We start from the raw sequence: 56403 nt of genomic DNA on the forward strand, positions 1-56403 counted from the left end.
CGGCGTGCGTTCGCTCGATGTTACCCACCTCCTTCAGCACATAGGCGCTGTAGCGTGAGGGCATCAGCGCGTCGGCGGTGGGTGCGGGGGCGCCGCCGACGATCGGCGGGCAGCACGCTTCCAAGGCTGAACCCGACCCGCATGGGCATTTTTCCATGATCCAGTCTTCCCTCTTCGATTTCGGCCAACATTGCCGATTTCGACGGGAATGTCCGGTGCGAAGTTCGAGTTGCTGCAGCGGGATCGTCCCGGTCAGGCCGGCCGCGCTGCCTTGCCCGGCAAGCGCCGCAGAACGGGGTCGATCCAGGCCGGCGGCAGCGCCTGCAGCAACCAAACGGCGGCGGCCAGGGGCCAGGGGAACGCGATGCGGGCCTTGTCGCCTGCCAGTCCGCGTCGAATCACCCGGGCGGCCTTGTCGGCATCCATCAGGAACGGCATCGGGAAGTCGTTGACGTCCGTCATGGGGGTCCGGACATACCCGGGGCATACGACCGATACCCGGACACCGCTGGCGTGGATGCTGCCGCGCAGCGCTTCGCCGAACACCTTAACGGCGGCCTTGGACGCGCAGTAGCTTGGCGCGCTCGGCATGCCGCGATAACCGGCCAACGAGGCAACCAGGGCCAGCTGGCCGCTCCCACGGGACGTCATGCGGGGCAGGATCGGCTGGATGGTGTTGAGCACGCCGTCGACGTTGGTGGCGAACACCGCGCGTACCTGCTCGGTGGGCTCGGCGCCCGCCAATCCGGCGGTCCCGGCAGAGATCCCGGCGTTCGCGATGACCAGGTCCAGGGGAGTCGATTCGTCCGCCGCCACGACCCAGCGGCGAACCGCCTCGGCGTCGGTGACGTCAACTGCCATCGGCCGCACCGTGGCGCCTGCCGCGCGCGCGGCGATCGCTATGGCTTCCAGCCGCTCGCTGTTGCGGGCACCCAGATGCAACGTGATGCCGGGCGCAGCGTACTCGAGCGCCAACGCGGCGCCGATGCCGCTGGATGCACCGGTGATCAGGATGGTGGTCGGCTTTGGCATGAGGTCAGGCTCCGGCAGCGGCTTCTGCAGGGCGGCGGCTTGGCGCCCCGGAGTCCCCACGATATAAGGGCGACGGCTGAATGCGCGAGTTTTCCGAGCGGGGTTCCATCTTGTCCGTAATGAGCATGACCGGCTTCGCCCGTGTCGACGGCAGTGCCGAGGCCGCGCCGGCGGCAGACGCGACCCCGATACCCTGGACCTGGAGTTGGGAGATCCGCAGCGTCAATTCCAAGGGCCTGGACCTGCGATGCCGGTTGCCGGCGCTGGTAGAGGGCTGGGAAAGCAAGATCCGCGATCGGGCACAGCGCCGGCTGGCGCGCGGATCGGTCAACCTGACCTGGACCTTGGAACAGGCGGACCGGGCCAAGACTCCGCAGATCGTCGTCAACGAGGCCTTCCTTACGGAGATCCTGGGGCTGCAGGAACGTCTGGAGGCGAAGGGGCTGGTCTATCCGACCGCGCCCAGCCTGGATCGCGTGCTGGCGATCAAGGGCGTGATCGAGGTAGTCGAGCGCACCGCCGACGCAGCGGTGATCGAAGCCTTGGAAAAACCGGCTCTCGGGGATCTGGAACGGGCGTTGGATGAGCTGGTCGAGGCGCGCGGCCGGGAAGGCACGAAGCTGAAGGCGATGGTCGAGACGCACCTGGACGAGATCGCCGACCTGACCACACAGGCATCGGCCGTCGCGGAGTCGCAACCGGCGGCCCTGCGGGCTCGCCTGCAGGAACAACTGGCGGTGCTGCTTGAAGCGGCTCCCCCGGTGCCGGAGGAGCGGTTGGTGCAGGAACTGGCGCTGCTCGCCACCAAGGCGGATGTGCGCGAGGAAACCGACCGTCTGGCAGCCCATGTCGCGGCGTGCCGGGAACTGTTGGGCGATGGCGGCTCGATCGGCCGCAAGCTGGATTTCCTGTGCCAGGAACTGAACCGCGAGGCCAATACGTTGTGCTCGAAGGCCATTGACCTGACCCTCACCGGTATCGGCGTCGAGCTGAAGACCCGGATTGAGCGGTTCCGCGAGCAGATCCAGAACGTCGAGTGACGGAGGGCAGCCGATGGCAATCACACGGCGCGGACTGATGCTGGTGCTGTCGTCACCGTCCGGGGCGGGCAAGACGACGATCTCGCGCCGCCTGATGGAAGCGGAGCCCGGAGTAACGATGTCGGTGTCGGCCACTACGCGGCCGAGGCGACCTGGCGAGGTCGACGGCAGGGACTACTATTTCGTCGATCCGACCGACTTTCACCTGATGGTGAACCGGGACGAGTTGCTGGAGCACGCCAAGGTGTTCGGCAACTACTACGGAACCCCGCGCGGGCCGGTCGAGGCGGCGCTCAAGGCGGGACGTGACGTGCTGTTCGATATCGACTGGCAGGGCACCCAGCAGTTGCAGGACAGCGCGCCCCGTGACCTGGTCAGTGTGTTCGTGCTGCCACCGTCGACCCGCGAGTTGGAGCGTCGCCTGCGCAGCCGAGCCCAGGATTCCGACGATGTGGTTGCGGCCCGCATGGCCAAGGCGGCCGACGAGATCAGCCACTACCCCGAGTACCAGTACATCATCCTGAACGACGACATCGAACGCAGCACCGCCGCCGTACGGGCCATCCTGGCCGCCGAACGCCTCAGGCGCGAGCGCCTGGTCGGCCTGCCGGACTTCGTGAAAGGGCTGCGCGAGGGCAGCGGCGGCTGAGCAGCGCCGATGCCCGATGGTCAGCGGGCGATCGCCAAATACGTTGCCTGCCTCACCCCACGGCCTTCAGCTTGGGCTTGCGCTTGCCGACCCTGTGGTCGTGCTCGCGGATGAACTCCTTGACTACCGGGGCAATCTGGCGCCGCCAGCGGCCGCCGTTGAAGATGCCGTAGTGCCCGACATCCTTCTGAAGATGGTATTTCTTCATGGAGTCGGGAAGGTTGCTGGCGAGATCCAGGGCAGCCTTTGTCTGGCCGACGCCTGAGATGTCGTCCAGTTCACCCTCGACGCACAGGATCGCGGTCCGGTTGATCGTCTCCGGCTTCACCGGATGCCAGCGGTGGATCATCTCGCCCTTCGGCAGGGCATGGTCCTTGAACACCGTCTTGATCGTTTGCAGGTAGAACTCTTCCGGCAGGTCCATGACCGCCAGATACTCCTCGTAGAACGAGGTGCGCTTCTCGGCCTCCTCCTCATCACCCTGGACCAGGTGATCGAACAGTTCGTTGAACGACTGCAGGTGACGGTCGAAGTTCATCGAGATGAAGTTGGTGAGCTGGATGAAGCCCGGGTAGACGCGGCGCCCGGCGCCGGGATAGGGCGGCGGCACCGTGGTGATCACGTTGTTCTCGAACCACTCGAAATCATGCTCCTCGGCGAGCTTGTTGACCGCCGTCGGGTTCCTCCGGGTGTCGATCGGGCCACCCATCAGGGTCATCGACGCCGGCGCGCACAGATCGCCCCAACCGGACATCACGGATACTGCCGCCATGACCGGCACGCTGGGCTGGCAGACCGCGATCACGTGGGTGTTGGGACCGAGGAAATGCAGGAAGTCGATGACGTAGTCGATGTAGTCGTTGAGGTTGAAGCGGTCCGCATTGACCGGGATCGCCCGGCAGTCCTGCCAGTCGGTCACATACACATCATGGTCCGGCAGCATGGCCTCGACCGTGCCACGAAGCAGCGTGGCGAAATGCCCCGACAACGGGGCAACCACCAGGACCTTCGGGTCCTCTCGGGCGGTCTGGCGCTTGAAATGCAGCAAATGGCAATAGGTGCGCTTGATTACCGCATCCTCGGTGATGGATACGGTCTTGCCGTCGATCACCGTGGTCGGCAGGCTCCATTCCGGCTTGCCGTAGCGCCGTGTCGCGCGCTCGAAGACCTCGGTGCCGGCCAGGATCTGCTGGGCGAAAGGCGTGTAGGAGATCGGGTTCCACGGCGCGGCTGCGATCAGTCGGGCCATCTGAGCGGCGCCGCGCCAGGGCATCATCGCCAGTCGGGTCAGCTCGTGTATCTGGTAGAGCATCGTCGGTTCCTCGCGGCCCGGCGCATCCGTTTGGCTGCAGTCCCGGCTTGGTCATGATGCCGCATGAATCGTTAGCAGGAGATAAACGGGTCGTCGCCGACGGCACCGCCAGCACACGCTCAACGACGCCCGATCAGCCAAGTTCCTTCTTCAGGCCGAGATGACTGCCGACGAAGCCGAGGCGCTCGTAGAACCGGTGGGCGTCGATCCGCCGATGGTCGGTGGTCAACTGCATCAGCGAAGCGCCCCGCGCCTTGGCACGCACCATCGCCTCGCGCATCAGCCGCTCGCCCACCCGCCGACCCCGCGCCGCGGTCGCAACCCGCACCCCTTCGACCTGCGCCCGGGTCGCTCCGAGTCGGCTGAGGCCGTGGATCAACGTGAGTTGCAGGCAACCCACAACGGCGTCATCCAGTTCGGCGACGAGCACCAGGTTATCGTCCTGCAGGGCCATGCGCTGGAACGCTTCGGCATACGCGCTGTGCAGTGGAGTGCCCGGCCTCTCCCGGCTCTTGCCGAGTCCGTCGTCGGCCAGCAGCGCCACGATCACCGACAGATCGTCTTCCCTGGCTGGCCGGATGACCAATCCATCCGGGTCGCGTTGGACGGCCGTCAGGGTGGGGGCGTTGCCGGGGGGGTCGGTCATCAGCGGGACTCGCGATCGGACAGGGCGTTGGCCAGGCGGCAGAATTCGGCGATCGAAAGGCGTTCGGGTCGTTCGGTCGGCTCAATGCCGGCGGCGACCAGCAAAGCATCGCCGCCAAGACCCTTCAAGCTCTGTCGCAACATCTTGCGCCGCTGCCCGAAGGCCGCCTCCGTTACCCGCTCCAACGCTCGGCGCTCGGCGGGATGCATCGGCACTGCGCGTGGTTCCAGGCGAACGACGGTTGACCAGACCTTCGGCGGCGGGGTGAAAGCCGAGGGCGGCAGGTCGGTCACCCGGCGCACCGTGCACAGCCACTGGACGAACACCGACAACCGTCCGTAGGCATCGCTGCCCGGTCCGGCAAGCAGCCGGTCGGCGACTTCCTTTTGGAACATCAAGGTCAGGGACTCAAAAGCGGTCGGCGTCGCGAGCCAGCCCAACAACAGTCGTGTCGCTACGTTGTAAGGCAGGTTGGCGACCACCCGGCGCGGCGCCGCGCCGAGCGACGACACATCGACTTCCGTCGCGTCATCCTCGACCAGCCGCAGGCGACCTTCGGCGGCCTGCACAAGTGGGGCGAGCGCCTCTGCGGCTCGAGCATCGCGTTCGATGGCAATCAGGTCGGCCGCGCCCTCGATCAGCAGGGCACGGGTCAGCCCGCCGGGGCCCGGGCCGATCTCGATTGTGGTGCCATTCTCAAGAGTTCCGGCAGCCCGGGCGATCCGCCGGGTCAGGTTGATGTCCAGCAGAAAATTCTGGCCGAGGCTTTTCTTGGCCGAAAAATTGGCGCTGGCAATTGCTTCACGCAGCGGCGGCAGGGCGGCGATCCGGACGCTCACGGGATCCTTCACGAGGCGGTCCCCGCCCGCTGCGCGGCGTTGCGGCGGGTGACCATCGTCTCGGCCAGTCGCAGCGCTGCAATCAGGCTGTCCGGCCGTGCACGGCCGGTTCCGGCGAGATTGAGGGCGGTGCCATGGTCGGGCGACGTGCGTACGAATGGCAGGCCAAGGGTCACGTTCACTCCACCCCAAAAGTCCAGGGTCTTCAATGGAACCAGAACCTGATCATGGTACATGCCGAGGGCGACGTCGTAACCGGCACGGGCTTCGGCATGGAACATCGTGTCGGCCGGAAGTGGGCCGATGGCATCGATGCCGTCGGCGCGCAGGGCGGCGACCGCTGGTGCGATGATGTCCCGATCCTCGTGGCCGATCGCGCCACCTTCGCCGGCGTGCGGGTTGAGGCCGGCGACTGCAAGTCTCGGCGCCGCAATCCCGAAATCCCGGGTGAGGGATGCCGCGGTGATCCGGGCGACCGTTAGGATGGCGCTGGTGGTCAACCGGCTCGGCACCTCGGACAGCGGAATGTGGATCGTCACCGGAACCACCCGCAACGCCTCGCTGGCCAGAAGCATCACCGGTGTGACGTCCGGTCCAACCAGATGCGCCAGGAATTCGGTGTGCCCGGGGTGCGCGAATCCGGCCTGATACAGTGTCTCTTTCTGGATCGGATTGGTCACCACCGCCGACGCCCGGCCGGAGCGAACCAGTTCCACGGCCCGCTCGATCGCATCGGCCACCGCCTTGCCATTAGCCGCATCGGTCACGCCCGGACGATCCGGAGAAGGAAATGGGTGCAGAAGGATCGGCAGCGCCTGCGCAAACACCCGCGACGCCTCGGCAGGGTCGGTGATCGGGTGCAGGGGTAGCGTCCGGTCGATCAGCCGCAGGCGGCTGGCGACACGGTCAGGATCGTCGATCAGGAAGAATGCAGGGATTCCGTCACCGCGACGGATCCAGGCTTCGGCCGCCAGTTCGCAGCCGACGCCGGCCGGCTCACCGGGGGTCAGGGCCAGCGGGCGGGTAACCGTCATGGGCGCCGCTCAGACGCGAAGTTCGACGAAGGCGTTGCGCCGCAGGTCGCGAAGATAGCGCTGCGCCAGGATCTCGAAGCGCTGTGCTTCCAGCTGTGATCGGATCTGGTCCTGACTCGGCAGGTTGCTTGGGGGCGCCTGTCTCGAGCACACCATGACCACCATGACACCGTTGGGAAGATCGACCGGGCCGGTGTTCTCGCCGGCTTTCAGGCCGGCTACCCGTTCACGGAGCGGCGGTGCAAGCTCGCCGACCTTCATTTCACCCAGGTCCGGGGACACCGGCGATTTGATTTCCTTGGCCAGGTCGACGAAGTCGCCGCAGCTCTGCGCGGATCCCGACAACGCCTCCGCCAGGGCTTTCTGGGACGGTCGGACGTCGGCCCCGGCGTTTGGAGGAACCGGCAGGAAGACCTGCTTCAGATCAACCGTGGCGGTCAAGGGATCGACGGCAGCGATGACACGGGAGTCCGCAACCTGCACGATGTGATAGCCGAACAAGGTTCGCACCGGTTCCGAGATCTGGCCGGTCTCCAGTTTGGCCACCGCTTCGGCGATCTCGGGCGCCATGCGCTCGGGCAGGATCCAGCCGACGTCGCCGCCTACAGCGGCGTTTGCCGAGGCCGAGAACTGGCGGGCGACGGCGGAGAAGTTGGCGCCGGCCTTCAACTGCTCAACGATGCGCTCGGCGAGTTGCCTGACCTGATCCTCGGTGCTGGGATCATCGACTGTCAGAACGATCTCGGAAACCCGCTTCTGGGTCTTTCCGGCGTCCGCTTCCATACGCTGCAAGACGTCCGTCACCTCTTCCTGGCTGATCGTGACGTCGTTTCCGAACCGCCGCCGTACCAGCTTCGTCCATGCGACCTGCGATTTCAGCTGCCGGATAACGGTCTCGGGGTCGACGCCCAGACTGCGAACGAACTCCTCGAACTGACCGGGTTTCAGGTTGTTGCGCTGTTCGACTTCGCTGCGTGCCCGCGCGAGATCCTGCTCGGTCACAGCAACATTCAGGCGTTTGGCTTCCTGGAGTTGAATCTGTTCGTCAACGAGACTGCGAAGCACCTGCGGCGCCAGGCGTTGAGCGGTTTCATCGGTCGGGGGTAGCCGTGAGGAGACGATGACCATCCGAAGCCGGCTTCGCAGATCCCGCATGGACAGGATCTCGTCGTTGACCACCGCTGCAATGCGCTGCTGCTCCTGGGCGGTGACCGGCCCGATCACAATAAGCAGGGCCAATGCGGTCAACGCGGCGAGAGCAAGGGCAGGGCGGAGGGTAACGTTCATTGCATTCGACCGGGTCGGAGGAAAACCGGGGGGACTATATCAGCCGACAGGGCTTGCGGCCACGGCAGGGCTTGCGTTGATTTGGGGCCAGGAGCCGGGCAATCAACGACTCTCCACACCACCCAGATACTTGAAGGCGATCCGGAACATCACCCGGGTGTCCGGCTCGATATCCTCGTCCTCGATGTCCGAGCGCTCGACGTCGACGCCGAACGTCAGGCATTCGTCGGAGTAGGTCAGTCCTAGACGGCCGCGGAGCAGGCGACTGTCGCCGTCGGACAGGTCGTGGACGATGTTCATCCCGGTGCTCCAGTACTCCGACAGACGGACGTTCAGGGTGGCATCGATCTGCTCGCGATCACCGGTCAGGTCGCTGGATGCAGCCTCGTCGATTGCAATGTAGTCGAAGAGAAACGCAAACCGTGAATGGTGATATCCGAACCCGACCTCGTTCCGCCTGACTTCCGCTGAGTCCTTGTCCAGCCGGAAGCGGTAGGAAAAATCGAACTGATCGCGCGGCCGGACGGTGATTGCCCCGACAATGTCGGACAGTTCCTCATCCAAGCCCGATCCCTTCTCGAACGAACTGTCCCCATAGAACCGATAGCTCTGGCCGATGAGAAATTCGGTGGAACCGCCAGCGTCTCCGTAGACCCCGGAGCGCAGGGCGTAATCGATGCGGGATCCGCTGGTCACTCGGTCCACGCCTTCGTAGCGGTTCAGCCGGAACAGGTTGGTGGTGTCGAACTCGAACGACCGACTGTCCTCGTTCGGGATTTCATCCGGATTGCTTCCGTTCGGGCCACCGACGATTCCGACAATCGGTTCGAACAACTGGGTGGTGGTTCCGCTTCGCCGAGCCCAAGGATACTGCCATTTCACACCGACCTGCGGAAACAGCCGGGCGGTGGTTTCGTCGCTATTGTCCGCCGCGGTGTCCAGGTCCGAGGCAAAGTAGCCGTCGCTCTGTACGCGGCTTTCGACCGTGAGCATCTGACCGCTGGCCGTTGTGTGCGGGCGTTTCCAGCCATAGACCAGCGAAGCTCGTCGACTGTCGGTGCCGCGTTCGCGTGTCAACGCCAGGAGGCTGGCGTCGATGGACGAGCGTCCGCCGTCGCTGGCCGGCTCGGCGATGAAGTTGTACTGGGCGAACGGCATGACCAGCGGCGTATCGTCCGGGTCGGTGGAGGCACGCAGGTCCTGCCATTTGTAGGCATTGATCGCGGCGTAGTTCCGGCCACGGAAGCCTTCGGTATAGAGGCGAGTGGTCAGGACATCCTCATGTCCAAGGCGGAATCTCTTCAGGTAGGTTCGATCGCTTGATTGCTCGAAATCGAAGCCGGCGCGCCAGGTTCGGTCGAGCGAGAATTGACCCTCGAGGTCGGCGCTGCCCTCAATGCCTTGGTCGCCGGTCGACTCGCTGCCCTCATACTGATCGACATAGGCGCTCGTAGCCCTGAGGTCGATCTGTCCGCGTGAGAATCGCTGGCGGTACTGTCCTCTCAAAACAGACCCTTCGGAGCTGAATACCATTGGCTCGATGGTCAGGTCGCGCGATGCATCGAACACGTAGTGATAGGGCTGTCCGTAGATGGCGCCCAGGTCGCCGGAGTAGCCGAGCGTCGGTGCAAGCAGGCCGGACCGACGATCGACGGTGGGATCGGGATGCCGCATGTAGGGTGAGTACATGATCGGAACCCCGAGGAACTCCATCGTGGCGTCTTCGTAGATGATGTCCTTTGCGACTTCGTCGTGGACAATCTTGACCGCCTTCAGCTGCCACAGCGGCGCCCGTCGCGGATCTTCCTTGCAGAGATTGCAGGGCGAGAACACGCCCCGGTCCATGATCTTCTTGCTGTCGGCGGTTCGTCGCGCGCGATTGGCGGCGAGGCGTGATCCGTCGGCCATCAGAGCACGCAGGTTCTCGATGAAGCCGACCTTGAGATGGTCGTGCAACTCGGCGTAGTCGGTAAACAAGACCTCCCCGGTTGGTTCCAACAGCGAGACGTTGCCGCTGGCGGTGACGGTGTTGTCTCGTTGATTGTAGGTCACGGTGTCCGCCATGAGCAGCCGTGGCCCTTGATTCAACTCGACATTTCCCCGTGCGGTAACGATTCCAAGGTCTTCGTTGTAGGTGAGTTCATCGGCCTGCAACAGGACGGGGGTGTTCTCGACATCGATCTCCTGCGCGGGCACCGAGTGCGCGGTGACCAGCAGCATCATCAGGCCGGCGAGTGTCCGAAGGAGCGCAGTTGGCAAGCCGTTCATCCGTCTTCAAGGTGCAGTAGGCTCGTCAATCCGAGCAGCATGGTGACGGTCGCGGGCGTCCAGGCCGCCAACACTTCCGGTATGCGGGCCGACAGACCCAGCGCGAAGACGATATCGGACATGAAATACAGCAGAAACCCCGTGAACAGCCCGCTCGACGCCCAGAGCAGAGTGCCGCCCCGCCGGGTCAGCCGCAACGAGAAGGTCGCGGCGATCAAAACCATCGCGATCAGGAGCAGCGGCGATGCCAGCAGGGCGTGCCAGTAGAGGCGGTGCTTGACCGCTGAGAAACCGGCATTCTCCAATATCCGAATGAATCCCGGCAGCTCCCAGAACGACATGGTCTCCGGTGAGGCAAAGCTGTCCTGGATGTTCTGGATGGTCAGCCGAGTCGGGATTCGAATCGAGCCCCTCGGGTCGGGCCGACCTTTGGCGGAAGTAACCACCGCGTCGCGGAGCTCCCAGTAGCCGGCGCCCAACTGCGCCGTGCGGGCGTCGATGCGCTCGAGGAACTCGTCGTTGTGGCCGAAACGGATCACCAGCACGTTGGCCAACTCGGCGTCGTTCTGGCGTGCAGCGAGTGCATGGACCACGTGCTGCCCGCTCTCGGTGCGCTCCCGAATCCACAGACCACCCTGTCCGACCGTCATGAAGCTGTCCACGCGGTTGCGCAGGATGGTGTCTTCCAGGACGTTGAAACGGGCGGTCATCACCGAGGAGATCGGGTTGACCACACCGACCTTGAGCGCGCCGAGCAACAAGGCGACGGCGATTGCCGGCATCAGGAACTGCCAGACGGATATGCCGGCCGCCCGCGCCACGACCAACTCGTTGGTGCGGGTCAGGCGGGTGAACGCCAGCATCGAGCCGAACAGCACGGCGAACGGCAGGATTTGCTGCCCCATACTCGGCAGCTTTAAGGCCGCCATCTCGACCAGGACACCGAAATGGGCACCGTCCTTGCCGGCTCCTCTACGCAGCAACTCGATGACGTCGAGCAGAAACACAATGGCCATGATCGCGGCAAAGGTGCCCAGCACCCAGAACACGAACTGGCGGCCGATATAGGTGGATAGGGTGGGCGACAATCTCATGTTTGGATCATGAAGCCGCCGGCGCCGGACTGCGCCGCCTGAGCCGTCGTTGCGTCATCGACATCAACGCCAGCAGAAACGGCACGATGACGGCCAGCCACATGATCGGCAGCAGCGAGGGATAGCGCACGGCCAAGTACTTGGAGCCGAGCCCCATAGCCTCGGCACAGCTGGCCAGCAGCACCGCCGTTATGATTCGGATGGTCTGGCCGCGGCGCGAGAATTCGCCCGACAGCAGCACCGCAACCCCGATCGCCGTCAGAGACAGAGCCAGCAAAGGAGAGGTCAGCCGCTGATGCCCTTCCGCGATGTACTCGTCGAAGTTCTTCGGATCGGTGATCTGCTCGGTCGGGTACAGCAGGTCGTCGATGAACAGTTCGTTCTGATCGCGAATGGTGCGCTGCACCTCTTCGCGCATGGCTCCCAGGTCGATGGTATAGCGGTCGAAATACAGCACGCTCACCCGTCCGGTCTGGGTATCGCGCTCCTGGCGGGAACCATTGGCCATCACCACGCGTGGACCCTCCGGGGCGGTGATCAACGCGCCGCGCTCGGCCACCAAAGTGACGGTCTTCTTGGCGTTGCTCTGGTCGTGCACCACGATTCCGGCAAGCTGCCCGGTGTCCTCGCGGGCTCGGACATAGACCGTCAGCCCGTCGCCGATCGAACGGAACTCGCCCTCGCGCAGCACGAGGTGGTCGAAGTTGTGACGGATCTGGAACTGCAGCTCCTTGAAGCCGCGATAGCTCATCGGCACCAGGTAGAGGGTCATCAGGTAGGTGGCGAGCATGGTGGCGACTGCGACCACCATGGCGGGGCCCGCCAACCGCAACGGGCTGAGCCCAGCGGCCGAGAGCACGACCAGTTCGCGGTCGTTCGTCAGCTTGTTGTAGACGAAGACCGTGGCCGCGAACGCCGCGATCGGCAGGACGATCGACAGCCAGGTCGGCATCAGCATCAGCGTGAGATAGACGAAGCTCGGGATCGGCAGGCCGCGATTGACGATCAGGTCCACGAACCGCAGCGACTGCGACAACCAGATCACGCACGTCATCGACACCACGATGAACACCATCGCGGTCAGGATCTGTCCAGCCAGGTAACGGGTGATGCGCATGCCGTCCCCGGCTCGCGTTCAGTGTTGTTCGGGCGCATGATACCGGCGCTGCCGCCCGTTGACAGAGCCCGATGGCGACGGCTACCCCAAAGATCGCCTCCCCGCAACCCATGGAGCCTCTGATGAAGATCGTCTTTGCCAAGGTTGGACGTCCGAAGAAGGGGGCGATCGTCGTCTCCGTGGCCGAGAGCGGCAAGCTGTCGCCGACCGCAACAGCGATCGACGGCGAGTCCGGCGGACTGATCGCCAAGGCCATGGCGGGATCGCGGTTTACCGGCAAAGCGCACCAGACATTGACGGTTTTCACGTCCGCGGGACGGGTGCTCCTTTACGGCGTCGGCGATCCCAAGAAGTTCGATCTCAAATGGGCGGAGACCGCCGGCGGCGGAATCTACGCCGCGCTCGCGGGGTCGGGGGAAAAAGAAGTCACCATCGTCATGGAGAGCGGTGACGAGCATCGGGCGGCGCGGGCCGCGCATCTGGCGCTCGGTGCCGAGTTGCGATCCTACCGATTCGACAAGTACCGCACCACGCTGAAGGACGACGACAAGCCGACTCTGGAGAAGCTGACCGTCATGGTGGACGGACACGCCGAGGCCAAGAAGCTGTACGACGTCGAGGCGGCTGTTGCCGAGGGCGTCGCGTTCACCCGTGATCTGGTTTCCGAGCCGCCGAATGTGCTGTTCCCGGAGAGCTTCGCCCAGCGCTGCGTCGGCCTGAAGGAACTGGGTGTCGCGGTCGAGGTGCTCGGCGAGAAGGAGATGACCAAGCTCGGCATGGGCGCGCTGCTGGGGGTCGGGCAGGGCAGCCGGCGCGAGTCCAAGCTGGTGGTGATGCGCTGGAACGGCGGTGCTAAGTCCGACAAGCCGGTGGCGTTCGTCGGCAAGGGCGTGTGCTTCGACACCGGCGGCATCTCGATCAAGCCGGCCGGCGGCATGGAAGACATGAAGTTCGACATGGGCGGCGCCGGAGTCGTCAGCGGCCTGATGCGGGCGCTGGCCGGCCGAAAGGCCAAGGCGAACGTGATCGGCGTGATCGGCCTGGTGGAGAACATGCCGGACGGCAACGCGATGCGGCCATCCGATATCCTCACGACGATGTCGGGCCAGACCATCGAGGTGATCAACACCGATGCCGAGGGCCGGCTCGTCCTGGCCGATGCGCTCTGGTACACCCAGGACAAGTTCAAGCCGTCGTTCATGGTCGATCTCGCCACCCTGACCGGCGCCATGATGGTGTCGCTCGGAGAGGAGACCTGCGGCTACTTCGCCAATGACGACAAGCTGTCCGATGCTCTGAAGGCCGCCGGGGATGCGGTCGACGAGCCAATGTGGCGCATGCCTCTCGGCGACGCCTACAACAAGCAGATGGACAGCGACGTTGCCGACATGAAGAACGCCGGCCCGCGCTGGGGCGGGGCGATCACGGCGGCCTGCTTCCTGGAGCGTTTCGTGAACAAGACGCCGTGGATCCACATGGACATCGCGGGTGTGACCTGGTCGCGCAAGGACCGCAGCACCACGCCGAAGGGCGCCAGCGGCTTTGCCGTGCGTGCGCTCGACCGGCTGGTCCGCGACTACGTCGAGAAGACCTAAGGGCAGGTCGGCGGCGTGGCCGAGATCGGATTCTACCATCTGACGGCCACGCCGCTGGAGCGTGCGCTGCCCAAGCTGCTGGAGCGGACGCTGGAGGCGGGGCAGCGAGCGGTTGTCCTGGCGGGCAGCGACGAGCGGGTGCAAGCCCTGAACGGCCTGCTGTGGACCTACGAGGACCGCTCATGGCTGCCGCACGGCACCTCCAAGGACGGCTTCGATGAAGACCAGCCGATCTGGCTGAGCGCCGTCGAGGGCAATCCGAACGGCGCTGCGTTCCTGTTCCTGACCGACGGCGTCACGATCGGCGATCTGGCAGCATGGGTCCGGGTGTTCGATCTGTTCGACGGTCGCGACGACGCTTCCGTTGCTGCTGCCCGGGCACGCTGGAAGGCGGCCCGTGATGCCGGTCACACGCTCACCTACTGGCGGCAAACCGACCGCGGCGGCTGGGAGAAGGCCGGGTAGGCGGTTCAGGCGGTCGCTGCGCACTTGCCGCTGTTGGGCCGCGCCGCTATAAGGCGCGCGCCGGGCGGTTGGGCCACGTTGCCTCCGCCCATCCGAATCCATCACGATCGATAGAGAGTCTCATGGCCCTTGAGCGCACCTTTTCCATCATCAAGCCGGACGCTACCGCCCGGAACCTGACCGGCAAGGTCAATGCCATGATCGAGGCCGCCGGTCTTCGCATCGTCGCGCAGAAGCGGATCAAGATGACCCGCGACCAGGCCGAGACGTTCTATGCCGTCCACAGCGCCCGCCCGTTCTTCGGCGAACTGGTTGACTTCATGGTCTCCGGCCCAGTGGTCGTGCAGGTCCTGGAAGGCGACAACGCCGTCGCCAAGTACCGTGAAGTGATGGGCGCCACCGACCCGTCGAAGGCCGATGCCGGCACCATCCGCAAGGAAGTGGCGTTGTCGATCGGCGAGAACACGGTCCACGGTTCGGACGCCGCCGAGACGGCCGCCATCGAGATCGCGCAGTTCTTCAGCGGCAACGAAATCGTCGGCTGATTCTCGAGCCGCTTGAATCGAAAGGGCCGGCCCCGTGGGGCCGGCCCTTTTTCGTTACGGAAAGGCCCGGACGTCAGGCGACGAACAGGCCCAACAGCGCTACCGTGACGATGCACAGCGCGGTGCTGATCTTGATGAAGGTTATAAAGCCTTCCCAGATCGCCCGGTGCTCACGGGTCAGATCGATGAAACGGTCTTCAGTGGCCATGATGCCCTCCCGACGAAACGGCGAATTCAGCCTGTTATAGCGAAGCGCTGGCAGCGCTCAAAGCCCTTACAGGGACGGCGACAAAAGAACGCCGGACGCGGTTGCGCCGTCGACCAGCGCACGGTTGCCGTCGATCCGAACCCGGCCTTCGGCCAGCCAGGCGAGCGCGCTCGGATACAACCGGTGCTCCTGCTCCAGGATGCGGGCGGACAGGCTGTCCTCGGTATCGTCAGGCAACACCGGGACGGCGGCCTGAGCCAGGATCGGCCCGGAATCCAGGTCCGGGGTGACGATATGGACGGTACAGCCGGCGATCGTGGCGCCGGCCTCGATCGCCCGGCGCTGCACATGAAGTCCGGTGAACGACGGTAACAGCGACGGGTGGATGTTCAGGATCCGGTTCGGCCAGCGGTTGACGAAACCCGGCGTGAAGATCCGCATGAACCCCGCCAGGCAGACAATCTCGCACCCGGCGCCGCGCAATGCCGCGTCGATCGCCCCGTCAAAGCTGTCGCGGTTCGGGTAGTCCTGGTGGCTGATGGTCGCGGTGGCTACCCCGGCGGATTGTGCCCGCTCCAGCCCGTAGACACCGGGGCGATTGGAGATCACCAGGGCAATCTCGGCCGGGAACGCCGGATCGGTGGACGCATCCAGCAGGGCCTGCAGATTGCTGCCGCGACCGGAGATCAGCACGCCAACCCGCTTGCGGGCGCCGGTCATGCCAGCCAGGTCGGCGACAGGCCGTCGAACACAACCGGGTCGCCGGTGCGCGCTTCGAGCACGCCGACCGTGACCGGCGTCTCGCCGGCTTCCGACAGCGCGTCGCGCACCGCGTCGGCCCGCCCGGCTTCCACGACGATCAGCATGCCAAGTCCGCAGTTGAAGGTGCGCAGCATTTCCCGCGCCTCGACCCCGCCCTGCGCCGCAAGCCAGCGAAACACCGGGGGCAGGCGCCAGGTCGACAGATCCAGCCGCATCGCCAGATCGTCGCCATAGACCCGTGGCGGGTTCTCGATCAGGCCGCCACCAGTGATGTGGGCGAGGGCGGTAACGCCGCCGGCCGCGATCGCCTTCAGACAGGAGCGGACATAGATCCGGGTAGGCTCCAGCAACGCTTCGGACAACGTGCGTTCGGGAGCGAACGGTGCGGGAGCATCCCAGGCGAGCCCGCTGCGCTCGACGATTCGGCGGACCAGGGAGAAGCCGTTGGAGTGAACCCCAGACGACGGCAGCGCCAGCACGACATTGCCGGCCGACACCCGGTCACGGGTCAGGATCTGCTGGCGCTCGGCCGCGCCAATCGCGAATCCGGCGAGATCGTAGTCGCCGGCCCGGTACATACCCGGCATCTCGGCTGTCTCGCCGCCGACCAGGGCGCATCCGGCGTCCCGGCAACCGGCAGCGATGCCGGCGACCACGTCACGGGCCACGGCGACCTCGAGCTTCCCGGTGGCGTAGTAGTCCAGGAACATCACCGGCTCGGCGCCCTGCACGACCAAGTCGTTGACGCACATCGCGACCAGGTCGATGCCGACCCCGTCGTGCCGTCCGGCCTCGATGGCCACGCGCAGCTTGGTGCCCACGCCATCGGTTGCGGCGACCAGGACCGGATCCCTGAAGCCGGCGGCCTTCAGGTCGAACAGACCTCCGAAGCCACCAAGGTCTGCGTCGGCACCCGGACGTCGGGTGGAAGCCGCGAGCGGCTTGATGGCCTCGACAAGAGCGTCACCCGCGTCGATGTCGACGTCGGCATCGCGGTATGTCAAAGGCTGGTTCGTCTGCTTTGGGGGGCTTATGGCATCCTCCGCCGGGCTGCGGTATAAGGCCGGGCTGTCGGGCGTGTCTTCGTTTCGCCCGGATCGCGGTATATGCCGCGGTGCCGACGCTCCCCGCAAGCGGCAAGTGGGCTGAACGACAATGAGCGATACCGTGCGGCGCAATTTTACGAACTTTCTGCGCACCCTGCTGATGATTCTGCCGGTGGTGATTCCCCTGGCGGAAGCGAATGCGGCGGATGCCGATCTGTACACCGTTCGCGCGGTGCCGGTTGACGCGACCGCCGAAACCGCGCCGGTCGCCCGCGACCGGGCGATCGCCGAGGGGCGCCGGAAGGCGTTTCAACGGCTCGTCGAGCGGGTGGCTCCGCTGGCGCAGGCCCGTGCCATCAAGGATCCGACCGATGCGGAGCTGCAGCGCATGGTCCTGGGCTTCGAAGTGGCCAACGAACGATCGTCGGCCGTGCGGTGGCTGGCAGACCTGACGGTCGCGTTCGATCAGGCGGCGATTCGCGGCTACCTCCGCGCGGCGGGCACTCCTTATGCAGAGACCCGCAGCCTGCCGGTCCTGGTCATTCCGCTGTACGTGACCGGCGGCGAGGTGGTTCTTTGGAAGGAGCCGAATCCGTGGCGGACAGCCTGGTACGACCTTCCGCCCCAGGGTGGCCTGGTGCCGTTCGTGGTGCCCTACGGTGATGTAGCCGACATCCGCGATCTGTTGCCGGAACAGGCCGTCGCGGGCGACCTGCCGGCGCTGACGCGTATTGCGGAGCGCTACGGCGCGCGCGACGCGGTGGTCGTCAAGGCGACGCCACGGTCTGGCGGTGCCACCGAGTTGTCGGTGCAGCGGCTGGGCCCGAGCGGCACCGATCGCACCCTGCTCGAAACGGTGGCGGGTGGCGAAGAACTGGACGAAGTGAAGCGGCTGGCGCCTGCGGTACTGCGAGCCGTGGCAATGGTCGAGGAGGCCTGGAAGCAGGACAACCTGATTCGTCCCGGGTTTGAAAGCCGGGTGACGGCGACGGTCCCGATCGACTCCATGAAGCGCTGGCTGACGGTGCGTGAGGCGCTGGACCGGTTGTCCATCGTTGCCCGGTATCAGGTCATCCTGCTCACCCGCCGGGAAGCTCTGGTCGACGTCTGGATCAACGGCGAGGCCGAGCAGTTCCGGGTGGCCCTGGCGCAACGCGACCTCGAACTGCTTCCGGGAGCCGGGGACTACATTCTCAAGCAGCGTGGGCAGCCGATGCCGGAATCCGCTCCAGCTTCCGGGGCAATTGGGTCGGGCGCGCCGTACTCGGCCGCACCGGCCTACGGCACGGAAGAGACGGTCATCATCGGACCTTCGCCCTCGGCGCCGCCGACGGCGCCGGTGCCGGGAACCCAGTGACCCGGGCGTCCGTCGCATGACCCGGCGCGAACGTTCGGTGTTCTGGGCGCTGTTCCTCGCGCTGGTGCTGCTGGGCTTCTATGTCCTGCGCGACGTGCTGGTGCCGTTCGTTGCCGGCATGGCGGTGGCGTACCTGCTCGACCCGGTGGTCGACCGGCTTGAACGTATTCGGGTTCCGCGTGGTCTTGCGACGTTCGTCGTGCTGCTCGGCTTCTTCGCGCTCGCCATCGGGCTGCTGCTGTTGCTGATTCCGTTGCTGCAGTCCCAGTTCGAGAAGCTCGCCTCCACGCTGCCGGGCTACGTCGACATGATCCGGACCCGGCTGGCGCCGCTACTGGCGCACGTCAACGAGGGGCTGGACCGGCAAGCCGCCCTGGAGAAAGTCACCGGCATGACCGGCGACTTGGTAAGTTGGGCCGGCGGCGTGATCAGCCGGTTGATCAGCGGCGGGTTCGCGATCGCCAATCTGCTGTCGCTCCTGCTGATCACCCCGATCGTGTCGTTTTACCTGCTGCGCGACTGGGACCGGATCGTTGCGGCGGTGGACGGCTGGCTGCCGCGGGAGCAGGCGCCGACAATCCGCACGCAGGTCGCGGCCGTGGATCGCACGCTGGCCGCGTTTGTTCGGGGACAGGGGACGGTGTGCCTGATCCTCGGCGTGTTCTATGCGGCGGGATTGACAATCGCGGGGTTGGATTTCGGTCTGGTGATCGGACTGTTCTCCGGCCTGATCTCATTCGTGCCGTTCATCGGAGCGCTGATCGGCGGCGTCCTCAGCGTGGGGCTGGCTCTGGCGCAGTTCGACAGTTGGCAGGCGGTGGCGATCGTCGCGGCCGTATTCGCCGCCGGGCAGATGCTCGAAGGGAATTTCCTGACGCCCAATCTGGTCGGCGAGGCCGTCGGCTTGCATCCGGTCTGGGTGATCTTTGGGTTGCTGGCGGGCGGGACGCTGTTTGGCTTCGTCGGTGTGCTGCTGGCGGTTCCGGTTGCCGCCGTGGTCGGCGTTCTCACCCGGTTTGCACTGGCCCGGTACCTGGACAGCCCGCTGCACCTCCACGGGGTGCCGCCGGCGGATGACGCGGCGCCCGACGGGAATGACACCGGGGCACCGGGACCGGTGTGATGACGCCAAGTCAGTTGATCCTCGATCTGGGTTACCGGCGGGCGCTGGGGCGCAGCGATTTTCTGGTATCGGCGTGCAATGCCGACGCAGCGGCGTGGATCGACCGCTGGCCGGACTGGCCCGCACCGCTGCGCGGTCTGGCGATCGTTGGTCCCGCAGGATGCGGAAAGACTCATCTTGGGGCGGTGTGGCGCCGGGCAAGCGGTGCGGTTGCGGTGGATGCGGCGGATCTGACGGTGGATGGACTGCCGGACGTGCTCGGGGATGCAACACACGCGGTGGTCGACGACCTCACCGGAATCCGCGCCCCACAGGCACTTCTGCATCTCTACAACACGGTGGCAGAGCGCGGGGGATCTGTGCTTATCCTGTCGCGCACGGCGCCGGCTCGGTGTGATTTTGGTCTGCCGGATCTGGCATCCCGGTTGGCGACACTGCCGATCGCGATGGTCGGGCCGCCGGACGAGGCTCTTCTGGCCGGCGTCCTGGGAAAGCATTTCGCGGATCGACAGGTGGTCGTGCGCGAAGACGTCGTCGCGTATCTGGTGGCGCGCATGGAACGGTCGTTCTCGGCGGCTTACAGGCTGGTTGATTGCCTTGACCGCCTGGCGCTGGCCGAAGGACGCAAAGTGGACCGGGCGCTGGCAAAGCGGGCGCTTGCTGATGATGAAACCGATCGAGGGGAGTGACCGGGCATGGATCTCGGACTGAAAGGCAAGAAGGCCATCGTCTGCGCCGCCAGCAAGGGGCTGGGCAAGGGCTGCGCTCTGGCTCTGGCGCGCGAGGGCGTCGACCTGGTGATCAACTCCCGGACCAAGGCGACGCTGGACGCCACCGCCGATGAGATCCGGTCGGCGACCGGGGTGTCGGTGACCACGGTTGCCTGCGACATCACCACGCCGGAAGGCCGCGCCGCGGTGCTGAAGGCGGCCGGGCCGGTCGACATCCTGATCAACAACGCCGGTGGCCCGCCGCCGGGCAACTTCCGCGATTGGTCGATCGAGGACTGGCAGAAGGCGATCAACGCCAACATGCTGACCGCGATCGAGTTGATCCGGTTGACGGTCGACGGGATGATCGAGCGCAAGTTCGGCCGGATCGTGAACATCACGTCGGGCGCGGTGAAGGCGCCGATCCCGATCCTCGGCCTGTCCAATGGCGCGCGTGCCGGTCTGACTGGGTTCGTTGCCGGAGCGGCTCGCGAGACCGTGCGTCACAACGTGACGATCAACGGTCTGCTGCCGGGACCGTTCGACACCGACCGGCTGCGCGGCAACATGAAGCTGCAGGCCGAGAAGGCGGGGATGCCTTACGAGGCGTTCAGCAAGCAGCAGGCCGAGAAGAATCCCGCCGGCCGGTTCGGCACGGCCGATGAGTTCGGGGCCGCCTGCGCTTTCCTGTGCAGCGTTCACGCCGGCTTCATTACCGGGCAGAATGTCCTGATGGATGGTGGTGCATTCCCTGGCACGCTCTGAATTGGGCTGGACCGCCTGTCATCCCGCTGTCACAGACTGCGGGTACACCCCGCGCAGTGAGGCGCCGATCCAGCGGCGCCGGGTGACGCAGGAGGCTGGCAGTGAGCGAAGCGACAGGCAAGGTGGAACGCATCGTCGATGACGCCCATGGCAAGCGTCCACGCGGGTCGTTGAAACGGCGGGCGGCGGTCGAAGCAGACGCCCCGCCGGTCTCCACGTCGATCACGCTGGAGAGCGCGAGCCGGCTGATCAATCGGGAGATCTCCTGGCTTGCCTTCAACACGCGGGTGCTGGAGGAGTCGTTGAACGCCAGCAACCCGCTGCTGGAGCGTCTGCGGTTCGTTGCGATCTCGGCGTCCAATCTGGACGAGTTCTACATGGTCCGGGTCGCCGGGCTGAAGGGCATGGTTGCGGCCGGGATCACCACGGCCAGCGATGACGGCCTGACACCGCCTCAGCAGCTGGGGGCGATCGCCGAAGCGGCGGCCAAACTGATGAGCGACCAGCAGGTTGCCTTGCGGTCGCTGCGTGGGGCCCTGAAGGATGTCGGCTATCACCTGGTCGACGGCAGCGAACTGGGCGCCGACGATCTGGCCTGGCTCGCCAATCATTTCAGCGAGCAGGTCTATCCGGTTCTAACGCCGCTGGCGATCGACCCGGCCCATCCGTTCCCGTTCGTTCCGAACAAGGGCATCTGCCTTGCCATGCAATTGCGGGCGCGGTCCGGCGGCCATGAGATGCAAGGCCTCATTCAATTGCCGCAGCAGATCGGCCGGTTTGTGCGATTGCCGGGCGATCAGATCCGGTTCGTGCCGATCGAGCAGGTCATTCTGCTGTTCGTTGACCGGTTGTTCCCGAACTATCAGGTCAAGGGGCAAGGGGTTTTCCGGGTCATCCGCGACAGCGAGATGGAGATCGACGAGGAAGCCGAAGACCTGGTGCTGTCGTTCGAAACCGCGCTCAAGGCCCGTCGCCGCGGCAACGTGATCCGCCTGGCGGTTGACCTGTCGATGCCCGAGCCGCTGCAGCAGCTGGTCATCGATGAGTTGAAGGTGCCGCGCGAGGACGTGTTCGCGCTGGAGGAGATGGTCGGGCTCGCCGATCTGTCGCAATTGATCATGTCGGAGCGGCCGGACCTGCTCTGGCCGCCGTTCAACGCCCGGTTCCCGGAACGGATCCGCGACTTCGGCGGCGACTGCTTTGCTGCAATCCGGACCAAGGACATCGTAGTCCATCATCCTTACGAGAGTTTCGATGTGGTCGTGCAGTTCCTGCGCCAGGCCGCGGCCGATTCCTCGGTCATCGCCATCAAGCAGACGCTGTACCGCACGTCCAAGGACAGCCCGATCGTCAAGGCGCTGATCGAGGCGGCCGAAGCCGGCAAATCCGTTACCGCCATGGTCGAGATCAAGGCCCGGTTCGACGAGGAGGCCAACATCCGATTGTCCCGGGACCTCGAGCGGGCCGGCGTGCAGGTCGTCTACGGGTTCATGAACCTGAAGACCCACGCGAAGGTGTCGCTGGTGGTGCGTCGCGAGGGCCACGGCCTGCGCAACTACGTGCATTTCGGTACCGGCAACTACCATCCGATCACCGCCAAGATCTACACCGACCTGTCGTTCTTCACCTGCGATCCGGCGCTGTGCCGGGATGCGTCGCGGATGTTCAACTACATGACCGGCTACGCTACCCCGGAGAAGATGGAGAAGCTGGCGATCTCGCCGCTGACCCTGCGCAGCACCCTGCTGGACGGCATCCGCAACGAGATCGAACATGCCGCCGCAGGCCGCCCGGCGGCAATCTGGATGAAAATGAACCAACTCGTCGATCCGAGCATCATCGACGAGTTGTACAAGGCCAGCCAGGCGGGGGTGCAGGTCGATCTCGTGATTCGCGGCATCTGCTGCCTGCGGCCCGGGGTTCCGGGCCTGTCAGAGACGATCAGGGTGAGGTCGATCGTCGGGCGGTTCCTCGAACACTCCCGGGTCATCGTGTTCGGCGACGGCCACAAGCTTCCGTCCGATCAGGCCAAGGTCTACATCTCCTCGGCCGACCTGATGCAACGCAACCTTTACCGCCGGGTTGAACATCTGGTCCCGGTTGAAAACCCGACCGTCCATCGGCAGGTTCTCGACCAGATCATGGTGGCCAACCTGAAAGACCGCACCAACAGCTGGGTGCTGAACAGCGAAGGGCAGTATCAACGCGTGTCGCATTCAAACGATGACTTCTCGGCTCATACCTACTTCATGACGAACCCCAGCCTGTCCGGTCGCGGCAGCGCGCTGCGGCGCGGCGGTGATGCTCCGCGGACCCTGCGTGAGGGCGAGTGACCGACGAAAACGGACTGCAGCGCGAAGGGCGAGGGACTCTCGAGCCGGTACGCGGTCAGAGGGTTGGCGTTCTGGACATCGGCTCGAACTCCATCCGACTGGTGGTCTATGACCACGCAGGCCGGTCGCCGATCCCGGTGTTCAACGAGAAGGCGCTGTGCGGATTGGGTCGGGGCGTCACCGAGACCGGCAATCTGCCGGTTGAAGGCATGGCATCGGCGTTGCTGAACATCGATCGCTTTAATCAAATTGCCAAGGCCATGCGGGTGCGTCACCTGGATGTGGTGGCAACCTCGGCGGTGCGCGACGCCGCCAACGGACCGGGTTTCGTGGCCGAGCTTGAACGCCGCATTGGACACCCGGTGGACGTGATCAGCGGTGACGAGGAGGCACGGCTGTCGGCGCTCGGCGTCCTCAGCGGCTTCCCCGAGGCGGACGGCGTGGTCGGGGATCTCGGCGGCGGCAGCCTGGAACTGATCGATGTGAGCAACCGCCGGCTGGGCGATCACGCGACCATGCCGCTTGGTCCGCTGCGCATCGGCGAGACTGCCGGCGGCCAGGGGCGGCGCCTGACGACCATGGTCGACGGACATCTGAAGACGGCGCACTGGCTCTCCCGTCTCGAGGGGCGGACGTTGTACGCCGTCGGCGGAGCGTGGCGCAGCATCGCCAAGGCGCACATGGTCCGAAGCAACTATCCGATCGAGGTCATTCACGGGTATGCGGTGGAGCGCAATGCGCTCTCGGACTACCTGTCGTCGCTGGTCCGGATCCCGAAGAAGGCCGCCAAGAACGTTCCGGGCGTGTCCCGGCGACGGGGTGACTCCATTCCAACCGCCGCCCTGGTGCTGCAGCGCGTGTTGGCCAAGGGTAAGCCGTCGCGGGTGGTGTTTTCAGCCTTCGGGCTGCGCGAAGGCTGTCTGTATGACCGGCTGACCGACGGGGAGCGCGACAAGGACCCGCTGTTGATGGCGGCCGAAGAGATCGCGCGCGAGACCAATCGTTTCGCGCCGCATCCGAATACCGTCTATGCGTGGCTGACCCCCATGTTTCCGCTGCTTGCGGAGCGCGATGCCCGGTTGGTCAAGGCGCTCTGCATGTTGAGCGATATCGCCTGGTCGGAGCATCCCAGCTATCGGGGCGAGCACGGGTTCCTGCGCGTCCTGCGGCTGCCGGTGGCCGGTCTTGACCATGCCGATCGGGTGTTCCTGGCGATCGGTATCCTGGTCCGGTATGTGGGGCATACCGATCTTCCGGCGGCGCGGGCCGTGGAACATCTGCTCGATCCGGCACGGCGGACACTCGCGATCCAGGTGGGCCATGCGCTGAGATTGGGGCTGACGCTGTCGGGCGGGGCCACGGTCCTGCTGCGGCGGACGAAGCTGGACGCCCTGCCGGCCGGGGGCTTCACGCTGAAGCTGTCAGGCGAGGCACTGGCGCTGCTGGGCGATGTGGTCGACCGTCGGGTGGCGACCCTGTCGTCGGCCATTGGGGCGCCGATAACGGTCGCGCAGGGCGCACCGCGTCGATCCCGCGCTGTGGCCGGCCTCCGACGACAAACACCGGACTAAGACGAGCGATTTAGGCCACGAGGGCGGAGGTCAGGCCGAGACGTCGACGAGCCTCACCCGATCCTTTGCCGGATCGAACACCAGGCCCAGGCGACCGTGCTTTACGGCCAGGGCGGCATTGCCGAACACCTCGAGCCGCCACCCCTTCAACGCGGGAACGTCGGCGTCGTCGTTGGAGGCAATGGCGTCGAGGTCGTCCGAGCTGGCGATCAGCTTCGGCGCGACATCGTGCTCCTCGCATTTGATCTTCAGCAGCACGCGCAGCAGATCGGCGACGGGCTGGCGCCCCTGCGGAGCGTCAGCCTGATCCGGAAGGGACGGCCACTGATCCTTCGGCAACGCAAGGGCGGTGGTGACTGCATCCAGGATCGCACGACCCGTCTTTCCACCGGCGGAGTCGCGGTTGAACGCCCGCGAGCGTCCCAGCTCCTCCGGCGTCTGCGGCATCTGGGCCGCGACATCGACCAGGGCGTCGTCGCGCAGAATGCGGTTGCGCGGCACGTCGCGGGCCTGGGCCTCACGCTCGCGCCAGGCGGCGAGCTCGCGCAGCACCGTCAGGAATTTGGGCTTGGTGCTGCGGATCTTAAGCCGCCGCCAGGATTGCTCCGGAGGCACCTTGTAGGTGGCTGTGTCCGTCAGTACGGCCATCTCTTCGCTCAGCCACTCCAACCGGCCGGTCTTCTCCAGCTTGCGGTGCAGCTTCTCGTAGGCTGGACGCAGGTGGATGACATCGGCCAGTGCGTATTCGATCTGACGGCTCGACAGCGGCCGGTGACTCCAGTCGGTGAAGCGTGAGGTCTTGTCCAGCTTGACGCCGGTGAGGCCACGCACCAGCCGGTCGTAGCTGACCGCGTCGCCAAAGCCGCAGACCATCGCCGCAATCTGGGTGTCGAACAGCGGTGCGGGCACGGCATCGGCCTGATGCACGAAGATCTCAACGTCCTGCCGGGCGGCGTGAAAGACCTTCAGGACGTCCGGGTTGGCCATCAGCGCGTAGAGCGGAGCGAGATCGATGCCCGGCGCCAGGGTGTCGACGGCTACGGCTTCGTCGGCGCCGGCGAGCTGCACCAGGCAAAGCTTCGCGTAGTAGGTCTTGTCGCGCATGAACTCGGTGTCGATCGCGACATAGCGTTCGCTAGACAGACGATCACAGAGGGCGGACAGGGAGGCCGTATCGGTCACAAGGGTCATGGTGCCCCTAATACACCACCGTACCCGGCGCGCAACCGCCGTCTTCGGCGTAAGTCGTTGTAATCCGATTCAAATTCGCATTGGCTCAGCGCAAGGGAGGCGTTCGACGCGCGAGATCCGAACATTGGATTTGCCAATAGATCAGAAATAGCTGAAGATTCGTGTTACAACTTGTTGATTCGGGCGGGGGAATCACCATGAAGCGCATCGCCATAGCGGCACTACTGCCATTGATGGTCGGCGGATGTCTGCCGCTACCGATCGCGATTGCTTCTTCCGCTTTCACGGGGGTTTCCTACCTTACGAGTGGAAAGTCGACGTCCGATCACGTGCTCTCGGCCGCGATGGAACAGGATTGTGCACTGACGCGACCGGTGATCGGCGAACCGTTTTGCCGCGACATTGGGCCGGACGGCGAAGGTCGAACGCCTGCCCTTACGGTTGCCTACTACCCGGGTGACCGTGACGAGGTACTTTCACCGGACGAACGGACCGCTCGATGGCAGCGCGGAGCGTTCAATCTTGATGCAGAGTCGGCCCAATCTCGGCAGATTGCAGCAACTCCGCAGTTTCTGGCGCCGGTGCCGCGTGTGACGGTCGCCGGGATTATTCTGACGAAGGAACAGGTGGTGCCCGCTCCGAACGCGCGTGCTCTGCCCATTGCGGCCGATACCGGGTGGCGGTCGATCGGTCCGGCGGCGGCAGGGATGGTCGGTCGGACCGCCAAATCAGCGCCGCCGTCAGCAGCCACGTTGCCGGCGACACCGGCGCTCCAGGTGCCAATGCAGCAGTCCGGCAACCGCAAGGCGGCGACGCCCGGTCTTGGCGCTGATCATTGGGTGGTTCTCGGATCGTTTCGGAGCACCGATCGGGCGCGCGTCATGGCGGCCCGGTATTCCGAGCAGGACCCCAGCATTCTTCCGGCAACCGTCAAAGGCGGTCAGTGGCATAGGGTTGCGGTTGGTCCGATGGCACCGTCGGCGGCCAGGAGCCTCCGGAATGAGTTGGGGATGATCGATGGCCGTTCGCCTTGGGTGGTGCGGCACCGGGTGAACTGACCCGAGCCCGGCTGCCCCTCAGTTCGGCCCACTCCCCGTGTCGCGCCGAGCGTTCTTTTGCAGGTACATGAGCTTGTCGGCCTGAGCGAGGATGTCGGTCGGCGAGTCCGAGGAACCGTAAGCCACGAAACCGACGCTCGCGGAGATCGGCAGCAGGGTGCCGTGCCAGTCGACGATATGGCTGTTGAGGCGGTCGGACAGGGCGCGAGCGCGGGATGCGCAGGACGCCTGGTCGAGATCGGTCATCAGGACCGCGAACTCGTCGCCACCCAGGCGTGCGACAATGTCTGACTCGCGTACATCGGCCTGCAGCACTCCGGCAACGGCTTGTAGGAAGCCGTCGCCCGCGGCGTGACCGTAGGTGTCGTTGATGGGCTTGAAGCGGTCCAGGTCGATCATCAGCACGACCCCGCGGCGTTCGCCACGTCGGGCTTGCGCCAAGGCCTTGATCAGATGCATGTCGAAGCCGCGCCGATTGAGCAGGCCGGTCAACTCGTCGGTGACCGAGAGGCTTTCCAATTCGCGAATACGCGCTTCCTGGCGCTCGATGCGCCGCTGCGCTTCGGTCATGGCGACCAGCGCAAGGCGGAGTGCGGCCTCGGTTTCGGCGGTGTCCGGGCTGGGGTCCGGCAGGTCGTTCGCCACGTCGCCCTTCGGGCCGATGGCGGAATTGAACCGGGCGAGCATGCCGGTGACTTCCGCGTAGAGCCGCACACTGGTCCCATCCAGGGGAGCTGTCAGAATTCTGGTCTCGGTCGCCATAATCGAACCTCCATCGGAGTCGATCCTTTACAAGCAACGTCCGTGCCAGCATTCGAAACCGCGGTTGCCGAAAAACCGCCATGTTCGGCAGGGATCCTGGGACCATGCGGCTCAGGCGGGGGAGCAACATCGCTGTTTGGCGGCAACCCCCCGGCAGTTCTTGCCGATCATGTGATCTGAATTGGCGGATGATGCCGAGCGATGCGGCGCATGCCATAGTCGACGAGAACCAACGAGGAGGAATTCATGCGGGTTATCCGCGCGATCGTTTCGCTTGCGACGGCCAGCCTGATGGCCTTTCCAGCGATAGCGGCCCCCTCGGCGGACGGCATCGTGGCACACCGGGCGCTCTACAAGATCACCTTGGCCCGGGCGACTTCGGCGTCGGAGATCATCGATGTTCGGGGGCGAATGGGCTTCGAGTGGCGGGACGAGTGCGACGGTTGGGCCATCGAACAGCGCTACCTGATGTCGTTCGCGAAGGCCTCCGGTGACGGCTATGAAATCAGCTCAAGCTATACGACCTGGGAGGCGAAGGCGGGCAACGTCTACCGGTTCATCGTCGAGCGCGAGCGGGGCGGCGGCTCCGAGCAGGTGAAGGGGCGCGGCGTCATGCCCTTGCCGCTTGGATCGGGAAGCGGCAAGGCGGTGTTCTCCGATCCGGAACACAAGGAGTTCCTTCTGACGGCGGACACCTTGATGCCGTCGGAACATACGTTGCGGCTGATTGATGAGGCGAAGAAGGGGAAGAAATTCTTCCAGGCCACCGTGTTTGACGGCAGCGAGGTTGAGCCGGGGTCGTTGGTGTCGGCGGTGATCGGGTCGCCGAAGTCCACCCCGGCCGCGATCGACCATCCTGCGCTCGCCGGATCGTATTGGCCGGTCCGTCTGGCGTTCTTCAAACCGGGGCAGACTGAAAGTGCGCCCGATTTCGAGATGTCGGTCGACCTGCTGGAGAACGGGATCGCCCGACGCATGCTGTTGGACTACGGCGATTTTCGAGTGGCAATGACGCTTGAGCGGTTGGAGGTCATCGACCGCAAGGGCTGCTGACCGTCATTCGCAGTCATCCTCGGGGTGCAGGCGACTCGTCGGCGATTGCTTGAGGGTGTCAACGCGCAGGCCGCGCCCCTTCATGATGGCCGCCTTGCCCAGCTTGGCCCGGACGGCGTCCATGGCGGTCTCGACGCGATGCCTGCGCTCGAGGCTCGGCTCGGCGAGATCGCGCGGATCGGCCAGCCTGTCGCCGGCAAGGTCGGTGACCCCCACACCGATCAGTCTGAATCGCCTGCCGTCGACGGCGTCTTCCAGCAGGCTGTCGGCGGTTCGGTAGATCCGGTCGGCAAGCTGGGTCGGCGACGACAGGCGGCGCTGCCGGGTGTGGGAGCGAAAATCGGCGGTCTTCAGCTTGAGGGTGACCACCCAGCCGCAGAGCGCCTTGCGCTTCAGCCGGTCAGAGACCTCTTCGCTCAACCGCCAGAGGTAGGGGCGAAGCGCGTCGGTCGCGGAGATGTCGTCGTTGAAGGTCGTTTCGGACGACACGCTTTTGATGACGGAGCCCGGCTCCACTGCCCGGCTGTCGCGGCCGTGTGAGAACCGTGCAAGGCGCTGGCCGATGCTGCCGTAGCGCCGCATCAACTCGCGCTCGTCCAAGCCCTGCAGGTCTCCGACGGTCCGGATCCCGTCGGCCAGCAGGGTGCGGTACAGGGCCTTGCCGACGCCCCAGATGATCGAGACTGGCCGGTCCGCCAGGAACCGCTCGATCCGGTCAGCGCCGATCACGAAGAATCCTCGTGGCTTGTCCAGGTCGGATGCGACCTTGGCCAGAAACTTGTTGTAGCTCAGGCCAATCGACGCGGTGACGCCAACGTTCTCTTCGATGCGCCGTGTCAATCGGGCCAGCGTTTCAGCAGGTGCGCCGCCGTGGAGCCGGTCGGTCCCGTTGAGGTCGAGAAACGCTTCGTCGATCGACAGCGGCTCGACGAGCGGGGTGACATCGCGCATCAGCGCACGAACCTCGGCTCCCGCGGCTGCATACTTGGCCATGTTGGGCTTGATCACGACGGCATGCGGGCAGGCGGCCAGGGCCTTGAACATCGGCATGGCGGACCGGACGCCATAGATGCGCGCGACATAGCACGCGGCGGAGACGACGCCCCGGCGGCCTCCGCCGATGATTACCGGCTTGTCCAGCAGCGACGGGTCATCGCGTTTCTCGACGCTGGCGTAGAAGGCATCGCAGTCGATGTGCGCGATCGACAGACGGTCGAGTTCCTGGTGGCTGACGAGGCGGCGCGAACCGCAGCGGGGGCATCGCTCCGGCGGTCCGGTGGCGCCTGGCGGTGGCCAGGTGAAGCAGTCCCTGCACAGGGTTCGTTGCGGGGTCATTGTTCGTTCGGTTGCCAGAGCCAGGCCGCTCCCCGTACTCCGGACGAGTCGCCGTGCCGCGGGGGGACAAGCTTGGTGTCGACCCGGTCCGAGAACACATACCGGCTCCAAAGCGCCGGCACCCGCTCGTACAGCACGCCGAGGTTCGACAGCCCGCCGCCCAGCACAATCACGTCCGGATCCAGAATGTTGATGACGTGGGCGAGCCCGCGGGCCAGCCGGTCCGCGTACCGATCGAGATGGCGGTGTGCGACTGCGTCGCCCGCCGCCGCGGCATCGACCAGGGACAGGGAGGTGATCCCGCTGCCGGTTTCGCGCGCGTATCCGGCAGCCAGTCCGGGTCCGGACAGGTAGGTTTCAATGCAGCCGTTCAGGCCGCAGTAGCACGCCGGTCCGGGGCGCTCGTCGTCAGTCGGCCAGGGCAGGGGGTTGTGGCCCCATTCCCCCGCGATCCCGTTGGGGCCATCGATCGGCCGGCCGCCGATGACGATCCCGGCCCCGACGCCGGTTCCCAGTATCACTCCGAAGACCACGTTCGCGCCGCGCGCGGCCCCGTCGGACGCCTCGGAAACTGCGAAGCAGTTGGCATCGTTCTGCAGCCGGACGGGTCGCTGCAAGGCCTCGGACAGGTCCCGGTCCAGCGCCCGGCCGTTCAGCCACGTCGAGTTGGCATTCTTGACGAGACCCGTGGCGCGCGACAACGTGCCCGGAATTCCAACGCCGACGGTGCCGCGGCCCCCGGTTGATCGCTCGACCTCTGCCACAAGTCCGGCGACGGCACGAACCGTCGCGTCGTAGTCGTCGCGCGGTGTTGCGACGCGGCGGCGTTCAAGAACCTTGCCGGATCTGTCCAGGACAATGGACTCGATCTTGGTGCCGCCCAGGTCGATGCCGATGCGGATTGTTGAATCTGGGTGGTGATGAGCTTTCGACACGATAGTCTCGTCAGTAGTATACGCGGGCTTATGTGGTTATACTTCCGAGCAGTCCGGCCGGTGGACACGTTTGTCGACCGGGCTCGCGGGCAGATCATATCCCGGCAACGAAACAGGGTGGATGAGCGCATGACCTCCGTCGAGACGGGCAGCGAGTCCGGCGAAGCGGGCAGCGGGGCTAAGACAGTTCTGATTGTCGAGGACAACGAGCTCAACATGAAGCTGTTTCATGACCTCCTGGAGGCCCATGGTTACAACATCATTGGGACCCGGGACGGAATGGAAGCACTGCGGATTGCCAGGGACAGCCGTCCCGACCTGATCCTGATGGACATTCAGCTTCCGGAGGTGTCCGGACTGGAGGTCACGAAATGGATCAAGGAGGATGACCGCCTGAAGTCCATCCCCGTGATCGCGGTGACCGCGTTCGCCATGAAGGGCGACGAGGAGAAGATTCGCGAAGGCGGTTGCGAAGCCTATATTGCCAAGCCGATCTCGGTCACCAACTTCCTGGAAACGGTAAAGAAATACCTCGGGTAACGGGAGATGCCGGGTAGGGTTCTTGTCGTCGATGACATACTTCCGAACGTGAAGTTGCTGGAAGCCAAGCTCAGTAGCGAATACTTCGATGTCCTGACGGCAAACAACGGACCTGAAGCGCTGGCGGTGATCGAGCGCGAGAATCCGGACATCGTCCTGCTGGATGTCATGATGCCGGTGATGGACGGGTTCGAAGTCTGCCGCCGAATCAAGTCGGACCCCCGGACCACTCATCTTCCCGTCGTCATGGTGACCGCGTTGAGCGACGTCGCGGATCGCGTCCGTGGCATCGAGGCCGGAGCGGATGACTTCCTGACCAAGCCGGTTGTCGATTCCGCGCTGTTCGCGCGGGTCCGCTCCCTGCTCCGCCTCAAGATGATGATGGACGAGTGGCGGCTGCGGGAGCAGACCTCCAGCCAACTCGGCATGCTGGCACCGCGGGCCATGACGGAACTCGACACCGCGTCGGCACGGCTGCTGATCATCGAAGACAACGCGATCGACGCCTTCAACATGATCGAGAGCCTGTCGGTCGATAACGGCGAGGTGAAACGGGTTGATTCCGGCCGGGCCGGGTTTGAGGCCGCCACACGGCAGGATCCCGATCTGGTCATCTGCAGCTTGAATCTTGAGGACGACGATGCGCTGCGGCTGCTGTCGCAGTTCCGCGCCAACGAGTCGACGCGGCATCTGCCGATCCTCATGGTCGGCGAGGAGGATCAGACCGACAAGCTGGCGAAAGCTTTGGACCTCGGTGCCAATGATTACCTGATGAAGCCCGTGGACCGGAACGAGTTGCTGGCCCGGGTGCGCACCCAGATCCGGCGGCGCCGTTACCAGGAACTGCTGCGAGAGAACTACGAGCAGAGCCTGTCCCTGGCGCTGACCGACAGCCTGACCGGGCTCTACAACCGGCGTTATCTGCTTCAGCCACCTGAAGCGGTTGATGGCGGACACCGGTCACCGTCACAAGCCGCTGTCCGTCCTGATGCTGGACGTCGATCACTTCAAGTTGGTGAACGACACCCACGGCCATGCGGTAGGCGATCTGGTCCTGCAGCACATAACCGAGATCATGCGGTCCAATGTTCGAAACGTGGACACGGTCGCCAGGCTGGGCGGCGAGGAGTTCGTCATCGTGATGCCGGACACCCACGAGACATTCGCGGTCCGGATTGCCGACCGGCTGCGGCAGCGGATCGCGGATACGCCGACCGTGCTGCCGGATGGACGGGCGCTGACGGTCACCGTCAGCATCGGCTGCGCCATGCGCGAGATGCTCGACGACGAAACCATGGAAGCGCTGATGAAGCGGGCCGACATGGCGCTCTATCGCGCGAAGGGTGCGGGCCGCAACCGGGTCGAGCGTGACGTGCCGGCCACAAATGATCCGGCTGCCTATGGCGACGCGACGGGATCCTAGCGTCGGCGTTTCAACGTCTGATGACCACAACGAAACAGGCCGCCCAAGAGGGCGGCCTGTTTCTCGTCAGCCCGAGGCGACGAGATCACTTGATCTTGGATTCCTTGAACAGCACGTGCTTGCGCACGACCGGATCGTACTTGCGCAGCTCCAGCTTCTCGGTCTTCGTGCGCGGGTTCTTCTTGGTCACATAGAAGTACCCCGTCTCGGCGGTGCTGACCATCTTGATCAGAACGGTCGCAGGCTTCGCCATCTTCGTCTCCTTCGCGAAATCGGAGCCGCAAACTAGCGATCACGCTCCGGAAGTCAAGCGCTGCGTTTCGGGTCCGAGCCTCGATGTCAGTGCTTGATCTCGGGCCGGTCGCCCAGCGCGATGTAGGAAGCGTTGAAGGCCTGCTGGAACAGATCCCGGTCGTCCAGCAGCCGATGGGCGATGCGGGTATCCAGGTCGTCGTCGCTCGGCGGATGATTGCCTTTGCACCAGGCCAAAAGCGCTTCCTGGCTTGCTTCGTCCAGGCTGTCCGCGGCGCGCCGGCGGTGCACGGCCTCGCCGGACTGCAGCCGGCCGTCCCGAAGGCCCTGAACGACGGATTCCAGATCGGTGTTGCCCTCTGCCGTACAGATCGACGGGAACACCCCGAACCGCGACAGCCGATACCCGGACGGAGCGTGCATTCGAGCCCAGGTCAAATGCATCTCGCGGTCGTTCGGCAGATCCACGATCCTCTGCACGGTCCCCTTGCCGTAGGAGCGGGCTCCGATCACTAGGGCACGTCCGGTATCCTGTAGGGCGGCGGCGACGACCTCGGCTGCCGAGGCGGATCCGGTGTCGATCAACACCACCACCGGCAGGTTGGTCATTTCCGGTTTCTGCGCTTCGAAAGCCTGATCCGATCTGGGGTGTCGGCCCTTGGTGGCGAGTATCGTTCCGCGATCTATGAACAGGTCGGACACATGGGCGGCCTGGGTCAACTCGCCGCCGCGGTTCTGGCGAAGATCGAGAATCAACCCGGCCATCGGCGACGGCGCGGCTCGCTGGAGCGTTTCGAACTCGGCTTCCAGGCTGCTGGCGGTATCGCGATTGAACCCGGAGATGTGGATATAGCCGACATTGTCGAGTCGTCGGGCGTGCACCGTGGACTCGATCACCGGGCGCCGTTCGAGGTTGGCCGATACCTGTTCGCCATTCCGGTCGAACGCCACCCGGACATGACTGCCGATCAAGCCACGCAGACGGTTGGCAACCTTGGCGACGGTCAGGCCTTCGGCCGACTGCCCTTCTATCGCGACGATCCGGTCACCGGCAGCGATGCCGGCATCCGCGGCGGGTGATCGGTCGAACACTGATGTCACGTAAACGTGGCCTTCGCGTTCCACGATCGTGATTCCGACCCCGGTATAGCCGATCCGGAATGCCTTGGCCGAGCGGGTTTCCTCAATGTTCAGATAGCGCGAATAGCGGTCGAGCTTTCGAAGGGCCGATTCGAAGGCAACCTGGTAGATCTGTTCCGGCGTCGCGTCGTGAATCGGCTTCGACGCGCTTCGGCCAGCATCGATCGCGGCGGACGTGAGCATCGCCCAGCGCGGGACGTCATCGGCCGAGGGGGTGACGAACTCGGCGATTGGCCGTCCGCTGATGGTGACGATCAACCGATCTCCTCGATGGGCATAGAGCACCGTAGGGTCCAGCGTCGTTATGCCGGACAGAGCGCCGAGTGCGATGGCGTCGGTCGGAATGGCGTCGACGTAGTAGTCGGCAATACCCTCGTACCCGGCAGAGAACATCTCCGCCGCCGTCCGTCGATCGTACTGGTTGGATGGGATTGCCGGACTGGTCGTCACGCACGAGCCGAGCCCGACGAGCAGAGCCATCGCCACGCCGAACCGCATCATGAGTGATGTTCCTCGACGACGAACGCAATCATGCTGCTTGGTCATTCAGGTCTCGGTGTGCGGCAGAGCGTCGCTCTGCATCAATGAAAGCATGGGGCAATCCGCCAACGGTATCAACGGCGACGCCCACCGCGGGGGCCGGGAGACCGTCGCGGAGCGGCGCCACGCCGACGGACTCGGCCCTGCTGCCCGGGGACTGGATCGCTGCCGCCGGATACGATCTCCAGGGCCAGCGCACCGGAGATCGGATCAGCCTCGATCAGGCGAACTTCAACCCGGTCGCCCAGCCGATAGACCCTACCGTGGAACCGGCCGGTCAGGCTGTGACGGGCCTCGTCGTGGTCGTAGTAGTCGTCGGGCAGCGATCGGATCGGTACCAGGCCATCGGCACCGGTTTCGTCCAGGGTGATGAACAGGCCGAAACGGGTCACGCCGTTGACGCGGCCGGTGAACAGGCCGCCGACCCGGTCGGCCAGATGCCGCGCCAGATAGCGGTCGACGGTCTGCCGTTCGGCGGCAGCCGCACGGCGTTCGGTTGCCGAGATGTGCTCGCCCCATTCGGAGAACTTCGCGTCGTCGTCCGGCCCGAGACTGCCATCGCCGAGGCGCAGCCCGCGGATCAGCGCCCGATGCACGAGCAGGTCCGAGTACCGCCGAATCGGCGAAGTGAAGTGAGCATATCGGGCGAGACCGAGGCCGAAGTGGCCGGCGTTGTCGGGGGCATAGTGCGCCTGCGCCTGTGAGCGCAGGACCATCTCGTTCACCATTCGCTCCGACGGTTGTCCACGGACCTTGGCCAGGATCCCGTTGAAGGTCTTCGGCCGGATGACCTGACCCTTGGCCAGACTGATGCCGAGACCTTCCAGGACGTCGGCCAGCGCGTTGACTTTCTCGGGATTGGGGCTCTCATGCACCCGGTACATGCAGGGCTGGCGCTTGGCCTCCAGCGTTTCGGCCGCGCAGACATTGGCCAGTACCATGAACTCCTCGATCAGCATGTGCGCGTCCAGACGGTCGCGGATGCCGATCTCGGCGATGTTCCCGGCGTCGTCCAGGATGACCCTCTTCTCGGGAATCTCCAGGTCGAGGGCGCCGCGCCGCTCGCGTTCCTTGCGCAGCGCCCGATACGCCGCGTACAGCGGTTCCAGCACCCCGACCGGCACTCCAGCGTCACTGCCGCCGTCGACCGCAGTCTGCACCTGGCGATAGGTCAGGCGCGCGGCCGACCGCATCAGTCCGCGGGTGAACCGGTGGCGACGTTTCTGGCCGTCCGCGTCGATGACGATTTCAACCGCCATGCAGGCCCGTTCTTCGGCAGGGCGCAGGGAGCATAGGCCGTTGGACAACGCCTCCGGCAGCATCGGCACGACCTGGTCGGGAAAGTAGACCGAATTGCCGCGCTTCAGGGCTTCCCGGTCGAGGGCGTCGCCCGGGCGGACGTAGTGGGCCACGTCGGCGATCGCGACCAGCAGCCGGAAGCCGCCCGGGTTCTCGGGATCCTCGTCGGGCGTGGCGAACACCGCGTCGTCGAAATCGCGGGCGTCCTCTCCGTCGATGGTGATCAGCGGGATGGCGCGCAGGTCCTCGCGTTTGCCGAGGGAAACGGGCTTGGCGCGCTCGGCAAGCTTCAGGGTTTCCTCCGGGAACACGTCCGGGATCTCGTGCTCCTGGATGGCGATCCGGCTGAACGATCGGGGGTCGGCAATACCGGCGAACCGTTCGATCACCCGTCCGGCCGGCAAGCCCATGCGATTGCGGCTGCGCGGCAGGATCTCGATCGAGACGAGGTCGCCGGGTGCGGCATCGCCGGCGTCGCGGTTGTCGACCGCGATCTCGGACTTTGCCTTCTTGTCGGTCGGCCGGACGCGGCCATTGCCGTCCTCGGTCCGCTCGAAGATGCCGAGGACCTTCGCTGCACCGCGCGGCAGGCGACGGATGATGCGGGCCACATAGCGGGTCTCGCCGCGCCGCTCCAGACGGACCAGCGCACGGTCACCGACGCCGAGCGCACCACCGCGGCGATCCTCCAGAATCAGGATCTGCGGTGCGGGACCGTCATCCTTCCAGGCGGCCGGGCGTGCCAGTGCCTCGCCGTTCTCGTCGGTGCCGGTGACTTCGACCACCGTGACCTCGGGCAGGGCGCCCGGGGGGGCAACTTTGCGACGGCGTCCGAAGTCCAGCAGGCCATCATCGGCCATGTCCTTCAGGATTCGCCGCAGATCGGCACGCTCCGGCCCTCGGACGTCGAAGGCTTTGGCGATCTCGCGACGTCCGACCGGCTTCGTGCTCGACTGCACGAACTCCAGGATCGCTTCACGACTCGGAACCGGAGCAGGGGCGCGCGCCATCTGGGATCAGGTCGCGGCCTTTCGGGCCCCGCCTCCGCTCGCTTTGGCCTTGGCTGTACCTTTTGCCGGAGCCTTCTTGGCGGCCGGCTTTTTGGCCGCAGCCTTCTTCGCCGCGGGCTTCTTCGCAGCCTTCGGCTTGGCAGCCGCCTTGGCGGGCTTCCCCTTGCCGCCGGCCGCTCCACCCTTTGCCGCTTTGGCGGCCAGGATCTCCAGCGCGCGTTCCAGCGCGATGTCGTCCATCGACTCGCTCTTCGGCAGAGTAGCGCGCAGCGCACCATGTTGGGCATAGGGGCCAAAGCGCCCTGCATGCACCGTCACCGGTTTGCCGTCGTCGGGATGATCACCGAGCGCCCGCCCGGCCTTCTTCTTGGCACCCTTCTGCGCGATCAGTTCGACCGCATGGTTCAGGCCGATCGTCAGCACCGTGTCGTCGGGCGGCAGGTTCACGTAGACGCTGTCGTATTTCAGGTATGGTCCGTAGCGGCCGATGCCAGCCTCGATCTTGGTGCCGGTCTCGGGATGGTCGCCGATCGGCCGGGGAAGGGACAGCAGCGACAGACCCTTCGGCAGGTCGATGTCCGCTGGCGGCATCTGACGCGGCAGCGAGGCGCGCTTCGGCTTTTCCTTCGAGCCTTCCGGGGGCTCGCCGAGCTGCACGTACACCCCGTACGGACCTTTGCGCAGGCTGACCTCCTGACCGGTCTCGGGGTCTATGCCGAGGACCTTGGGCAGGTTCATTTCCTCGCCATCTGCACCGTTGGTCTTGCCGCCGGCGGCTTCGCCGAGCTGCCGGGTGAAGCGGCAGTTCGGGTAGTTCGAGCAACCGATGAACGCCCCGAATTTGCCGAGGCGAAGCGACAGCCGCCCGCCGTCGCAACTGGGGCAGCCGCGGTCCGGGGCGCCGTCCGGTCCGGTCGGGAAGAAGTGGGTGGCGAGTTCCTGGTCGAGCGCCTCGATGACCTGGGTGATCGACAGGTCCTTGGTGCCGTCGACCGAGCCCTTGAACGCCTGCCAGAACTCGCGGAGCACCTTGCGCCAGTCGAGCTGACCGGCCGACACGTCGTCGAGCTGGGTCTCAAGATCGGCGGTGAAGTTGTAGGCGACATAGCGGGTGAAGAAACTGGAGAGGAACGTGGTCACCAGCCGGCCACGGTCTTCCGGAACAAAGCGTCGCTTGTCGAGGGTGACGTACTGTCGGTCCTGCAGCACCTGCATGATGCTGGCGTAGGTCGACGGCCGACCGATGCCGAGCTCCTCGAGCTTCTTCACCAGGCTCGCCTCGGAGTAGCGCGGCGGCGGCTGGGTGTGATGCTGATCCGAGCGGGTTTCCTGGCGGGCGACGTTCTCGCCGCGCTCGACCGGCGGAAGGATCTTGCCGGACTCGTCGTCCTCGGACGCCGGCTCGTCGCGATCTTCCTGATACAGTGTCAGGAAGCCGTCGAACGCGATGACCGAACCGGTGGCGCGCAGGGTCGACCGGCCCTTGCGATCGAGCACGTCGATCGCCGTCTGGTCGAGTTCGGCGCTGGCCATCTGGCTGGCGACCGTGCGCTTCCAGACCAGGGTGTAGAGCTTCAGCTGGTCGGCATCGATGTGGTTCTTCAGGCTGTCCGGCGTGCGCTTGACGTCGGTCGGACGGATCGCCTCGTGCGCTTCCTGCGCGTTCTTGGCCCGCGAGGTGTAGACCCGGGCGGTGTTCGGCAGGTAACGGTCGCCATAGGTCGACCCGATGGCGGTGCGGATCGACTGGATGGCTTCCTGACTGAGCTGGACGCCGTCGGTACGCATGTAGGTGATGAGGCCAACGGTCTCGCCGTCGAAATCCACACCTTCATAGAGGCGCTGCGCCAGCTGCATGGTCCGGGTGGCGCTGAACCCGAGCTTGCGCGAGGCTTCCTGCTGCAGGGTCGAAGTGGTGAACGGCGGCTGCGGGTTGCGCCGGACCCGCTTCTTCTCGACCTCGCTGATGGTGAAGTCGCCGGCCTCGATGGCGGCGACCGCAGCCTTGGCCTGGGCTTCGTTCTTGATGTCGAGCCGGTCGAGCTTGGTCCCGTCGAGGTGGGTCAGCCGGGCAGTGAAGGACTTCCGCTCCTGGGTGCGGAAATCGGCCTCGATGCTCCAGTACTCTTGCGGGTTGAAGCGCTCGATCTCGGCCTCGCGCTCGGAGATCAGCCGCAGCGCGACCGACTGCACGCGACCGGCCGACCGAGCGCCCGGCAGCTTGCGCCACAGCACCGGCGACAGGGTGAAGCCGACGAGGTAGTCCAGGGCGCGTCGCGCCAGATAGGCGTCGATCAGGTCCTGGTCGAGGGCGCGCGGCTTGGCGATGGCGTCAAGAACCGCCGACTTGGTGATTTCGTTGAAAGCGACCCGCGTCACATCGATGCCCTTGAGCGCCTTGCGCTCCTCCAGCACCTTCTGGACATGCCAACTGATCGCTTCGCCCTCGCGATCCGGGTCAGTGGCCAGGATCAGTTGGCTGGCACCCTTCAGCGCCTCGGCAATCGCCTTGACCTGCTTCTCGGCCCGCGGGTCGGTCTGCCAGAGCATCGCGAAATCCTGGTCCGGATCGACCGATCCGTCCTTCGGTGGCAGATCACGGATGTGCCCGTAGCTGGCCAGGACGTGATAATCGTCACCCAGGTATTTGTTGATCGTCTTGGCTTTGGCGGGGGATTCAACGACGACGACTTTACTCATGCGGTGCGTTCGCTTCCCTGTGGCCTCTTCCGGCGACGCCCTTCGGGCGCACGGTCTATCCGGCCCGGCGCGGCCGTTGGCATAGTGCCCTCAAGCCGGGGTACCCATCCGTCGCGCCACCTGGTTTCCCGGATATCGGTCGACCAGACCGGCAAGTTCCGCTTCAAGGAGTGCGGTCGCGACGATTGGTGCAGACAATTGGCAGCCGCGGATGAGTTCGTCAACCGGCACCGGTTCCGGTCCAAGCGCATCGAGCACCGTTTGGCGCACACTATGGTCGGTCTCCGTCGGGAGCGGGACCGGCCCCGGATCGCACAGGCCCCCGGCCTTTCCGACCGCCAAATTGACCGACGGAAGGAAGTCGAGGGCCGACAGAACATCCTGGGCATCCTGTATCAGCAAGGCAGCTCCGTCCTGGATCAGGGCGTTGCATCCGGTGCAGCGCGGATCGAGCGGTGACCCCGGAACCGCGAACACCTCGCGACCCTGATCGAGGGCGCGACGGGCGGTGATCAGGGAGCCCGAGCGTTTGGCCGCTTCGACCACGACCGTTCCGAGCGTCAATCCCGAGATGATGCGGTTGCGTGTCGGAAAATGCCGGGCTTGCGGTTCGGTGCCGACCGGCATCTCGGCAACCGCGGTTCCGCTGTCGACGATTCGCCGCAGCAATCCTGCATGCTCCGGCGGGTACGTCACGTCGATCCCGCCGGCAAGCACCGCAACGGTCCCGGAGTCGATGGAGCCTTCATGGGCCGCCGCATCGATGCCGCGGGCCAGACCGGACACCACGGCGTAGCCGGCTTCGCCGAACGCACGGGCCAAACTGCCGGCGAACCGGCAGCCGTTCACCGACGCGTTGCGGCCGCCGACCACCGCGATCGATGGCCTGGACAGCAGCCTCGGGTCACCGGCAATCGAGAGACAGGGCGGCGCGTCGTCGATCGCGGCCAGCCGGGCCGGGTAATCCGGGTCGCCGAGCACCAGCAGCGCAGTTCCGATGCGTTCAACGGATGCGAACTCGCGCTTGGCATCGTCGATCGACGGTACTTTCAGGGCGCGCCGACGACCGCCGCGGCGCGCCAGGTCGGGGAGGGCCTGCAGCGCGGCGGCGGCGCTTCGGTATCGGGCAAGCAGGTGCCGGAAGGCTACCGGCCCGACGTTCTCGGTACGGATCAGCCGCAGACGGTCAAGGCGTTCGCCTTCGTCGAGGCGGGGCAGGGCTGTGGGCATGGACGGGCGCTCCGGTGGCGGCGATCCAGGCGGCTATGGGTGGGACAGGGCGGGAATTACGGAACGATACGGGTTCGTATCGAACTGGAAGGAAAAACCGCAAAAACAGTTTCGAAACCGAGAATCAGGTTTCAGTTTTCTTTGAACGGCTTAGGTTGATCCGGCCTTCTTTGCCGCGCAGCAGGCGGGCAATGTTCTCATGGTGCCGGATCCACACCAGGGCGGCGATGAAAGCGCCCAGTTCAGCGTACTGCGGACCATCGATCTGCCACGCCACCAACGGAGCGACGGCGAGCGCGACCAGCGCGGCAACCGACGAGTACCGCAGGACGGCAGCGACAACCAGCCAGATGGCGCAGGCGATCAACCCGACCGGCCAGGACAGTGCCAGCCAGACTCCGATGGCGGTCGCCACCCCCTTGCCGCCCTTGAACCTGAGCCAGACCGGAAAGCAATGACCCAGCAGAACGCCGCCCGAGGCCAGCACCGCCATATCCGGGCCATACTGTGCGGCGATCAGCACCGCGACCGCACCTTTGCCGCCGTCCAGCAGCAGGGTCGCTGCCGCCAATCCCTTGCGCCCGGTGCGCAGAACGTTGGTGGCGCCGATGTTGCCGGAGCCGATGTTCCGGATGTCGCCGAGTCCGGCCAGCTTGGTCAGCACCAGTCCGAACGGGACTGAGCCAAGCAGGTAGGCGAGCGCGACGGCCGCATAGAACGGCCACGTGTAGGCGAAGCTGCCAAGCGGATCAGGCATGGGCGGTCTCCCGGCGCGAACGCGGTCCGGCGGCTTCGGTGTCGAGATCGAACACGGTGCGGCCGCGGTATACCGTCCGCCACACCCGTCCCTGGGCCGGCTTGCCGTCGAACGGGCTGTTCTTCGACTTCGACCGGAACTTCGATGCGTCGATCCGAACCGCCCGGTCCGGCTCGAACACCACCAGATCGGCCCAGGCGCCAACCGACAGCCGGCCGACTTCCAGCCCAAGGATGGCGGCCGGCCGGGCCGTCAGGCGGTCGATGATGTCGAGCAGCGGCATGGCGCCATCGTGGTGCAGCCCCAGGCTGACCGGCAGCAGGGTCTCCAACCCGACCGCGCCGGGTACGGCCTGGGCGAACGGCACGCGCTTGGAGTCCTGGTCCTCGGGATTGTGGTCGCTGGCAATGGCATCGATCGTGCCGTCGGCGACCCCGGCGACCACCGCCTGCCGGTCGGCCTCGGATCGCAGCGGTGGCGACATCCGGGCGAAGGTCCGATAGTCGACGATCGCCAGTTCATTCAGCGCAAAGTAATGCGGGGCGGTGTCGCAGGTGACTGACAGGCCCTCGGCCTTGGCTCGGCGGATCGCCTCGATCGCCGCACCGGTCGAGACATGGGCGGCGTGATACCGCCCTCCGGTGAGGCGCACCAGCTGCAGGTCGCGTTCCACCATCATGACTTCGGCGCAGGCCGGGATGGCCGGCAGGCCGAGGCGCGTCGCGGTCTCGCCCTCGGTGGCGCAGCCCTCGCGGGCCAGGGTCGGCTCCTCCGGGTGCTGGATCACCGGCCGGCCGAACATGGTGGCGTAGGACAGCAGCCGGCGCATTACGACCGGGTCGGCGATGGCCTTCGTGCCGTCGGTAAAGCCGACCGCGCCGGACGCTGACAGCAGGCCGATCTCGGTCATCTCCTCGCCGCGCATCCCCTTTGTGGCGGCGGCGTAGGGATGGACGTTGACCAACCCGACTTCCTGGGCGAGGCGCTCGACGAATTCCAACAACGACACGTCGTCGATGATCGGGTTGGTGTTCGGCAGGGTCGCCAGGGTCGTCACACCGCCGGCGACCGCCGCCTGCTGCAGCGAGGCCAGGGTTTCCATATGCTCTTCGCCCGGCTCGCGGGTCTGGACCCGCATGTCGACCAGGCCGGGCGCCAGGCACCGGCCCCCGCAATCCACCACCTCGGCATCGGCCTGGATGGCGTCCACGAAAACGTTCGGGCCGACCTCGACGATCTTGCCGTCGCGGACCAGCACCGCACCCTTGGCATCGAGCCGGCTGGCCGGGTCGAGCAGGCGGGCGTTCTTGTACAGCGTGGCTCTCACAGGATCGCTCTCACTGGTTCTTCGCCCACGGTTCGGTCTGGTTGGTCACCAGCGCGTCGAGCACCGCCATCCGCACGGCCACGCCCATCTCCACCTGCTCGCGGATCAGCGAACGGTCGATGTCGTCGGCGACCACCGAGTCGATCTCCACGCCGCGGTTCATCGGCCCCGGATGCATGATCAGCGCGTCCGGCTTGGCCGCCAGCAGCTTCTCGTAGTCGAGCCCGTAGTAGCGGAAATACTCCCGGATCGACGGCACGTAGCTGCCCTTCATCCGCTCGGTCTGCAGCCGAAGCATCATGACGATGTCGCACCCGGCGATGCCGCGCTCCATGTCGTGATGCACCTCGACGCCGAGCCGCTCGATCCCGGCCGGCAGCAGGGTCGGCGGGGCGACGACCCGGACCCGTGCGCCCATGATCGACAGCAGGTGGATGTTCGAGCGCGCGACCCGGCTGTGGGTGACGTCGCCGCAGATCGCGACCTCCAGCCCTTCCAGCGCGCCGCGGCGACGGCGGATCGCCAACGCGTCCAACAGCGCCTGGGTCGGATGCTCGTGGCTGCCGTCGCCGGCGTTGATGACCGAGCAGTTGACCTTCTCGGCCAGCAGGTGGACCGCGCCGGAGTCCGAGTGCCGCACGACCAGGGCGTCGGGGTGCATGGCATTCAGGGTCATGGCGGTGTCGATCAGGGTCTCGCCCTTCTTGATCGAGGAGGTCGACACCGACATGTTGATGACGTCGCCGCCCAGCCGCTTGCCGGCCAACTCGAAGCTGGTGCGGGTGCGGGTCGAGTTCTCGAAGAACAGGTTGATCAGCGTGCGACCGCGCAGGGTCGACGCCTTCTTGTCGGCTTGCCGGTTCTGCTCGACGAACCCGTCGGCCCGGTCCAGGAGGAAATTGATGTCGGATCGCGTCAGCCCCTCGATTCCGAGGAGGTGGCGATAGGGATACCGGGAGCCGTCTGAAGGGGCGGTCGCGGTGTCGCTGGCGATGGCGCTGGTCATTAAAGCGTCGTTATAGGGGGCGCCACCGGGTACCGGCAAGCATCGCCCGTCACGAATCTCAAATCACCCCGGATTCCTTGAGCTTCGCCAGCGCGTCCGCCGGCAGGCCGAGTTCGCCGCCCAGCACCTCCTCGGTGTGCTGACCGAGAATCGGCGGCGGACGACGGTACTCCGCCGGGGTGTCCGACAGCTTCAGCGGGTAGGCGATGCTCGGCACGCCTTCGGGGCTGAACGGGTGGTCGGGGATGCTCTGCTGCATGCCGCGCGCCCGGACCTGCGGATCGTCGAACACCTGGTCGATGTCGTTGACCGGGCCGCACGGCACACCGACCGATTCCAGGCCGGCGACCCATTCGGCGGTCGTTCTGGCCCGCATGATGGCAGCGACGGTGGCGACCGACTCGGCCCGGTTGCGTACCCGGGCCACGTTGGTGGCGAAGCGCGGATCGGCGACCACGTCCTCGCGCCCGGCGAACCGGCAGAACTTGGCGAATTGCTGGTCGTTGCCGACGCCCAGGATCACGTGGCCGTCGGCTGTTGCGAACACCTGGTAGGGCGTGATGTTCGGGTGGGCGTTGCCGAGCCGGGTGGGGGCGGTGCCGCCGACCAGGTAGTTCAGGCCCTGGTTGACCAGCCAGCTCACCTGGGTGTCCAGCAGGGCGGCGTCGATGTACTGGCCGCGTCCGGTGGCGTCGCGGTGGCGCAGGGCGGCCAGGATGGCGGTAGCGGTGTGCATGCCGGTCATCACGTCGGCGATCGCCACGCCGACCTTCATCGGCTCGCCGCCGTCCTCGCCGGTCACGCTCATGATCCCGCCCATGCCCTGGGCCAGGAAGTCATAGCCGGCGCGCGGTGCGTAGGGACCGGTCTGGCCGAATCCGGTGATGCTGGCATAGACCAGCCGCGGGAACCGCTCGCGCAGCTGTTCGAACGACAGGCCGTAGCGCGCCATGTCGCCGACCTTGAAGTTCTCGATGAAGACGTCGGCGGTCTCCAGCAGTTTCAGCAGCACCTCGCGGCCCTCGGGACGCGAGATGTCCAGCCCGACCGAGCGCTTGTTGCGGTTGCACGACAGGTAGTAGGCGCTCTCCGAGGTGTCCTGACCGCCGGCATCCTTCAGGAACGGCGGTCCCCATTTGCGGGTGTCGTCGCCCATGCCCGGCCGCTCGATCTTCACGATGTCGGCACCGAGATCCCCCAGGGTCTGGGTGCAGATCGGCCCGGCCAGGATGCGCGAGCAGTCGATGACACGGATCCCGGCAAGGGCACCGGCGGCGGGGACGGCGGATTCGGAGGTATCGGTCATGGCGCTCGAGGGGTGGCGGGAAGGGGGGCGATGGTGCGATGAGCGACGATGGGGATCAAGCTGCGCGACGGCGAGGTTGGAACCGTCCCCAAGCGTCATATGTGCAAACGTGCCCTTCCGTCTTCCATCCGCAGCCAACCAGCAAGGACCGCTTGATCGACTTTTCCTCCTACGACCTCGGTGTCGTCGTCGCAATCTTCGTCGCTTCCGGCGCCGCCGTTCTGGTGTGCGGGGTCCGCCTCACGAGCGTCGCCGACCGGCTCGCCCATCAAAGCGGCGTCGGCGGCGCAGTGATTGGTGCCGTCGTGCTTGGTGCATTGACCTCGCTCTCAGGAAGCGTGACGTCGGTGTCTGCCGCGGCGGCCGGGCACCCCGAGCTGGCGACAGCCAACGCGATCGGAGGAATCGCGGCACAGACCATGTTCCTCGTGTTCGGCGACATCGCCTACCGTCGCGCGAACTTGGAACATGCGGCCGCTTCTTTGCCCAATGTTCTGTCCGGCTGCCTGCTGGTCATCATGCTCGGATTGATCCTGATCGCCGCCCTGCTGCCGTCGGTGACGGTTGCTGGCGTACATCCTCTGACCCCGGCGTTGCTGCTCGTCTACGTTGTCGGAATGCGGGCCGTCGACCGGTCGCGATGGCAACAGAGCTGGGTTCCGCGGAGGACCGACGACACCCGGCTCGACGCGCCGGACCCTCAGGCCCCTCACGATGGGTCAACGTTAAAGCTGTGGACCGCAATCCTCGGATTGGGCGCAATCGTGGGCGGAGCCGGATATCTGATCTCCGGTAGTGCGCTCTCCATGGCATCCGAGTTGGGAATCCGCGAAGGATTGATCGGTGCGCTGTTGACCTCGATCGTGACTTCAACGCCCGAACTCGTCACGACTGTGGCGGCGGTGCGTCGTGGCGCGCTGGCACTGGCGGTCGGCGGAATTCTCGGCGGCAACACGTTCGACGTTCTGTTCACGGCGTTCTCGGACCTCGCCTACAGATCCGGTTCGATCTATCACACGATGCGGCTGGACCAGATCTTCCTGGTAGTCCTGACCATCGTCATGACCGCGATCCTGATCTTCGGCCTGCTGCACAGGGAGAGGCGGGGCTTCGCGAACATCGGGTTCGAAAGCGTGTGTCTGATCGTGCTCTATGCCAGTGGCATGTTAGCTCTGGTCTGGGCGTTCTGAACGGGAGCACTCACGCCGCCACGGGCAATTCGCCTGCAAACGTCGTGCGCCACAGCAGTCGGCGATGTCCGTCGTAGTCGTTGACCGCGAAGTGCAGGGTCATCCGGTTGTCCCAGATCACCAGGTCTCCCGGTTGCCAGCGGTGGCGGCAGCAGAACTCCGGCCGGGTCATGTGGGCATAGAGACGTGAGAGGATCGGCGCACTTTCTTCCTCGCTCATGCCGTCGAGGCGGATCGTGTAGATCGGGTTCAGGAACAGCGCGGCCCGGCCGCTGACTGGATGGAGGCGCACCATCGGGTGGGCGATCTCGCGGTCGGCCTCGGGGTCGCCACGGGCGATCTTGATCGAGCGGCTGGTCGCCACGGTGGGCGCGTGACGTACGCCATAGGGCGCACCGGTCTGGATCGCCCTTCGGCCGTTCACAAGAGCGCGCAGGTCGTCGGGAAGGGTGTCCCAGGCGGTGGCCTGATCGGCCCAAAGGGTATCGCCGCCGACTGGCGGCAGGTCGACCGCCTGCAGCAGCGAGCCGCCGGGGGGCCGCTCCAGGAACGAGAAGTCGGAATGCCAGTCGCCGCCGAAGGTGGAGATCCGCTGCTCGTCGGCCTCCTTCAGCACGGCGACCACATCAGGGTCTTCGGCCGATGGTGCGATGTAAGGGACCCGGAACAACGGGCCGAACACCTCGGTCGCCCGTTTCAGCGCCGCCATATCCAGAAACTGATTGGGCAGGAACAGCACCAGCCGATCGGCCAACGCCCTGCGCAGGGCCTGGGCCAAGGCGTCATCGACCGGGTGCTTCAGGTCGATGCCGGTCAGCCGAGAGCCAAGCCTGGGCGTGACCGGTTCCGAGGCGAGATCTGCCATTGCGTCCGCTCCGTTCCTACGTGGCCAGCCTGCGGCCGGCCCTTCAGGATGTCAGAGCGTTGTAGTGGTGATCAAACGCGCGAGTTCAATTGTTCTCAACATCTGGGTGTTGCCGTGTGGGCCTAGCCGACCCAGGCGATGAACAGCGGAAGGGTCACCGCCGCCATCGCCACCTGGGTGGTCAGGATCGCCGCCATCAGGGCGTGGTCGCCGCCCAGCGCGCGGGCGAACACGTAGGACGAGGCCGAGCTGGGCAGGGCGTTGAACAGCACCGCGACCTGCAACGCCACTCCGCTGAGGCCGAGCGGATTGGCCAGCGCCAGGGTCAGCGCCGGCACCGCCATCAGCTTCAGCGCGTTCGAGAGCAGCAGCGGCGCCCAGCCGGTGCGCAGCGCCGAGAACCGCAGGCCGGCGCCGACCGCCAGCAGACCGAGCGCAAGCGCGCCGCGGCCCATCAATTCCAGCCCGTCGGCGACCAGCGGGTGCAGGCCGATGCCGCTGGCGTTCAGGGCGATGCCGAGCAGGCAGGCAATAATAATCGGGTTCTTGGCCATCGAGGAAAGGACGACGCGCATTCCGGCCGGCTTGTCGCCGATCATCCGGGTCAGGAACCATACCGACAAAGCGTTCACCAGCGGGATCACTGCTGCGATGCCGACAGCGGCCAGCGCCACCCCATCGTGGCCGTACAGCGCCCCGGCGGCGGCGATGCCGATATAGGTGTTCTGGCGGATCGCCCCCTGGATGACGCTGGTGTACGCCGCCCCTCCAATGCGGGTGATCCGCTGGATTGCGACCAGGAATCCGGTGACGATCAGCACCGCGCCGGCCATCGCCGCCACCATCGGTCCGATCTCGTAGCCGGTCAGGTCGGTGCCGCCGAGCTTGAGCACCAGCAGGGCCGGCAGCAGCACCCAGTAGGTGATCAACTCGATGCCACGCCAGCCGTCCTCGCCGATCGGTCCGATCGGCCGCAGGATCGCGCCGACCACGATCAGGCCGAACACCGGCGCCAGGGCGGCGAGGGTAGCGTTCATGCGGTGGAGACTACTCCGGAGCGGGCGGCGCAAACCCGGTGCTGCGCGGTGCGGGCTCCGGCAGGGCGTCCAGGGCGGCTTGCAGGATCCAGGCGGCGGCCGCGGAGTCGATGGATTTCTTGCGCTTGCCGCGGGTCAGGTCGGCTTCGGAGATCATCGCGCGCTCGACCGCCTGGGTGCTCATCCGCTCATCCTGGAAGATCGTCGGCAGGTCGTGACGCAGCAGCAGTTCGGCCGTGAGGTCGCGGGTCGACTGGCAGCGAGGACCCTCGGTGCCGTCCATGTTCAGCGGCAGGCCGACCACGAAGCCGCCGATGTTGCGGCTGCCCACCAGGGCCAGGATCTCGGCGGCGTCCTCGGAGAATTTGCGCCGGCGGATGATAGTCACCGGCGAGGCGACGCGCAGGGCGGCGTCCGATACCGCGATACCGATGGTTTTGGTCCCGAAATCCAGGCCCATAAGCCTTGCGCCGGGGCCGAGCAGGCGGTGCAGGTCGGCAGGCTTGCAGATGGCCATGGTGGGTGTTAGCTTCCGCGCTCCGAAACGGCGGAAATCCGCCGTTTTCCGGTTTTCATGTTTGTCTGGAACGGTCTTTACCCCATGTCGCTCGACAAGGCCACCGTCGCGTCCATCGCGACACTCGCCCGCCTTCGTGTTCCCGAGGATCGCCTGGAGCCGATGGTCGCCGATCTGAACGCCATCCTCGGCTTCGTCGAGCAGCTCAATCAGGTCGACACCGACGGGGTGGAGCCGCTCGCCAGCGTCACCGGCCATTCGCTGCCGCAGCGCGAGGACGCCGTTACCGACGGCGGCTACCCCGACCGGGTGACGGCGAACGCGCCGGACGGCGGCAATGGCTTCTACGCGGTGCCGAAGGTGGTCGAGTGATGGCCGGCATCCTCGACCTCGATCTCGTCGCCGCCCGCGATGCCCTGCGCGCCCGCGAGATCTCCAGCACCGAACTGACGTCGGCCTACCTGTCGCGCATCGAGGCAACGGCCGATCTGAACGCCTACATCACCGTGACCGCCGACAGGGCGCGGGCGATGGCCAAGGCATCGGACGAGCGGCTGGCCAGCGGCGAGGGCGGAGCGCTGGAAGGCCTGCCGATCGCGGTGAAGGACCTGTTCTGTACCGAGGGCGTGCTGACCACCGCGGCGTCGCACATCCTCGACGGTTTCAAGCCGACCTACGAGTCGACCGTGACCGCCAACCTGTGGGGCGCCGGTGCGGTCATGCTTGGCAAGACCAACCTGGACGAGTTCGCCATGGGCTCGTCCAGCGCGACGTCCTTCTACGGACCGCCGGTCAACCCGTGGCGTGGCGCCCAGGATAGCGAGACCAAATTGGTTCCCGGCGGCTCGTCCGGCGGCTCGGCCGCTGCGGTTTCCGGCTGGGCGGCCCTGGCCGCGACCGGCACCGACACCGGTGGTTCGATCCGCCAGCCGGCCAGCTTGACCGGCATCGTTGGCATGAAGCCGAGCTATGGCCGCTGTTCGCGTTGGGGCATCGTGGCGTTCGCCTCGTCGCTCGACCAGGCCGGGCCGATGACCCGCACGGTGCACGACGCCGCGGTCATGCTATCGGCGATGGCCGGTCACGATCCGAAGGACTCTACCTCGGCCGCCGAGCCGCTGCCGGATCTGGAGGCGACGCTGGACAGCGGCGTGAAAGGCCTGCGGATTGGCGTGCCGGCCGAGTACCGCGTCGATGGCATGCCGGCCGAGATCAGCGAGATCTGGGCCAAGGGCATCGCCTGGCTGAAGGACGCCGGTGCGGAGATCGTCGACATCGCGCTGCCGCATACCCGGTACGCGCTGGCGACCTACTACATCATCGCGCCGGCCGAGGCGTCGTCGAACCTGGCGCGATATGACGGGGTGCGCTACGGCCTGCGGGTCGACGGCGGCAGCCTGGACGAGATGTACGCTAACACCCGCGGCGAGGGCTTCGGCGCCGAAGTGCAGCGCCGGGTGCTGATCGGCACCTATGTGCTGTCGGCCGGCTACTACGATGCCTACTACCGCAAGGCCCAGCGGGTGCGATCGCTGATCCGCCGCGACTTCGACGAAGCCTTCGGCGAGGTCGACGCGATCCTGACCCCGACCGCGCCATCGGACGCCTTTGCGATCGGCGCCAACGAGGACGACCCGGTGAAGATGTACCTGAACGACGTGTTCACGGTGCCCGCCAGCCTTGCCGGCCTGCCGGGCCTGTCGGTGCCGGCCGGGCTGTCGGCGCGCGGGCTGCCGCTGGGGCTGCAGGTTCTGGGTCGGATGTTCGACGAGCCGATGGTGCTGCGGGTCGGCCGGGCAATCGAGAAGGCAGCCGCCTTCAGTGCCCGACCCGCCATGCTGGAAGGGGTCTGAGCGATGTCAGAGCCGTATCGCATCCAGGGTGAGACCGGGGCCTGGGAGGTGGTGATCGGGCTGGAGGTCCACGCCCAGGTGATCTCCAAGTCCAAGCTGTTCTCCGGTTCGGCCACAACCTTCGGCGCCGATGCCAACACCCAGGTCAGCCTGGTGGATGCCGCCATGCCGGGCATGCTGCCGGTGATCAACCGCGAGTGCGTCGACCAGGCGGTCCGCACCGGCCTGGCGCTGGAGGCGAAGATCAATCCGGTCAGCGTGTTCGACCGCAAGAATTACTTCTACGCAGACCTGCCGCAGGGCTACCAGATCAGCCAGTACGAGCAGCCGATCGTCGGCGAGGGCGTGGTCCATCTCGACCTGCCGGACGGCGAGACCAAGGAAGTCGGCATCGAGCGGCTGCACCTGGAGCAGGACGCCGGCAAGTCGCTGCACGACCAGCATCCGACGAAGTCCTACATCGACTTGAACCGGTCGGGCGTGGCGCTGATGGAGATCGTCTCCAAGCCCGACCTTCGCTCGCCGGAGGACACGGCCGCCTACATCAAGAAGCTGCGCTCGATCCTGCGCTACATCGGCACCTGCGACGGCAACATGCAGGAAGGCTCGATGCGCTGCGACGTGAACGTGTCGGTGCGCAAGCCCGGCGACGCATACGGTACGCGCTGCGAGATCAAGAACGTCAACTCGATCCGCTTCGTCCAGCAGGCGATCGAGTACGAGGCGCGCCGTCAGGTTGAGATCCTGGAGGAAGGCGGCAGCATCCGGCAGGAGACCCGGCTGTTCGACGCCAACAGGGGTGAGACCCGCTCGATGCGCTCCAAGGAAGACGCCCACGACTACCGCTACTTCCCGGACCCCGACCTGTTGCCGCTTAAGCTCGATGCCGAGCGCGTCGAGGCGCTGAAGGCAGCGTTGCCGGAACTTCCGGATGTGAAGAAGGCGCGGTTCATCGCCGAGTACGGTCTGTCGGTCTACGATGCCTCCTCGCTGATCGAGGAGCGCGCGACCGCCGACTGGTACGAGGCAGTGGTCAAGGGCGGCAACGGCAAGCGCGATCCGAAGATCGCCGCCAACTGGACGATCTCCGAACTGTTCGGCGCGTTGAACAAGGCCGGCCTCGACCTCGCCGACAGCCCGGTCTCCGCCGACGCGCTGGGCGGGCTGATCGACCTGATCGGCGACGGCACGATCTCCGGGCGGATCGCCAAGGACGTGTTCGCCGAGATGTTCGAGACCGGCAAGGATGCCGCCGCGATCGTCGAGGAGAAGGGGCTGCGCCAGGTCTCCGATACCGGCGCGATCGAGGCGATCGTCGACGCCGTGCTGGCCGAGAACCAGGACAAGGTCGCCGAGTACCGGTCCGGCAAGGACAAGCTGTTCGGGTTCTTCGTCGGCCAGACCATGAAGCGGTCCGGCGGCAAGGCCAATCCCGGCATGGTCAACGATCTGCTGAAGACCAAGCTGGCAGGATGACACCTCTGCCCGGCAAGGCGGTGTGCGACCACGAGGTTGAGACCTGAGGCGCGCGTTGCGGTAGTCTACCGCCGGTCGAAACGATCGGGGAACGAGGCAATGGGGCAGTCATTCCGGGTCGCCGCGGCGTCCGTCGCGGTCGGGATCGCGCTGGGCTCGCTTGCAGCACTGGCCGCCGAGAGCCGGGTGGTGCAGACCGGCAAAGCATTCGAGCCGAAGGTTTTGACCGTCAAGGCCGGCAATACCGTCACCTTCGTCAACGAGGATTTCTACGACCACAACGTCTACTCGGACTCGGTCGGCAACGTCTTCAATCTCGGCATCCAGCCGCCCGGCCAGACCAACGGCGTGACCCTGGCGACGGCAGGTATCGTCGATGTTCGTTGCCGGATCCATCCGAAGATGAAGCTGGTCGTCACGGTCGAATAGCCGGCGGGCCCAGGGGACAGCGCATGTCCATCCGGTTCAAGCTGCTGGGGGCGTTCCTGATCGCCGTCGTGGCGGCGGCGGCGTTGGCGGCGGTTGCCCTGACCGCGACCTGGTCGCTCGCCGACCTGGCCCAGCGGCTGTACGATCAGCCGTTGCAGGCCATCAGCCACGCTCGATCCGCCCAGACCGCCTTCGCGGTCATGCAGCGCGCCGACACTCCCGAGGAGCGGGCCGAGCGGCACGAACAGCTGGTCTCGGACCTGGCAGTGGTGGCCGAACGGTCGCAGTCCGATGCGATGCGTGGACTGGCGGGAACGATCGCTGCCGATGTCGGTGCCTGGGCGGGTTTGCCGGACGCTTCGTCGACGCGTGCGGACATGGCTGTCGGGATTCGGGAGAATTTGGAGATCCTGGTCGAGGCGGCGGCCTCCGGCGGCTTCCGGTTCTGGCTGGAGGCCGAGCGGCTGATCGAGCAGACAAAGACGTTTACCCTGGCGGTCGTCGGCGTGGTGGCGGTCGCGGCGCTGGCGGTGGCGGCCTGGATGATCCAGACGATCGTGCGGCCGCTCGGACGCATGGAGCGGTCGATGACCGCGCTGGCGGGCGGCGAGCGCGACGTGGCGGTTCCCGATCTCGGCCGACGCGACGAAGTCGGTGCTATGGCCTCCGCCCTGGAGGTGTTCAAGGACGCCATGGCCGAAGTCCGGGATGCCAAGGAGCGGGCGGAAGCAGCGACCCGCGCAAAGTCCGAGTTCCTGGCGATGATGAGCCACGAGATCCGCACACCGATGAACGGCGTCATCGGCATGACCCGGCTGCTGCTGGACGGCGATCTTGCGGCCCGCGACCGGGAGACGGCGGGCGTGGTGCTGGACTCCGGCGAAGCGCTGATGACGATCCTCAACGACATCCTCGACCTGTCGAAGCTGGAGGCCGGACGGTTCGAGTTGGAGGCGATCGACTTCGACGTGCGCAGGTTGGTCGAGGGAACGGTGACGTTGATGATCGGGCGGGCCTCGGAGAAGGGGTTGACGTTGCAGGCCCGGGTGGCCGACGACGTGCCGCGATTCCTTCATGGGGACGCCGGCCGGCTGCGCCAGGTGCTGCTGAACCTTGTCGGCAACGCGGTGAAGTTCACCGACGCCGGGTCGGTCACCGTGCAAGTGATGCGCTCCGGCCTCGAGGACGCGGCGGTGCCTCTGGTTCTCGAGGTGATCGACACCGGCATCGGCATGGACGAGACGGCGCGCGCCCGACTGTTCCAGGAGTTCGCCCAGGCCGACGCCTCGATCGCCCGGCGCTACGGCGGGACCGGTCTTGGGCTGTCGATCTCCAAGCGGATCGTCGACCGCATGGGCGGCAGTATCGAGGTGGACAGCACACCCGGTCGGGGCTCGACGTTCCGGGTTCGGCTGTTGATCCCGGAGGGTGCCGAACCGACGGCGGAAACCGATGGCGAGATCCAGGAACTGCGGTCGCTGCACGTGCTGGTCGCCGAGGACAATATCGTGAACCAGCGGGTCGCCCGAGGGCTGCTGGAGAAGCGCGGCCACCGGGTCACGGTGGTGCCGGACGGCGCACAGGCGGTCGCCGCGGTGGCGGCCGGAGGGGTCGATGTCGTGCTGATGGATCTGCACATGCCCGAGATGGACGGCATCGGTGCCACCCGGGCGATCCGGGCGCTCTACGGAGCGCTGGCATCGGTGCCGATCGTCGCCGCGACCGCCGGTGCGATGGAGCATGAGGTCCAGGCGTGTCTCGATGCCGGCATGGACGCCGCAGTGGCCAAGCCGATCGACCCGCGTGTGCTGTTCCGCACGTTGGCGCGGGTTGTGGCCGACGCCGGGATGCAGGCGGAAGAATTGGACGAGCCGGATCCGGTCTCGCTGCTGGAAGCTGGCACCGGGGCGTTCGAACCGGCGATTTACGATGCCCTGGCCGAGCAACTCGGCACCGAGATGGTGCAGGAACTGGTGATCGCCTTCGAGGATACGGCGCGTGAGGCGCTGGCAGCGATGGCGGCGGCCCAGGGCAACGAAGACATCCGCGAAATGTTGGACGCTGCTCATGGTCTGAAGAGCGCAGCCGGATCGATCGGCCTGCGCACGGCGTGGCAGGCGGCATCTGCGGTTGAAGAGGCGGCATCCACGGGGCATATGCAGGAAGCGGTGACGGGCTGCGAGTCGCTGCCAACCGCTGTCGAGCAGGGGCTTGCCGCCCTGCGCGCCCACGCCCTCAGGACCGCCGCCGAATGACCATCGACCCCGACCGCCCGTCGCCGCCGAAGCCGCTGCCGACCTATGCCGGGCTGAGGGTGTTGCTCGCCGAGGATGAGCCGATGGCGACCAAGCTTGCCCAGGGCGCGCTGAAGGTCATGGGCATCACGGACATCGTGGCGGTGCGCGACGGCGAGCAGGCGCTGGCGGTGCTGGAGCACGAGCAGGGCCAGTTCCAGCTGATCGTGTCCGACTGGAACATGCCGAGGATGTCCGGCCTGGAGTTCCTGAAGGCGGTGCGCCGACGCTTTCCGCATATGAAGTTCGTGATGCTGACCGGCAAGGCGACCAGCGAGTTCGTGGTGGCGGCGCGCGAACACGGCGTCGACGCCTATGTGGTCAAGCCGTTCAGCCCGAACCAGCTGCGTCGGAAGATCGAATCGCTGTTCACGTTCTGAGATGGGCGGACCGGTTGACATCTGGACGGTCGGGCATTCGAACCATCCGATTGAGACGTTCCTGGCGCTGCTGCAGTCGGCCGGCGTGACGGCGGTTGCCGATGTCCGCTCGGCGCCGTACTCCCGCCGTTTCAAGCATTTCAACCGCGAACCGTTGCGATTGGCGCTGTCCGGGGCCGGCATCGCGTATGTCTGGCTGGGCGATGCACTCGGTGGCAAGCACGCCGGCGGAGTAGCACCGTCGGACGAGGTGGTATCTCAGGCGCTGGACCGTCTGGCGGATGGTGCGGATCGGTACCGGGTGGCCGTGATGTGCGCGGAAGCCGATCCGGCGCAGTGCCACCGTGCCCGGCTGGTGGCCCCGCTGCTGGTGGCGCGGGGGCATGCGGTCAGGCATCTGCGCGCCGATGGGACGCTTGAGGAGCATGGTTCGGTGCTGGCACGGATTGCCGGACGCGCCGAGACGGACCCTCGGCAGGACCGCCTGCTGTAGTTTGAGCGCATGTTGTGCGCTTGACGCGCGCACGTCGTGCGCTCATGCTTTCGCGATGTGGATGCTTGCTCTCGTCATAGCCTGCTCGTCCGCAGGCGATGTGTGTACCTACCGATCGGAAGCGGTGGTGACCAGGACGTTTGATGACTGCCAGTTCCTCGGTCACTTCATCGGTGGCCGGGCAATGGTTCAGGCCTATGGAACATT

At 66.0% G+C, this 56403-nt stretch carries 52 protein-coding genes and 1 pseudogene (1 of these 53 only partly in view); 25 read left to right on the plus strand and 28 right to left on the minus strand.

What is annotated here, in order from left to right; all coding sequences use genetic code 11:
* Positions 1-252 precede the first annotated feature (252 nt).
* A complete protein-coding gene (locus RIC54_RS25235; protein WP_350093646.1) occupies positions 253-1032 on the minus strand; it encodes an SDR family NAD(P)-dependent oxidoreductase in 780 nt (259 codons plus the stop codon).
* Positions 1033-1112: 80 nt separating this feature from the next.
* On the opposite strand from RIC54_RS25235, the gene RIC54_RS25240 reads away from it, so the two are divergent.
* Both RIC54_RS25240 and gmk read left to right on the plus strand, forming a co-directional pair.
* Complete coding sequence (locus RIC54_RS25240; protein ID WP_350093649.1) at positions 1113-2072, plus strand: YicC/YloC family endoribonuclease; 960 nt, start codon at positions 1113-1115, stop codon at positions 2070-2072.
* Between the two features lie 13 nt (positions 2073-2085).
* Positions 2086-2721 carry a guanylate kinase gene (gmk, locus tag RIC54_RS25245; RefSeq protein WP_350093652.1) on the plus strand — a complete coding sequence of 212 codons (636 nt, stop codon included), beginning with the start codon at positions 2086-2088 and terminating at the stop codon, positions 2719-2721.
* A 52-nt stretch (positions 2722-2773) separates the two neighbouring features.
* Here the strand turns inward: gmk and RIC54_RS25250 are convergent, their stop codons facing one another.
* The 8 genes from RIC54_RS25250 to lptF all read right to left on the minus strand — a co-directional run bounded on the left by RIC54_RS25250 (position 2774) and on the right by lptF (position 12318).
* Positions 2774-4033 (minus strand): polyhydroxyalkanoate depolymerase, encoded by a 1260-nt coding sequence (locus RIC54_RS25250; protein WP_350093655.1) that lies wholly within the window; start codon positions 4031-4033, stop codon positions 2774-2776.
* Positions 4034-4166: 133 nt separating this feature from the next.
* Complete coding sequence (locus tag RIC54_RS25255) at positions 4167-4679, minus strand: GNAT family N-acetyltransferase (RefSeq protein WP_350093658.1); 513 nt, start codon at positions 4677-4679, stop codon at positions 4167-4169.
* Positions 4679-5530, minus strand: coding sequence for a 16S rRNA (adenine(1518)-N(6)/adenine(1519)-N(6))-dimethyltransferase RsmA (gene rsmA, locus RIC54_RS25260; RefSeq protein ID WP_350093661.1), 852 nt, complete (start codon positions 5528-5530; stop codon positions 4679-4681). Before rsmA ends, RIC54_RS25255 begins: the two co-directional genes overlap by 1 nt.
* The gene (gene pdxA, locus RIC54_RS25265) at positions 5527-6552 is read right to left on the minus strand and encodes a 4-hydroxythreonine-4-phosphate dehydrogenase PdxA (RefSeq protein ID WP_350093664.1); all 1026 of its coding nucleotides are present in this window, start codon (positions 6550-6552) and stop codon (positions 5527-5529) included. The genes rsmA and pdxA overlap by 4 nt, the downstream gene beginning before the upstream one ends.
* 9 nt (positions 6553-6561) lie before the next feature.
* Positions 6562-7839, minus strand: a complete 1278-nt coding sequence (locus RIC54_RS25270; RefSeq protein WP_350093667.1) for a peptidylprolyl isomerase — start codon at positions 7837-7839, stop codon at positions 6562-6564.
* A gap of 102 nt (positions 7840-7941) precedes the next feature.
* Positions 7942-10098, minus strand: coding sequence for an LPS-assembly protein LptD (locus RIC54_RS25275; protein ID WP_350093670.1), 2157 nt, complete (start codon positions 10096-10098; stop codon positions 7942-7944).
* Positions 10099-10103: 5 nt separating this feature from the next.
* Positions 10104-11201: an LPS export ABC transporter permease LptG gene (lptG, locus tag RIC54_RS25280; protein ID WP_350093673.1), complete on the minus strand. Its 1098-nt coding sequence runs from the start codon at positions 11199-11201 to the stop codon at positions 10104-10106.
* A 7-nt stretch (positions 11202-11208) separates the two neighbouring features.
* Complete coding sequence (gene lptF, locus RIC54_RS25285; protein WP_350093676.1) at positions 11209-12318, minus strand: LPS export ABC transporter permease LptF; 1110 nt, start codon at positions 12316-12318, stop codon at positions 11209-11211.
* A 122-nt stretch (positions 12319-12440) separates the two neighbouring features.
* Between lptF and RIC54_RS25290 the strand changes: the two genes are divergently transcribed.
* The 3 genes from RIC54_RS25290 (at position 12441) to ndk (ending at position 14923) form a co-directional block, all read left to right on the plus strand.
* Entirely contained in the window at positions 12441-13913 is a 1473-nt protein-coding gene (locus tag RIC54_RS25290; RefSeq protein ID WP_350093679.1) for a leucyl aminopeptidase, read from the plus strand.
* 15 nt (positions 13914-13928) lie between these two features.
* The gene (locus tag RIC54_RS25295) at positions 13929-14378 is read left to right on the plus strand and encodes a DNA polymerase III subunit chi (RefSeq protein WP_350093682.1); all 450 of its coding nucleotides are present in this window, start codon (positions 13929-13931) and stop codon (positions 14376-14378) included.
* 122 nt (positions 14379-14500) lie between these two features.
* A complete protein-coding gene (ndk, locus tag RIC54_RS25300) occupies positions 14501-14923 on the plus strand; it encodes a nucleoside-diphosphate kinase (RefSeq protein WP_350093689.1) in 423 nt (140 codons plus the stop codon).
* A 73-nt stretch (positions 14924-14996) separates the two neighbouring features.
* Here ndk and RIC54_RS25305 read toward each other — a convergent pair whose 3' ends face one another.
* From RIC54_RS25305 to purM, 3 genes are all read right to left on the minus strand, one after another.
* Positions 14997-15131 carry a hypothetical protein gene (locus RIC54_RS25305; RefSeq protein ID WP_350093694.1) on the minus strand — a complete coding sequence of 45 codons (135 nt, stop codon included), beginning with the start codon at positions 15129-15131 and terminating at the stop codon, positions 14997-14999.
* Positions 15132-15197: 66 nt separating this feature from the next.
* Positions 15198-15851, minus strand: a complete 654-nt coding sequence (gene purN, locus RIC54_RS25310) for a phosphoribosylglycinamide formyltransferase (protein ID WP_350093700.1) — start codon at positions 15849-15851, stop codon at positions 15198-15200.
* Positions 15848-16897 carry a phosphoribosylformylglycinamidine cyclo-ligase gene (purM, locus tag RIC54_RS25315; RefSeq protein ID WP_350151564.1) on the minus strand — a complete coding sequence of 350 codons (1050 nt, stop codon included), beginning with the start codon at positions 16895-16897 and terminating at the stop codon, positions 15848-15850. The genes purN and purM overlap by 4 nt, the downstream gene beginning before the upstream one ends.
* A gap of 151 nt (positions 16898-17048) precedes the next feature.
* On the opposite strand from purM, the gene RIC54_RS25320 reads away from it, so the two are divergent.
* From RIC54_RS25320 to RIC54_RS25345, 6 genes are all read left to right on the plus strand, one after another.
* Positions 17049-18296: a DUF2066 domain-containing protein gene (locus tag RIC54_RS25320; protein ID WP_350093710.1), complete on the plus strand. Its 1248-nt coding sequence runs from the start codon at positions 17049-17051 to the stop codon at positions 18294-18296.
* Between the two features lie 16 nt (positions 18297-18312).
* Positions 18313-19419 (plus strand): AI-2E family transporter, encoded by a 1107-nt coding sequence (locus RIC54_RS25325; RefSeq protein WP_350093717.1) that lies wholly within the window; start codon positions 18313-18315, stop codon positions 19417-19419.
* Positions 19419-20108 carry a P-loop NTPase family protein gene (locus RIC54_RS25330; protein WP_350093723.1) on the plus strand — a complete coding sequence of 230 codons (690 nt, stop codon included), beginning with the start codon at positions 19419-19421 and terminating at the stop codon, positions 20106-20108. Before RIC54_RS25325 ends, RIC54_RS25330 begins: the two co-directional genes overlap by 1 nt.
* 6 nt (positions 20109-20114) lie before the next feature.
* Complete coding sequence (locus RIC54_RS25335; RefSeq protein ID WP_350151566.1) at positions 20115-20894, plus strand: SDR family oxidoreductase; 780 nt, start codon at positions 20115-20117, stop codon at positions 20892-20894.
* A 170-nt stretch (positions 20895-21064) separates the two neighbouring features.
* On the plus strand, positions 21065-23227 hold the full coding sequence (locus RIC54_RS25340) for an RNA degradosome polyphosphate kinase (protein ID WP_502989694.1): 2163 nt from the start codon (positions 21065-21067) through the stop codon (positions 23225-23227).
* A complete protein-coding gene (locus RIC54_RS25345; protein WP_350093734.1) occupies positions 23224-24798 on the plus strand; it encodes a Ppx/GppA phosphatase family protein in 1575 nt (524 codons plus the stop codon). The genes RIC54_RS25340 and RIC54_RS25345 overlap by 4 nt, the downstream gene beginning before the upstream one ends.
* Before the next feature lie 30 nt (positions 24799-24828).
* Here RIC54_RS25345 and rnd read toward each other — a convergent pair whose 3' ends face one another.
* On the minus strand, positions 24829-25989 hold the full coding sequence (rnd, locus tag RIC54_RS25350; protein ID WP_350093737.1) for a ribonuclease D: 1161 nt from the start codon (positions 25987-25989) through the stop codon (positions 24829-24831).
* Positions 25990-26186: 197 nt separating this feature from the next.
* On the opposite strand from rnd, the gene RIC54_RS25355 reads away from it, so the two are divergent.
* On the plus strand, positions 26187-27047 hold the full coding sequence (locus RIC54_RS25355; protein ID WP_350093740.1) for an SPOR domain-containing protein: 861 nt from the start codon (positions 26187-26189) through the stop codon (positions 27045-27047).
* A gap of 18 nt (positions 27048-27065) precedes the next feature.
* Here the strand turns inward: RIC54_RS25355 and RIC54_RS25360 are convergent, their stop codons facing one another.
* A complete protein-coding gene (locus RIC54_RS25360) occupies positions 27066-27809 on the minus strand; it encodes a GGDEF domain-containing protein (RefSeq protein WP_350093743.1) in 744 nt (247 codons plus the stop codon).
* Positions 27810-28055: 246 nt separating this feature from the next.
* Between RIC54_RS25360 and RIC54_RS25365 the strand changes: the two genes are divergently transcribed.
* Positions 28056-28862 carry an EipB family protein gene (locus tag RIC54_RS25365; protein WP_350093746.1) on the plus strand — a complete coding sequence of 269 codons (807 nt, stop codon included), beginning with the start codon at positions 28056-28058 and terminating at the stop codon, positions 28860-28862.
* A gap of 3 nt (positions 28863-28865) precedes the next feature.
* Here the strand turns inward: RIC54_RS25365 and RIC54_RS25370 are convergent, their stop codons facing one another.
* Positions 28866-30197 carry a DNA polymerase IV gene (locus RIC54_RS25370; RefSeq protein WP_350093748.1) on the minus strand — a complete coding sequence of 444 codons (1332 nt, stop codon included), beginning with the start codon at positions 30195-30197 and terminating at the stop codon, positions 28866-28868.
* Complete coding sequence (locus tag RIC54_RS25375) at positions 30194-31132, minus strand: ROK family protein (protein WP_350093751.1); 939 nt, start codon at positions 31130-31132, stop codon at positions 30194-30196. Before RIC54_RS25375 ends, RIC54_RS25370 begins: the two co-directional genes overlap by 4 nt.
* A 129-nt stretch (positions 31133-31261) precedes the next feature.
* Here RIC54_RS25375 and RIC54_RS25380 point away from each other — a divergent pair, with 129 nt between their 5' ends.
* The 3 genes and pseudogenes from RIC54_RS25380 to RIC54_RS25390 all read left to right on the plus strand — a co-directional run bounded on the left by RIC54_RS25380 (position 31262) and on the right by RIC54_RS25390 (position 33095).
* Positions 31262-31672: a response regulator gene (locus tag RIC54_RS25380; protein WP_350093754.1), complete on the plus strand. Its 411-nt coding sequence runs from the start codon at positions 31262-31264 to the stop codon at positions 31670-31672.
* Positions 31673-31678: 6 nt separating this feature from the next.
* Positions 31679-32425, plus strand: a pseudogene (locus RIC54_RS25385) (response regulator); the annotation flags it as partial.
* Between the two features lie 193 nt (positions 32426-32618).
* Entirely contained in the window at positions 32619-33095 is a 477-nt protein-coding gene (locus RIC54_RS25390) for a GGDEF domain-containing protein (RefSeq protein WP_350151568.1), read from the plus strand.
* Positions 33096-33180: 85 nt separating this feature from the next.
* Here the strand turns inward: RIC54_RS25390 and rpmG are convergent, their stop codons facing one another.
* The 9 genes from rpmG to RIC54_RS25435 all read right to left on the minus strand — a co-directional run bounded on the left by rpmG (position 33181) and on the right by RIC54_RS25435 (position 45662).
* On the minus strand, positions 33181-33348 hold the full coding sequence (gene rpmG, locus RIC54_RS25395; protein WP_007669461.1) for a 50S ribosomal protein L33: 168 nt from the start codon (positions 33346-33348) through the stop codon (positions 33181-33183).
* 86 nt (positions 33349-33434) lie between these two features.
* Positions 33435-34988, minus strand: a complete 1554-nt coding sequence (locus tag RIC54_RS25400; RefSeq protein WP_350093761.1) for a S41 family peptidase — start codon at positions 34986-34988, stop codon at positions 33435-33437.
* Positions 34989-35101: 113 nt separating this feature from the next.
* Positions 35102-37336, minus strand: coding sequence for a ribonuclease R (gene rnr, locus RIC54_RS25405; protein WP_350093764.1), 2235 nt, complete (start codon positions 37334-37336; stop codon positions 35102-35104).
* Between the two features lie 6 nt (positions 37337-37342).
* Positions 37343-40036 (minus strand): type I DNA topoisomerase, encoded by a 2694-nt coding sequence (gene topA / locus RIC54_RS25410; protein WP_350093767.1) that lies wholly within the window; start codon positions 40034-40036, stop codon positions 37343-37345.
* A gap of 90 nt (positions 40037-40126) precedes the next feature.
* Positions 40127-41266 (minus strand): DNA-processing protein DprA, encoded by a 1140-nt coding sequence (gene dprA, locus RIC54_RS25415; protein WP_350093770.1) that lies wholly within the window; start codon positions 41264-41266, stop codon positions 40127-40129.
* A gap of 124 nt (positions 41267-41390) precedes the next feature.
* Complete coding sequence (gene plsY / locus RIC54_RS25420; RefSeq protein WP_350151570.1) at positions 41391-42023, minus strand: glycerol-3-phosphate 1-O-acyltransferase PlsY; 633 nt, start codon at positions 42021-42023, stop codon at positions 41391-41393.
* Positions 42016-43350 carry a dihydroorotase gene (locus tag RIC54_RS25425; protein ID WP_350093776.1) on the minus strand — a complete coding sequence of 445 codons (1335 nt, stop codon included), beginning with the start codon at positions 43348-43350 and terminating at the stop codon, positions 42016-42018. The genes plsY and RIC54_RS25425 overlap by 8 nt, the downstream gene beginning before the upstream one ends.
* A 10-nt stretch (positions 43351-43360) precedes the next feature.
* On the minus strand, positions 43361-44356 hold the full coding sequence (locus RIC54_RS25430; RefSeq protein ID WP_350093779.1) for an aspartate carbamoyltransferase catalytic subunit: 996 nt from the start codon (positions 44354-44356) through the stop codon (positions 43361-43363).
* 58 nt (positions 44357-44414) lie between these two features.
* Complete coding sequence (locus tag RIC54_RS25435) at positions 44415-45662, minus strand: CaiB/BaiF CoA transferase family protein (RefSeq protein WP_350093782.1); 1248 nt, start codon at positions 45660-45662, stop codon at positions 44415-44417.
* A gap of 152 nt (positions 45663-45814) precedes the next feature.
* Between RIC54_RS25435 and RIC54_RS25440 the strand changes: the two genes are divergently transcribed.
* Positions 45815-46852 carry a sodium:calcium antiporter gene (locus tag RIC54_RS25440; RefSeq protein WP_350093785.1) on the plus strand — a complete coding sequence of 346 codons (1038 nt, stop codon included), beginning with the start codon at positions 45815-45817 and terminating at the stop codon, positions 46850-46852.
* A 10-nt stretch (positions 46853-46862) separates the two neighbouring features.
* Here RIC54_RS25440 and RIC54_RS25445 read toward each other — a convergent pair whose 3' ends face one another.
* The 3 genes from RIC54_RS25445 to ruvX form a co-directional block, all read right to left on the minus strand.
* Entirely contained in the window at positions 46863-47717 is an 855-nt protein-coding gene (locus RIC54_RS25445; protein WP_350093788.1) for a TauD/TfdA dioxygenase family protein, read from the minus strand.
* A gap of 122 nt (positions 47718-47839) precedes the next feature.
* Positions 47840-48754: an AEC family transporter gene (locus RIC54_RS25450; RefSeq protein WP_350093791.1), complete on the minus strand. Its 915-nt coding sequence runs from the start codon at positions 48752-48754 to the stop codon at positions 47840-47842.
* Between the two features lie 10 nt (positions 48755-48764).
* Positions 48765-49271 carry a Holliday junction resolvase RuvX gene (gene ruvX, locus RIC54_RS25455; protein ID WP_350093794.1) on the minus strand — a complete coding sequence of 169 codons (507 nt, stop codon included), beginning with the start codon at positions 49269-49271 and terminating at the stop codon, positions 48765-48767.
* Between the two features lie 84 nt (positions 49272-49355).
* On the opposite strand from ruvX, the gene gatC reads away from it, so the two are divergent.
* The 8 genes from gatC to RIC54_RS25495 form a co-directional block, all read left to right on the plus strand.
* Positions 49356-49643 carry an Asp-tRNA(Asn)/Glu-tRNA(Gln) amidotransferase subunit GatC gene (gatC, locus tag RIC54_RS25460; RefSeq protein WP_007669490.1) on the plus strand — a complete coding sequence of 96 codons (288 nt, stop codon included), beginning with the start codon at positions 49356-49358 and terminating at the stop codon, positions 49641-49643.
* Positions 49643-51124 carry an Asp-tRNA(Asn)/Glu-tRNA(Gln) amidotransferase subunit GatA gene (gene gatA, locus RIC54_RS25465; RefSeq protein WP_350093798.1) on the plus strand — a complete coding sequence of 494 codons (1482 nt, stop codon included), beginning with the start codon at positions 49643-49645 and terminating at the stop codon, positions 51122-51124. Before gatC ends, gatA begins: the two co-directional genes overlap by 1 nt.
* A gap of 3 nt (positions 51125-51127) precedes the next feature.
* The gene (gatB, locus tag RIC54_RS25470; RefSeq protein ID WP_350093801.1) at positions 51128-52600 is read left to right on the plus strand and encodes an Asp-tRNA(Asn)/Glu-tRNA(Gln) amidotransferase subunit GatB; all 1473 of its coding nucleotides are present in this window, start codon (positions 51128-51130) and stop codon (positions 52598-52600) included.
* Positions 52601-52699: 99 nt separating this feature from the next.
* A complete protein-coding gene (locus RIC54_RS25475) occupies positions 52700-53029 on the plus strand; it encodes a cupredoxin domain-containing protein (protein ID WP_350093804.1) in 330 nt (109 codons plus the stop codon).
* A 23-nt stretch (positions 53030-53052) separates the two neighbouring features.
* A complete protein-coding gene (locus tag RIC54_RS25480; RefSeq protein ID WP_350093807.1) occupies positions 53053-55284 on the plus strand; it encodes an ATP-binding protein in 2232 nt (743 codons plus the stop codon).
* Positions 55281-55703 (plus strand): response regulator, encoded by a 423-nt coding sequence (locus RIC54_RS25485; RefSeq protein WP_350093811.1) that lies wholly within the window; start codon positions 55281-55283, stop codon positions 55701-55703. Before RIC54_RS25480 ends, RIC54_RS25485 begins: the two co-directional genes overlap by 4 nt.
* Position 55704: 1 nt before the next feature.
* Positions 55705-56196, plus strand: a complete 492-nt coding sequence (locus RIC54_RS25490) for a DUF488 domain-containing protein (RefSeq protein WP_350093814.1) — start codon at positions 55705-55707, stop codon at positions 56194-56196.
* 127 nt (positions 56197-56323) lie between these two features.
* A protein-coding gene (locus RIC54_RS25495) for a hypothetical protein (RefSeq protein ID WP_350093817.1) crosses the window boundary here: on the plus strand, positions 56324-56403 show its 5' portion. The gene runs 70 nt beyond the window's last position; only the first 80 of its 150 coding nucleotides appear in the window; it begins with the start codon at positions 56324-56326; the stop codon falls past the right edge of the window.

It is taken from the genome of Thalassobaculum sp., from assembly GCF_040219215.1.
Taxonomy (GTDB): Bacteria; Pseudomonadota; Alphaproteobacteria; order Thalassobaculales; family Thalassobaculaceae; genus Thalassobaculum_A.

Bases quoted from the DNA above. Each gene is read 5' to 3' on its own strand.
- rnr (WP_350093764.1), bottom strand. From the start codon at position 37,336: ATGGCGCGCGCCCCTGCTCCGGTTCCGAGTCGTGAAGCGATCCTGGAG.
- rnd (WP_350093737.1), bottom strand. From the start codon at position 25,989: ATGACCCTTGTGACCGATACGGCCTCCCTGTCCGCCCTCTGTGATCGT.
- RIC54_RS25235 (WP_350093646.1), bottom strand. From the start codon at position 1,032: ATGCCAAAGCCGACCACCATCCTGATCACCGGTGCATCCAGCGGCATC.
- RIC54_RS25400 (WP_350093761.1), bottom strand. From the start codon at position 34,988: ATGATGCGGTTCGGCGTGGCGATGGCTCTGCTCGTCGGGCTCGGCTCG.
- RIC54_RS25435 (WP_350093782.1), bottom strand. From the start codon at position 45,662: ATGACCGATACCTCCGAATCCGCCGTCCCCGCCGCCGGTGCCCTTGCC.
- RIC54_RS25390 (WP_350151568.1), top strand. From the start codon at position 32,619: ATGGCGGACACCGGTCACCGTCACAAGCCGCTGTCCGTCCTGATGCTG.
- RIC54_RS25450 (WP_350093791.1), bottom strand. From the start codon at position 48,754: ATGAACGCTACCCTCGCCGCCCTGGCGCCGGTGTTCGGCCTGATCGTG.
- RIC54_RS25380 (WP_350093754.1), top strand. From the start codon at position 31,262: ATGACCTCCGTCGAGACGGGCAGCGAGTCCGGCGAAGCGGGCAGCGGG.
- purN (WP_350093700.1), bottom strand. From the start codon at position 15,851: ATGACCGGCGCCCGCAAGCGGGTTGGCGTGCTGATCTCCGGTCGCGGC.
- RIC54_RS25490 (WP_350093814.1), top strand. From the start codon at position 55,705: ATGGGCGGACCGGTTGACATCTGGACGGTCGGGCATTCGAACCATCCG.
- lptG (WP_350093673.1), bottom strand. From the start codon at position 11,201: ATGAGATTGTCGCCCACCCTATCCACCTATATCGGCCGCCAGTTCGTG.
- RIC54_RS25290 (WP_350093679.1), top strand. From the start codon at position 12,441: ATGAAGATCGTCTTTGCCAAGGTTGGACGTCCGAAGAAGGGGGCGATC.
- topA (WP_350093767.1), bottom strand. From the start codon at position 40,036: ATGAGTAAAGTCGTCGTCGTTGAATCCCCCGCCAAAGCCAAGACGATC.
- RIC54_RS25335 (WP_350151566.1), top strand. From the start codon at position 20,115: ATGGATCTCGGACTGAAAGGCAAGAAGGCCATCGTCTGCGCCGCCAGC.
- rpmG (WP_007669461.1), bottom strand. From the start codon at position 33,348: ATGGCGAAGCCTGCGACCGTTCTGATCAAGATGGTCAGCACCGCCGAG.
- gatC (WP_007669490.1), top strand. From the start codon at position 49,356: ATGTCGCTCGACAAGGCCACCGTCGCGTCCATCGCGACACTCGCCCGC.
- RIC54_RS25370 (WP_350093748.1), bottom strand. From the start codon at position 30,197: ATGACCCCGCAACGAACCCTGTGCAGGGACTGCTTCACCTGGCCACCG.
- RIC54_RS25365 (WP_350093746.1), top strand. From the start codon at position 28,056: ATGCGGGTTATCCGCGCGATCGTTTCGCTTGCGACGGCCAGCCTGATG.
- RIC54_RS25360 (WP_350093743.1), bottom strand. From the start codon at position 27,809: ATGGCGACCGAGACCAGAATTCTGACAGCTCCCCTGGATGGGACCAGT.
- gatA (WP_350093798.1), top strand. From the start codon at position 49,643: ATGGCCGGCATCCTCGACCTCGATCTCGTCGCCGCCCGCGATGCCCTG.
- lptF (WP_350093676.1), bottom strand. From the start codon at position 12,318: ATGCGCATCACCCGTTACCTGGCTGGACAGATCCTGACCGCGATGGTG.
- RIC54_RS25320 (WP_350093710.1), top strand. From the start codon at position 17,049: ATGAGCGATACCGTGCGGCGCAATTTTACGAACTTTCTGCGCACCCTG.
- RIC54_RS25330 (WP_350093723.1), top strand. From the start codon at position 19,419: ATGACGCCAAGTCAGTTGATCCTCGATCTGGGTTACCGGCGGGCGCTG.
- gmk (WP_350093652.1), top strand. From the start codon at position 2,086: ATGGCAATCACACGGCGCGGACTGATGCTGGTGCTGTCGTCACCGTCC.
- RIC54_RS25325 (WP_350093717.1), top strand. From the start codon at position 18,313: ATGACCCGGCGCGAACGTTCGGTGTTCTGGGCGCTGTTCCTCGCGCTG.
- RIC54_RS25445 (WP_350093788.1), bottom strand. From the start codon at position 47,717: ATGGCAGATCTCGCCTCGGAACCGGTCACGCCCAGGCTTGGCTCTCGG.
- RIC54_RS25305 (WP_350093694.1), bottom strand. From the start codon at position 15,131: ATGGCCACTGAAGACCGTTTCATCGATCTGACCCGTGAGCACCGGGCG.
- RIC54_RS25355 (WP_350093740.1), top strand. From the start codon at position 26,187: ATGAAGCGCATCGCCATAGCGGCACTACTGCCATTGATGGTCGGCGGA.
- ruvX (WP_350093794.1), bottom strand. From the start codon at position 49,271: ATGGCCATCTGCAAGCCTGCCGACCTGCACCGCCTGCTCGGCCCCGGC.
- RIC54_RS25250 (WP_350093655.1), bottom strand. From the start codon at position 4,033: ATGCTCTACCAGATACACGAGCTGACCCGACTGGCGATGATGCCCTGG.
- RIC54_RS25475 (WP_350093804.1), top strand. From the start codon at position 52,700: ATGGGGCAGTCATTCCGGGTCGCCGCGGCGTCCGTCGCGGTCGGGATC.
- RIC54_RS25430 (WP_350093779.1), bottom strand. From the start codon at position 44,356: ATGACCAGCGCCATCGCCAGCGACACCGCGACCGCCCCTTCAGACGGC.
- RIC54_RS25480 (WP_350093807.1), top strand. From the start codon at position 53,053: ATGTCCATCCGGTTCAAGCTGCTGGGGGCGTTCCTGATCGCCGTCGTG.
- pdxA (WP_350093664.1), bottom strand. From the start codon at position 6,552: ATGACGGTTACCCGCCCGCTGGCCCTGACCCCCGGTGAGCCGGCCGGC.
- gatB (WP_350093801.1), top strand. From the start codon at position 51,128: ATGTCAGAGCCGTATCGCATCCAGGGTGAGACCGGGGCCTGGGAGGTG.
- ndk (WP_350093689.1), top strand. From the start codon at position 14,501: ATGGCCCTTGAGCGCACCTTTTCCATCATCAAGCCGGACGCTACCGCC.
- RIC54_RS25255 (WP_350093658.1), bottom strand. From the start codon at position 4,679: ATGACCGACCCCCCCGGCAACGCCCCCACCCTGACGGCCGTCCAACGC.
- plsY (WP_350151570.1), bottom strand. From the start codon at position 42,023: ATGCCTGATCCGCTTGGCAGCTTCGCCTACACGTGGCCGTTCTATGCG.
- RIC54_RS25270 (WP_350093667.1), bottom strand. From the start codon at position 7,839: ATGAACGTTACCCTCCGCCCTGCCCTTGCTCTCGCCGCGTTGACCGCA.
- dprA (WP_350093770.1), bottom strand. From the start codon at position 41,266: ATGCCCACAGCCCTGCCCCGCCTCGACGAAGGCGAACGCCTTGACCGT.
- RIC54_RS25240 (WP_350093649.1), top strand. From the start codon at position 1,113: ATGCGCGAGTTTTCCGAGCGGGGTTCCATCTTGTCCGTAATGAGCATG.
- RIC54_RS25485 (WP_350093811.1), top strand. From the start codon at position 55,281: ATGACCATCGACCCCGACCGCCCGTCGCCGCCGAAGCCGCTGCCGACC.